General features: G+C 58.7%; 52 protein-coding genes, 1 tRNA gene and 4 pseudogenes (2 of these 57 running past the window's edge). 27 read left to right on the plus strand and 30 right to left on the minus strand.

The window, feature by feature from the left end:
* The 4 genes from GIR22_RS02545 to GIR22_RS02555 form a co-directional block, all read right to left on the minus strand.
* Positions 1–883, minus strand: the 5' portion of a protein-coding gene (locus tag GIR22_RS02545; protein ID WP_154741769.1) for a SctD/MshK family protein. Its footprint begins 56 nt before the window's first position; the window shows 883 of its 939 coding nt (coding positions 1–883); the start codon lies at positions 881–883; its stop codon lies off the left edge, out of view.
* A gap of 126 nt (positions 884–1,009) precedes the next feature.
* Positions 1,010–1,171, minus strand: coding sequence for a hypothetical protein (locus GIR22_RS25910; RefSeq protein WP_017847087.1), 162 nt, complete (start codon positions 1,169–1,171; stop codon positions 1,010–1,012).
* Positions 1,172–1,616: 445 nt separating this feature from the next.
* A complete protein-coding gene (locus GIR22_RS02550) occupies positions 1,617–4,973 on the minus strand; it encodes a type III effector HrpK domain-containing protein (RefSeq protein WP_154741770.1) in 3,357 nt (1,118 codons plus the stop codon).
* Between the two features lie 307 nt (positions 4,974–5,280).
* Positions 5,281–5,745, minus strand: a complete 465-nt coding sequence (locus GIR22_RS02555) for a hypothetical protein (protein ID WP_154741771.1) — start codon at positions 5,743–5,745, stop codon at positions 5,281–5,283.
* Positions 5,746–6,104: 359 nt separating this feature from the next.
* Between GIR22_RS02555 and GIR22_RS02560 the strand changes: the two are divergent.
* Together GIR22_RS02560 and GIR22_RS26225 are read left to right on the plus strand one after the other, a co-directional pair.
* A pseudogene (locus GIR22_RS02560) lies at positions 6,105–6,311 on the plus strand (Arm DNA-binding domain-containing protein); the annotation flags it as partial.
* A gap of 2 nt (positions 6,312–6,313) precedes the next feature.
* A pseudogene (locus GIR22_RS26225) lies at positions 6,314–6,586 on the plus strand (SAM-dependent methyltransferase); the annotation flags it as partial.
* A 204-nt stretch (positions 6,587–6,790) separates the two neighbouring features.
* Here the strand turns inward: GIR22_RS26225 and GIR22_RS02570 are convergent.
* Positions 6,791–7,123 (minus strand): hypothetical protein, encoded by a 333-nt coding sequence (locus tag GIR22_RS02570; protein ID WP_154741772.1) that lies wholly within the window; start codon positions 7,121–7,123, stop codon positions 6,791–6,793.
* 550 nt (positions 7,124–7,673) lie between these two features.
* Between GIR22_RS02570 and GIR22_RS02575 the strand changes: the two genes are divergently transcribed.
* From GIR22_RS02575 to GIR22_RS02585, 3 genes are read left to right on the plus strand one after another with little or no spacing between them, the layout of a single operon-like run.
* A complete protein-coding gene (locus GIR22_RS02575; protein ID WP_246207748.1) occupies positions 7,674–8,108 on the plus strand; it encodes a hypothetical protein in 435 nt (144 codons plus the stop codon).
* Positions 8,105–9,580 carry an ATPase domain-containing protein gene (locus GIR22_RS02580; protein ID WP_154741773.1) on the plus strand — a complete coding sequence of 492 codons (1,476 nt, stop codon included), beginning with the start codon at positions 8,105–8,107 and terminating at the stop codon, positions 9,578–9,580. Before GIR22_RS02575 ends, GIR22_RS02580 begins: the two co-directional genes overlap by 4 nt.
* A 9-nt stretch (positions 9,581–9,589) precedes the next feature.
* Positions 9,590–10,612, plus strand: coding sequence for a sensor histidine kinase (locus GIR22_RS02585; protein ID WP_154741774.1), 1,023 nt, complete (start codon positions 9,590–9,592; stop codon positions 10,610–10,612).
* A 467-nt stretch (positions 10,613–11,079) separates the two neighbouring features.
* Here GIR22_RS02585 and GIR22_RS02590 read toward each other — a convergent pair whose 3' ends face one another.
* Complete coding sequence (locus GIR22_RS02590; protein ID WP_154741775.1) at positions 11,080–12,057, minus strand: IS5 family transposase; 978 nt, start codon at positions 12,055–12,057, stop codon at positions 11,080–11,082.
* Positions 12,058–12,195: 138 nt separating this feature from the next.
* Here GIR22_RS02590 and GIR22_RS26570 point away from each other — a divergent pair.
* The 3 genes and pseudogenes from GIR22_RS26570 to GIR22_RS02600 form a co-directional block, all read left to right on the plus strand.
* Positions 12,196–12,255, plus strand: a pseudogene (locus GIR22_RS26570) (TetR/AcrR family transcriptional regulator); the annotation flags it as partial.
* On the plus strand, positions 12,232–12,621 hold the full coding sequence (locus GIR22_RS26235; RefSeq protein ID WP_154741776.1) for a hypothetical protein: 390 nt from the start codon (positions 12,232–12,234) through the stop codon (positions 12,619–12,621). The pseudogene GIR22_RS26570 and the gene GIR22_RS26235, both read left to right, overlap by 24 nt.
* A gap of 139 nt (positions 12,622–12,760) precedes the next feature.
* On the plus strand, positions 12,761–13,081 hold the full coding sequence (locus GIR22_RS02600; protein ID WP_246207751.1) for an amidase family protein: 321 nt from the start codon (positions 12,761–12,763) through the stop codon (positions 13,079–13,081).
* Between the two features lie 233 nt (positions 13,082–13,314).
* On the opposite strand, the gene GIR22_RS02610 is transcribed toward GIR22_RS02600, so the two are convergent.
* The 12 genes and pseudogenes from GIR22_RS02610 to GIR22_RS02665 all read right to left on the minus strand — a co-directional run bounded on the left by GIR22_RS02610 (position 13,315) and on the right by GIR22_RS02665 (position 22,797).
* Entirely contained in the window at positions 13,315–14,709 is a 1,395-nt protein-coding gene (locus GIR22_RS02610; protein ID WP_154741777.1) for a heavy metal sensor histidine kinase, read from the minus strand.
* Positions 14,706–15,380: a heavy metal response regulator transcription factor gene (locus tag GIR22_RS02615; RefSeq protein WP_154741842.1), complete on the minus strand. Its 675-nt coding sequence runs from the start codon at positions 15,378–15,380 to the stop codon at positions 14,706–14,708. The genes GIR22_RS02610 and GIR22_RS02615 overlap by 4 nt, the downstream gene beginning before the upstream one ends.
* Positions 15,381–15,449: 69 nt before the next feature.
* Positions 15,450–16,130 (minus strand): alpha/beta fold hydrolase, encoded by a 681-nt coding sequence (locus GIR22_RS02620; RefSeq protein WP_178122059.1) that lies wholly within the window; start codon positions 16,128–16,130, stop codon positions 15,450–15,452.
* 672 nt (positions 16,131–16,802) lie between these two features.
* Positions 16,803–17,408, minus strand: coding sequence for a GNAT family N-acetyltransferase (locus GIR22_RS02625; protein ID WP_154741778.1), 606 nt, complete (start codon positions 17,406–17,408; stop codon positions 16,803–16,805).
* A 9-nt stretch (positions 17,409–17,417) separates the two neighbouring features.
* Positions 17,418–17,612 (minus strand): annotated as a pseudogene (locus GIR22_RS02630) (transposase domain-containing protein); the annotation flags it as partial.
* A gap of 82 nt (positions 17,613–17,694) precedes the next feature.
* The gene (locus GIR22_RS02635) at positions 17,695–18,021 is read right to left on the minus strand and encodes a group II intron maturase-specific domain-containing protein (protein WP_343039631.1); all 327 of its coding nucleotides are present in this window, start codon (positions 18,019–18,021) and stop codon (positions 17,695–17,697) included.
* A 462-nt stretch (positions 18,022–18,483) separates the two neighbouring features.
* On the minus strand, positions 18,484–18,783 hold the full coding sequence (locus tag GIR22_RS02640; RefSeq protein ID WP_154741779.1) for an Arm DNA-binding domain-containing protein: 300 nt from the start codon (positions 18,781–18,783) through the stop codon (positions 18,484–18,486).
* 225 nt (positions 18,784–19,008) lie between these two features.
* Positions 19,009–19,084, minus strand: a tRNA-Gly gene (locus GIR22_RS02645).
* Between the two features lie 63 nt (positions 19,085–19,147).
* A complete protein-coding gene (pgsA, locus tag GIR22_RS02650) occupies positions 19,148–19,708 on the minus strand; it encodes a CDP-diacylglycerol--glycerol-3-phosphate 3-phosphatidyltransferase (protein ID WP_154741780.1) in 561 nt (186 codons plus the stop codon).
* 32 nt (positions 19,709–19,740) lie between these two features.
* Positions 19,741–21,564, minus strand: a complete 1,824-nt coding sequence (uvrC, locus tag GIR22_RS02655) for an excinuclease ABC subunit UvrC (RefSeq protein ID WP_154741845.1) — start codon at positions 21,562–21,564, stop codon at positions 19,741–19,743.
* 1 nt (position 21,565) lies between these two features.
* Positions 21,566–22,207 (minus strand): response regulator transcription factor GacA, encoded by a 642-nt coding sequence (gene gacA, locus GIR22_RS02660; RefSeq protein WP_154741781.1) that lies wholly within the window; start codon positions 22,205–22,207, stop codon positions 21,566–21,568.
* 158 nt (positions 22,208–22,365) lie between these two features.
* Entirely contained in the window at positions 22,366–22,797 is a 432-nt protein-coding gene (locus tag GIR22_RS02665; RefSeq protein WP_154741782.1) for a GNAT family N-acetyltransferase, read from the minus strand.
* A gap of 152 nt (positions 22,798–22,949) precedes the next feature.
* Here GIR22_RS02665 and GIR22_RS26575 point away from each other — a divergent pair, with 152 nt between their 5' ends.
* The 13 genes from GIR22_RS26575 (at position 22,950) to GIR22_RS02725 (ending at position 39,495) form a co-directional block, all read left to right on the plus strand.
* Positions 22,950–23,084 carry a hypothetical protein gene (locus GIR22_RS26575; protein WP_281349791.1) on the plus strand — a complete coding sequence of 45 codons (135 nt, stop codon included), beginning with the start codon at positions 22,950–22,952 and terminating at the stop codon, positions 23,082–23,084.
* 352 nt (positions 23,085–23,436) lie between these two features.
* Positions 23,437–24,525 carry a 3-deoxy-7-phosphoheptulonate synthase gene (locus GIR22_RS02670; protein WP_154741783.1) on the plus strand — a complete coding sequence of 363 codons (1,089 nt, stop codon included), beginning with the start codon at positions 23,437–23,439 and terminating at the stop codon, positions 24,523–24,525.
* Positions 24,526–24,574: 49 nt separating this feature from the next.
* Complete coding sequence (locus tag GIR22_RS02675; RefSeq protein WP_154741784.1) at positions 24,575–24,856, plus strand: peptidylprolyl isomerase; 282 nt, start codon at positions 24,575–24,577, stop codon at positions 24,854–24,856.
* Between the two features lie 135 nt (positions 24,857–24,991).
* Positions 24,992–26,875, plus strand: a complete 1,884-nt coding sequence (locus GIR22_RS02680) for an extracellular solute-binding protein (RefSeq protein ID WP_154741785.1) — start codon at positions 24,992–24,994, stop codon at positions 26,873–26,875.
* Entirely contained in the window at positions 26,875–27,936 is a 1,062-nt protein-coding gene (locus GIR22_RS02685; RefSeq protein WP_154741786.1) for a microcin C ABC transporter permease YejB, read from the plus strand. Before GIR22_RS02680 ends, GIR22_RS02685 begins: the two co-directional genes overlap by 1 nt.
* A complete protein-coding gene (locus GIR22_RS02690; RefSeq protein ID WP_178122050.1) occupies positions 27,936–28,958 on the plus strand; it encodes an ABC transporter permease in 1,023 nt (340 codons plus the stop codon). Before GIR22_RS02685 ends, GIR22_RS02690 begins: the two co-directional genes overlap by 1 nt.
* Positions 28,959–28,985: 27 nt before the next feature.
* On the plus strand, positions 28,986–30,560 hold the full coding sequence (locus tag GIR22_RS02695) for an ABC transporter ATP-binding protein (RefSeq protein ID WP_154741788.1): 1,575 nt from the start codon (positions 28,986–28,988) through the stop codon (positions 30,558–30,560).
* Between the two features lie 10 nt (positions 30,561–30,570).
* Positions 30,571–31,980, plus strand: a complete 1,410-nt coding sequence (locus GIR22_RS02700; protein ID WP_154741789.1) for a sigma-54 interaction domain-containing protein — start codon at positions 30,571–30,573, stop codon at positions 31,978–31,980.
* A 298-nt stretch (positions 31,981–32,278) separates the two neighbouring features.
* Positions 32,279–33,670: a GntP family permease gene (locus GIR22_RS02705; protein ID WP_154741790.1), complete on the plus strand. Its 1,392-nt coding sequence runs from the start codon at positions 32,279–32,281 to the stop codon at positions 33,668–33,670.
* Between the two features lie 7 nt (positions 33,671–33,677).
* Positions 33,678–34,451, plus strand: a complete 774-nt coding sequence (locus GIR22_RS02710) for a 3-hydroxybutyrate dehydrogenase (protein WP_154741791.1) — start codon at positions 33,678–33,680, stop codon at positions 34,449–34,451.
* A gap of 82 nt (positions 34,452–34,533) precedes the next feature.
* Positions 34,534–36,489, plus strand: a complete 1,956-nt coding sequence (locus GIR22_RS02715) for an acetoacetate--CoA ligase (protein ID WP_154741792.1) — start codon at positions 34,534–34,536, stop codon at positions 36,487–36,489.
* Positions 36,490–36,628: 139 nt separating this feature from the next.
* Positions 36,629–39,166 carry a PAS domain-containing hybrid sensor histidine kinase/response regulator gene (locus tag GIR22_RS02720; protein WP_154741793.1) on the plus strand — a complete coding sequence of 846 codons (2,538 nt, stop codon included), beginning with the start codon at positions 36,629–36,631 and terminating at the stop codon, positions 39,164–39,166.
* Positions 39,167–39,219: 53 nt separating this feature from the next.
* Entirely contained in the window at positions 39,220–39,495 is a 276-nt protein-coding gene (locus GIR22_RS02725) for a peptidylprolyl isomerase (protein WP_154741794.1), read from the plus strand.
* A gap of 110 nt (positions 39,496–39,605) precedes the next feature.
* Here the strand turns inward: GIR22_RS02725 and GIR22_RS02730 are convergent, their stop codons facing one another.
* The 12 genes from GIR22_RS02730 to rpiB form a co-directional block, all read right to left on the minus strand.
* Complete coding sequence (locus GIR22_RS02730) at positions 39,606–40,517, minus strand: sugar kinase (RefSeq protein ID WP_154741795.1); 912 nt, start codon at positions 40,515–40,517, stop codon at positions 39,606–39,608.
* 25 nt (positions 40,518–40,542) lie between these two features.
* A complete protein-coding gene (locus GIR22_RS02735; RefSeq protein ID WP_154741796.1) occupies positions 40,543–41,751 on the minus strand; it encodes an amino acid deaminase in 1,209 nt (402 codons plus the stop codon).
* Between the two features lie 9 nt (positions 41,752–41,760).
* A complete protein-coding gene (locus GIR22_RS02740) occupies positions 41,761–42,525 on the minus strand; it encodes an IclR family transcriptional regulator (protein WP_154741797.1) in 765 nt (254 codons plus the stop codon).
* A 134-nt stretch (positions 42,526–42,659) separates the two neighbouring features.
* Positions 42,660–43,049 (minus strand): RidA family protein, encoded by a 390-nt coding sequence (locus tag GIR22_RS02750; protein WP_154741799.1) that lies wholly within the window; start codon positions 43,047–43,049, stop codon positions 42,660–42,662.
* A gap of 24 nt (positions 43,050–43,073) precedes the next feature.
* The gene (locus GIR22_RS02755) at positions 43,074–43,859 is read right to left on the minus strand and encodes an amino acid ABC transporter ATP-binding protein (protein ID WP_154741800.1); all 786 of its coding nucleotides are present in this window, start codon (positions 43,857–43,859) and stop codon (positions 43,074–43,076) included.
* Entirely contained in the window at positions 43,856–44,518 is a 663-nt protein-coding gene (locus GIR22_RS02760) for an amino acid ABC transporter permease (protein ID WP_154741801.1), read from the minus strand. The genes GIR22_RS02755 and GIR22_RS02760 overlap by 4 nt, the downstream gene beginning before the upstream one ends.
* Before the next feature lie 9 nt (positions 44,519–44,527).
* Complete coding sequence (locus GIR22_RS02765; RefSeq protein ID WP_154741802.1) at positions 44,528–45,190, minus strand: amino acid ABC transporter permease; 663 nt, start codon at positions 45,188–45,190, stop codon at positions 44,528–44,530.
* Between the two features lie 52 nt (positions 45,191–45,242).
* Positions 45,243–46,091: a transporter substrate-binding protein gene (locus tag GIR22_RS02770; protein ID WP_154741803.1), complete on the minus strand. Its 849-nt coding sequence runs from the start codon at positions 46,089–46,091 to the stop codon at positions 45,243–45,245.
* 276 nt (positions 46,092–46,367) lie between these two features.
* Positions 46,368–47,210: a PhzF family phenazine biosynthesis protein gene (locus tag GIR22_RS02775; RefSeq protein WP_154741804.1), complete on the minus strand. Its 843-nt coding sequence runs from the start codon at positions 47,208–47,210 to the stop codon at positions 46,368–46,370.
* 39 nt (positions 47,211–47,249) lie between these two features.
* The gene (locus GIR22_RS02780) at positions 47,250–48,818 is read right to left on the minus strand and encodes a TerC family protein (RefSeq protein ID WP_154741805.1); all 1,569 of its coding nucleotides are present in this window, start codon (positions 48,816–48,818) and stop codon (positions 47,250–47,252) included.
* Between the two features lie 296 nt (positions 48,819–49,114).
* Positions 49,115–50,095 carry a sugar-binding transcriptional regulator gene (locus tag GIR22_RS02785; protein WP_154741806.1) on the minus strand — a complete coding sequence of 327 codons (981 nt, stop codon included), beginning with the start codon at positions 50,093–50,095 and terminating at the stop codon, positions 49,115–49,117.
* A gap of 63 nt (positions 50,096–50,158) precedes the next feature.
* Positions 50,159–50,620, minus strand: a complete 462-nt coding sequence (gene rpiB, locus GIR22_RS02790; protein ID WP_154741807.1) for a ribose 5-phosphate isomerase B — start codon at positions 50,618–50,620, stop codon at positions 50,159–50,161.
* Positions 50,621–50,903: 283 nt separating this feature from the next.
* Between rpiB and GIR22_RS02795 the strand changes: the two genes are divergently transcribed.
* The 6 genes from GIR22_RS02795 to GIR22_RS02820 form a co-directional block, all read left to right on the plus strand.
* Positions 50,904–52,391 carry a sugar ABC transporter ATP-binding protein gene (locus GIR22_RS02795; RefSeq protein WP_154741808.1) on the plus strand — a complete coding sequence of 496 codons (1,488 nt, stop codon included), beginning with the start codon at positions 50,904–50,906 and terminating at the stop codon, positions 52,389–52,391.
* Positions 52,388–53,377 carry an ABC transporter permease gene (locus tag GIR22_RS02800; protein ID WP_154741809.1) on the plus strand — a complete coding sequence of 330 codons (990 nt, stop codon included), beginning with the start codon at positions 52,388–52,390 and terminating at the stop codon, positions 53,375–53,377. Before GIR22_RS02795 ends, GIR22_RS02800 begins: the two co-directional genes overlap by 4 nt.
* 53 nt (positions 53,378–53,430) lie before the next feature.
* The gene (locus GIR22_RS02805; RefSeq protein WP_154741810.1) at positions 53,431–54,438 is read left to right on the plus strand and encodes a substrate-binding domain-containing protein; all 1,008 of its coding nucleotides are present in this window, start codon (positions 53,431–53,433) and stop codon (positions 54,436–54,438) included.
* 209 nt (positions 54,439–54,647) lie between these two features.
* Complete coding sequence (locus GIR22_RS02810; RefSeq protein WP_154741811.1) at positions 54,648–55,403, plus strand: SDR family oxidoreductase; 756 nt, start codon at positions 54,648–54,650, stop codon at positions 55,401–55,403.
* Positions 55,404–55,431: 28 nt separating this feature from the next.
* Positions 55,432–56,547 (plus strand): MDR/zinc-dependent alcohol dehydrogenase-like family protein, encoded by a 1,116-nt coding sequence (locus GIR22_RS02815; RefSeq protein ID WP_154741812.1) that lies wholly within the window; start codon positions 55,432–55,434, stop codon positions 56,545–56,547.
* A 45-nt stretch (positions 56,548–56,592) separates the two neighbouring features.
* Positions 56,593–57,347, plus strand: partial view of a dihydroxyacetone kinase subunit DhaK gene (locus GIR22_RS02820; protein ID WP_154741813.1) — the 5' portion only. Its footprint extends 247 nt past the window's final position; only the first 755 of its 1,002 coding nucleotides appear in the window; the start codon lies at positions 56,593–56,595; its stop codon lies off the right edge, out of view.

Consider the following 57,347-nt stretch of genomic DNA (forward strand, 5'->3'; position numbering starts at 1 on the left):
CGATGCGCTCAAGTATCCAATTGTCGGCCAGCGCAGCCCCTGGAAACAGGCGCTCGCCGTTGTCGTTGATCACGTACGGGTTATCGCCGAACCACACCGCCTGAAAACGCACACGGGGCTTGGCGATTTCGTTGCGGGCCACCACACCGGGGAGCAACATAACCTGTTGGCCAAAGTGGCTATCAAAGGCTTGCTGCAAACCAAGCCACTGGCTTTTCTGGGTCGGGCCATAAGACCCATGGGCACTGAGCTGGCCATCGACCTCGCTGACCTTGATCTGGTGCAGGCCTGACCTGGCAAGCTGCTGTTCGAGCCAAGCCCTGGCCTGTACGACGGTCTGCGTCGATTCATGGGGCACGGCCAGCGCAGCGGCTTTATCAGCGGTGTTCAACGCCTGCGGCTCGCCCCGAAAGGCAAAGGCGCCCACGCACAGGAACATCAGCAGCAAGGCGATGATCCACCGCGGCTTGCGCTGCCAGGCGGATGCTCTAGCTGGAGCCGCTATCGGCTCCAGGCATGCGGTGTCGCGATGGAGCGTCAGGCAGGCTTCGCCGATGCGGATGCCCACGGGCAAGTGCGCACGATGCCCCTTGCCCGCAGGAATGAGAATTTCCCGGCCACGGGGACCGCACACGAACACGTCGCCGCCAATCGCCTCGACGGCCACCTGGCCATCGGTGAAACGCAGTGCCATATGACGTTCGGCAATGCCTGCGTCGCTGAGCAACAGATCAGCATTTTCGGCACAGCCAAGAATATAGATGGGCTTGTCCAGGGGCAGGCAACCCCCCTGATGCAGGCCGCGGGTGATACCAAGCACTGGCAGCCCTTTGCCCGTAGCGGCTGCGGTTGGGATCGCGGCGAAGAAAGTCAAGGCCGTCATGGTTGTATTTCCGGAATAAGGCGTGCGGACAAATACCTATGAGGCACAGATAGCGCTGTTATTTTTCAAGGTTCAGCATCGCAGAACAGGCATGCAGGCAGCCGTGAGGCTGCCTGCATGACGGCATCAGTTCTGAGGCCGTTGCTTGGTAGCGTCGAGCTCAGCTTTCTTAGCGGTGGACAGCTCGGTGATCTTGGCCGACTTTTCGATCGCCATGTTGAAGGTGGCTTCCATTTTGGCGATAGCCGAGTCAGCGTTGCCGGAACTTACTGGGGTAGTCTCGCTCATGTTGGTTCTCCTAATCGGTGAGGAATACTTGCGCCGCCAAGCGGCCAACTAATGTTGCCAATCGAAGAATAGGGACTGAACATTACAGTTCAACGTCCAACAGGTGTTTTAATCTCAACGCCGATCATTATCTCGATCGGCCCAGCAGAATAAGCCCCGGGCCACGCGGCCCACCTATCATCCCTGGCAGGCAACCCAAGAGGCTCCTGCAGTAGATCAAAGTGCCAGACAGACTATGCCCCACCAGCAAAATCCAACAAAAAGTTCAAAACAACAATAAATCCCCATGGATCTTTTTATACACAAAAGATCCATCGTTACTAACTAAGCATTGATGGCCAGTTGCAATCAACTCTACGTAAGTTATTTATCGTCACTCGATGCCACCTGAAAAAACGAGCGCAACTCAAGCCGTTACGCTCGCCAGCAGGCTCTCTGCCCGGACTCAGGAAGCGATGGTGCTATCTTCGCCCGGCCACTCCTCGTCAGGGATATCCCAGATATCGCCGTTCGGCACACCGTCGATTTCGTACTGGGTCAGGTAATCGCTCAGGGCATCCGCGAACTTGCCCACCCGTTTCTCCTGCTTGACTTCCTCGATCAGGCCCGGGATGAGCAGTGCCAGCGCAGCCACACCCGCCGCCGCGAAGCCCAGGCCACCCGCTAACATCGAGATCCGCGAAGCGGCAACCGCCGACACGCTCATTGCGCTGGCGCCCGCTTCAACCGCCGAAGCCAGGCCAGCCATGATCCCCAGCGAACCGGCCGTGATATTCATGCCGCCGGCAACCGTATCGCCCTTCCTGAGCGCGTTGACGCCATCGAAGATGCCGTAGGCGCCGGCAGCGATAGCAGCAATGCCACCAATCCCCTTGGCCGCGTTTTCCATGCCCTTGAGGTTGGCGGTCACGCTTTTCAGCGGATCGTCCAACTTTTTGATCAGGTCGCCGAACTGATCACCCGAAAGCTTGCCCTTCACACCCTTGAGGTAATCCTGATAGTTCTTGAGACCACCTTCAGCCAGGAGCGTGGCGGACTGTACCGAACCGGTGGCGATGTCAACGGTCTGCCGCTCGGTCAGCTTCCCGGCGTTGTTGGCGCCCTTGGCGATGGTAATACCGGCCATGAACAACCCGCTCACACCGTGCAGGACGCCTTTGCTCGAAGCCTCCTTGAGCGACGAGTCCTTGCTGAATACATCCAGTGCATCCAGGGTCTTGGTGCCTTGGCGAAGCAGGTCCCAGTCGCCCCTGAAATTGGCCAGGACCTGGTCTGGCGTCGCCACGGTGCCGTCGGCATTGACGAGCAACTGCGGGTTTTCCTTGCTGATCTGCTCGATGATTTTCTTGACCTTGGCCTCATCCAGCTCAGCACCGCCATTGACGCCGAAGGCCACCTTCATATCGTCGAACGAGGCATCCTTGAAGACATTGTCCTGAGCGATCCGGGTGAAGTTTTCGTTGAGCTGTGTGTCGAGCTTGCCAGTGAACTCAGGGTCCAGTGCCGAGTTGTACAGCGTGACTTCAAGGCTGTAGGCACTCATGGCCTCTTCAGGGGTATGGTCCTTGAGCAGCTCATTCAGGCGATCACCTGAAGCCAGCGACTTCTCGTAATAGCTTTCCAATTCGCCATTGGCCTTGGAGCCTTTGACAGCGGCCTGGATTTCACCGGTATTTTCGATGCCCAGCGCGCCCTGGAGGGTCTGCGCAGTACCAAAGAACTCGGCAAGAATCTCCGGCTGCGTGGTCTTGCCATCCTTGGACTTGGCGTCCCATAGCGTATCGAGTGACTTGCCGGACTTGATTTCGTCGTCGTAGGTCTTTTGCAGGGACTCCTTGAGCCCCTTGTTACCTTCCACCAGCTTGATCAATTCACTGGAGCCGTGCTCGCTCACGTACTGACTGACCTCAGGGTCGCTTTGCAGGATCTCGATGTGCGCGTTCACATCGTCAAGCAGCTTCTGGGCATCCGGATGACTGCCCACCTTGTTGGCAATCGTGACCTGCGACTTGTCGTCCTTCCACATGCCGGCAGCGCTGCCCTGGATGATCAATTGCTGGGCGGCCTTGAGATCCTGCAGCACAGCAGCTTTTTCTTCTGCCGAATATTTATCCGGGTGATCGAACACGTCCTTGTTCAAGCCTGCGGTATCGACCTTGGCCAAGGCATTGCTGCCGGCGATCCCCGAGAGCAGCGTGATAACGGAGGTCGCATCCTTGGGTACATTGGCGCTCTTGAGCCAGCCCTGGACATCGGCCCTGCTCAGATCGCCATCAGGATTATTGTCCAGTGGGTTCTTGGCGTTGTCGATGACCTTGAAAGCACCTGGCTGAGACCAGAAATCCAGCGCCTGCTTGGTCTCCTCGTTCAACTGTGAATTCTGGTTCTTGTACTCCTTGATGTCGTCGGCAGTCAGGTACTTGCCCGCACCGGTCTTGCCCTTGATCGCATCGAAGTTTTCATCGAGGATCGCTGCGTACCTGGCGATCTGCTGCGACGCTGGATCGGCATCCGGATTGGTCTTGAGGTAATCCTTGTAGCTGGCGATATCATCGGTTTTCTTGAGATCTGGCAGGGCCGAAAAGCCTTGCTTGCCGAAGTCCTGCAAGCGACCAGCCTCGGTGCCGTGCTTGGCTTCGCCGCTCTTGGTGAAACCGTCCACACTGCTGTTGAACAGATCACCACCGGACTGGGTATTGCCCTTGTCATCGAACATCGTGATGCGGTCCATGACCTGCGCGGCCCGGTAGGCGGCATCAGCATCGCTCTCGTAATCGCCGACCTGGTCCTTGAGCATGTCCTTGACACCACTCTGGTTCCCCAGGTTCTTGAGCATCGGGTTGTCTTCGATGATGTCTTGCGCCGAACGCTTATCCTCTTCCGGGCGATTCCATACGATGCCGATCTTTTCGGCCTGCTCGCGGGCTTCCTTGTTGTCGCCAGCCGACGAAGAGTCCTTGATTTCACCCTTGAGGGCAGAGAAACCCTGCTTGCCGAAGTCCTGCAGGCGACCGGCTTCAGTGCCATTCTTCGCTTCGCCGCTTTTGGTGAAGCCGTCGACGCTGCCGTTGCCTACGTCTTTGCCGGCAATCTTGCTGCCCTTGCCATCGAGGGTCTCGATGTGTTCGAGCACCTGGGTCGCGCGATAGGCGGCGTCCGGATCATTTTCGAAGTCGCCGACCTGCTCCTTGAGCATGTCCTTGACGCTGCTCTGGTTGCCCAGATTCTTGAGCAAGGCATTGTCATTGATGATGTCCTGCGCGGAGCGATCATCCCCTTCAGGGCGTTCCCACTTGATACCCAAGGCCTCGGCTTGTTCACGTACCTTGGGATCATCGCCGGACTTGGACAGATCCTTGAGCTCGCCTTTAAGGTGGGAGAACCCTTGCCGGCCAAAGTCCTGCAGGCGACCCGCCTCGGTGCCGTGCTTGGCATCGCCGCCTTTGGTAAAGCCATCGACCCGGCCGTTATCGATGTCCTTGCTGGCGATCCGTTCACCACCCTCATTATATTTTTCCACGTGCTCAAGCACCTGCTTGGCGCGGTAGGCCGCATCAGGGTCAGTCTCGAAATCGCCGACACGGTCCTTGAGGTTATCCTTCACATCACTCTGGTTGCCCAGGTTCTTGAGCACCGGAGTGTCGTCAATGATGTCCTGGGCCGAGCGGTCGTCGCCTTTTGGCCGCTCCCATTCAATGCCTGCCTCCTTGGCCTGCTTGATCGCCTGGTCCCAGGCCTGGGCAAGCCTGGGGTCTTGTGGCTTGGACGTTATGCCTACAAAACTGACATCTTGAACGGACATTAATGACTCCTTTTCTTAGGGCATGAATGAGTGCAGCGGCGGTGCGAGCCCGCATGGGACGCAGCACTCGCGACAGGTCAGCCAGCGTGAATGCGCACAAACGTGCCACTAGCAGGGTATTAATTGGACGATAGAATCTGCATGCGCCAGCATCATGAAAAGGGAGTATCCCTGCAGAGTGTTACAACAAAACGCATGCGCCAGTCACCCGTTTGCCCATCCATCAGGGCCGGGACGCCATTCGAAGATCAGGCAGCTGTACGAGAGGGATCAGCCTGGCAGGGGCCAGGCTGATGAACACAAGGAATCAGTTCTGAGGACGCTGTTTGGACGAGTCCAGCTCGGTCTTGGCAATGGTGCTCAGCTCAGTGATTTGAGCAGACTTGGCAATCGCGGAGTCGAACACTTCGCTCATATTGGCGAGGGCTTCGGTGGCAGTGCCCTTGAGGCCGCCCTCTGCTGCCCACTCGAAGTTCCACGCGCCGCTGTAGCTGTCAGCACCGGCCACATCGTGAGTTTCGATGGCGGTGAAGACGTCCGAATGGCGCGTCATGTAGTCTGCGGCTGCCGAAACTTCGGCAGGCACCTCTTTGGACGAAGCGTTGGCCAGCGACGAGAGTTCATTACCACTGATCGCGCCCTTGCCTTTCTCTTTCATGTAGTCGGCCAGAATCCGACTGGACTTGGCGATGTCCAATTTAGCATCGAATGCAGAGGCGGAATTGTTCTGCGATGTTGGCGTTGCGCTGCTTGAAGGCGTGACAGTAGACATGGAGAAGCTTCCTTGGCAGGGGTTTCAGGTATTCAATAATTGCTTAATGCCATGACATTCATATTAAAGGATTGGCACAACATGCGACTTCAAGTTATCAACTGCGCAGGTCTTACCCACGGCGGTGGCCAAAATTTCAGATCTCGGACCATGATGCAGGCCGGTGCGCTACTGAACTAACACCTTGGGGGCCCAGATAGCCTGTGACAGGACTCCATTTAATTCAAAAATATATATTAATAACAAAGCCTTAAATAAATTTCATGTCAAAAACCGTCCGTCCAACTCCACTGGATTCCAGAGCTCGCGGGGGAATAATTGGGGGGAAATTTCGGCTCCTTAAAAAGGATGCCCCACCGATGCCCCAAGATAATGCAGTTGTTTTCAAACGAAAACTCAGCGATGCCTTCATCCGCTCGCTGACCGAACCCGGCAAGCACGCTGACGGCGAAGTCCCTGGTCTCTACTTAGAGGTGAGGGCGTCGAATAAGGTCGGAAAACCACCTTCCAAGTTCTGGCACTTGAAGTATCGGCTGCATGACAAGGAGAACCGCTTCTCCATCGGCGCGTAAAGCCGGGTGCTCCGCTGATTGTCGCGGGCAATCAATATGCTTATGCCAGCCAACCGTTATTGCTTGCGGCCTGGGGACAACAGTGGCGACAGCATGGCGCCAGGCCGGATGAAGTGAAGGCCAAGTTAGGAAAAATTCTTCAGGGAGCTGACCCGCCACATTCCGAGGCTGCGGTTCAACAATTGATGCATGACTCTGGATTCGGAGTCGCTACTCGTTCCTTCAGTAGTCAGTTCTGGGGTGCCTGGCTAATGCATAAGACCATTTAAAACGGAACCGATAGACTGCTTCTGGTCCCAATCGACCCGAAGCTGACACCTATTCATGTTTACTAGAAAAATGGTGGATCCGCCATTCATTGGTATTGCGCGAACCTTCCTGGCGCTCGACCTGAATCAACAGGGCCACTGTTACTTCGAATCTGCGCATTCACTCCCTCCGTGCCTCGCTCTGATAGCCTCGTGAAAATTCATTTACATCGACTTGATCGAAACCACTTCCACAAATCGGAATTTTTTTCTAGCCACCCTAGTCGCTTCTTGCTCGGCTAGGAGGGAGCTCAACGTATCGGCCTCATGGACCATCTCGTGCATCTTGCCTTCAAATTCATTGCCCACCCGAAGCGTTACTTTCAGCTTAGGTGTAAATGCTTTCGCGATCTTCTTTTTCTCTGCTGCTTTCGTCGAGTGCGCGATCTCGATATCCGTGAGAGGCTTTTGCACGGGAGGCGCATTGTCCTGCGCAACCGGCTCGTCAGCACCGAACAGCGCCCGGCGCATCTCTTCTTCAGTTAGTTCTGGGTTCATGCCGATTCTCGGAGGGATGTTATGAGTAGCTAATACGATTCTATCAGCATGACGATTTTCTCCAGTAGCGAGTCTCCTCTTGATCAGCTCTAACACCTGGCGGCCGTGCCTGGAGGATTTAGGTTTGCTGTGTATCGATGCGTCCACGTGAAACCGAACCACAGCTGGCTGAAGCGACAGGCGGAAATTGGCCGATTTCTGCCTGTCACGAGGGGCAGAAATCGGCCGATTCTGTTGAAAAAGTCGGCCATGGTTTCCACGGTAGAAAAGTATGCATTTGAGATTGAAATCTGTACTTTGAGCAGAGGATTCGGGGCTCAGATTTCGCGTAGCGACGCGCAATAAAGACGTTTTCAGCGGTCAGTATTGGGGCAGTCTGGACGAACCGACTTTTTCAACAGAATCGACCCAAAGCTGTCGGTCAAAGTGTTTTACAAAAAACTCGTTTGCTGCCGTAATTGACAGTAATTGCAATCCTACGTCCGATTGGGGTTCGATTGCTAGCTACAGGGTGTACCATCAAGTACTGTCCATCAGATATCAGTCAGCCATGCTCACGCTAAGCGAAGAGAGCCGCCAGATTGTAGCTTCTCTGGCGCACCGTGTTGGCCCCGACGCGGACATTGCAAGGATCGCCCAGGCGATTGTTTCAACCTTGCAGGATATGGACGCAGCTCTCACGGCCATCATTGGCCAGCAAGGGGTTGCCGCGCTTTACCGTCGCAGCCTCCAGCTGTGCGCTTCCGCTCATCCGCGTCTGGCCGGCACCTATGACAGCTTGCAGGCCTCGCTGGATGTGACTGCCCTCAATTCCGTGCTCGTTGAGCAAAGCGAAGCCGACGCGTTGTTTTTCGGTCAAGTGTTGTTGACCACGTTTTACGAGCTGCTAACCACGCTGATCGGGCCTTTGCTCACCGCACGTTTGCTTCGTGGCGTGTGGGAGCCTTCTTTGAGCGACACCCCTTCGCAGGAAAATTCGCCATGAGCACCAAAGTGACTATCAACCGCCTGGCCACCGGTGTGCCAGGACTGGACGAGGTGCTGGGCGGAGGATTGCCGGAGTTTTCGTTCAACCTGATCGCAGGCCCGCCTGGCTGTGGCAAAACCACCTTGGCGCATCAGATGATGTTCGCCCTGGCGACGCCCGAGCGACCGGCGCTGTTCTTTACCGTTCTGGGAGAGCCGCCGCTGAAGATGCTACGTTATCAGCAGCAATTCGACTTTTTCGACAGCGAAGCGATCAACCAGTCGATCCGTTATATTAACCTGGCAGACGACACCCTAGCCGGGGATCTGGACGAAGTGCTGCGGCGCATCGTCAGCGAGGTGGAGGCTCACTCCCCGTCACTGGTGTTCGTCGACTCGTTCCGTTCCGTGGTGCTGGCAAGCCAGACCCAGGATAACCCCAACAACAACCTGCCGCAGTTCGTTCAGCAATTGGGCATGTTGATGACCACCTGGCAGGCAACGACCTTCCTCATTGGCGAATACTTCACCGAAACCGACACCAACCCGATTTTCACCGTGGCCGACGGCTTGATCTGGCTGCGCCAGAGCGTTCAGCGCAATTCCATGGTGCGCAAGATGGAAATCATGAAGATGCGCGGTCAGCCGACATTGCCGGGGCTGCACACCTTCCGCATCGCTACGTCGGGGATCAAGGTCTTTGCGCCTGCGACACTCAACTCGGTTGAAGCACCGCTGGAGTTCCCCATCAAGCGCCTGAAAATGGGAGTACCACAGCTCGACGACATGCTGGGCGGTGGCCTGCCCCGTGGTTATTCCTTGCTTGTGGCCGGGCCGTCGGGCTCGGGCAAAAGCATTCTGGCAGCAACCTTCCTCGCCGAGGGCGCGCGCAATGGCGAAACTGGTGTGATCGCGGTATTTGAACAACGGCCTAATCACTCCCAGAACGCTACCCTTGCGGGCCTGATCAAGAGCGACCAGGTCGGTCTGGTGGACAGCCGTGCCCCGGACCTGTCCATAGATGAGACCGTGCAATTGCTGCTCAGCGAGATCAGCCGATTGAAAGCCACTCGAGTGGTGATCGATTCGTTGTCGGGCTTCGAACTAGCGCTGGCACCGACCTTTCGCGAAGACTTTCGCGAGTCATTGTCGCGCATGGTCACGGCGTTGACGAGTGCCGGGGTCAGCGTGTTGATGACTTCCGAGCTGGAAGACCGCTACACCGACCTGCGTTTCAGCCCGTACGGCACGGCATTTCTCACCGACGCCATCATCGTCCAACGCTACATTGAAGTAGAGAGTCGCTTGTTGCGGATCATGGCCGTGGTCAAGGTGCGAGCCAGCGCTCACTCCGATGAGTTGCGCTTGTATCGCATCGACAACAACGGCCTTCAGATCGGTGAAATGCTGCCAGGTCGCGAGGGGCTGCTTGGTGGCCGACCGACAAAACAGAGTTCAGGAGCGGTACGCACAGGAGATAAAAATGATTGAGCTCGACTCATGAGTAACGCCGGTGGCAAGAAGGAACGTGATATGGCCAATGCTGCTCACGAACTCTTCCTGCTTGGTCAAAAAACTGTTGAAGCGCGAGCGGTATTAGCAGCGCTGCAAAAACAATTGAGCGACGCAAGTAGCCGACTGGTGGATACCCAGCAGGTCGAGCAAGTGATCGAAGCCAATCAGCAGTTGGCGCTGGCGATTCTGCTGGCACAATCAGATGCTGTAGCCCCCCCTCGCTTGGAGGAACAGCGTTTGTACCAAGAGCTGCGTGAGGCTAACGCGCAGTTGGTCATAGCTGCACTCAGCGCTCAAGACCTTCAGGCGGCAGCCGAGCGTGCATTGAGTCAGCAGAAAAGCGTACTTGCGATGGTGGCCCATGAGCTGCGAAATCCATTAACACCCATCAGCATGATTGCAGAGCGTATGGTCCGGCTACCTAGCGATCAGCTACCGCGGATGCGTGAGTTGATCGAGAGCCAGGTGCAGCATATTTCACAACTGGTCGACGATCTGCTCGACGTCTCCCGCGCCAGCACGGGTAAGTTGCGAATCGATCGCCGCGATGTCGATATGCTGCAAATTCTGAGTGAGGCTGTTGATGCGTGTGGCCCTGTGATGACCGCGCAAAAGCAGCACTTTGATGCTCATCTTCCCGGTGGCATCTTGATGGTGAGTGGTGACCCAGGACGCCTGGCTCAAATTCTCCATAATCTACTGGCGAATGCGGCCAAATACACTCCGGCCGACGGCAGAATCAGGCTGTCTGTAGCGGTCGAGACCAAAGTTTTGAAGATAAGTATCTCCGACAATGGAATCGGTATTTCGGCTAAAGCACTGCCTTTTATTTTTGACCCTTACGTTCAGGACGAACACGCCATAGGTTTCAATGGGGCCGGCTTGGGCATTGGGTTGACCGTAGTTCGGGAGCTGGTGGAAGCACATGGCGGCAAAGTCATCGGTACGAGTGAGGGTAATGGGAAGGGGAGTGAGTTCGTGGTGACGTTACCGTTGGTCAATCATTAGCTACTCAATAGCGCCAACTGGCGGACAACCGAAAAGCTGGAACTTTAGTTTCGGAGACTAAAGTTCCAGAAGCGTTTGACAATTTCCGTCTGTAGTTGCAGAGCAAGAGCTTCATCGGAAAGTTTAATGGGCAAAGCTCATCGCTAAGGTGAGGGCTCGTTGGTTGAGATCCTGTTTGATCGTCTACTTGAGACTTACAATCTACCCATGAAAGACAACCCCTTTGTCGCTATACACATATGCATTTGTATTATATGGATCGCGACCGTCATCTCGGTGGTGTATTGGTTCAGTCCCGTAACACGTTGATCTAAACCACTTAGGGAAGGTCTGAAGTAAGCAGCCGTTTTTAACGGCCTCGCTGTCTGAGGTTCAAAAAACACCGACTTAATCGAAAATCAGACCTTTCCTCCTGTCAGTTCACTGTTTTTTGCGGAATAGCACCTTTTCAGGGCTCATTGTCCACATCACAGGCGCACCTCGCCTGCATTCAACAGTCGTTTTCGCATCATCCACAGGTTCGATAAGGCAAACAGTGTGGTCTGCTGCGCGGTGTTTTTCACCAAGCCTCGGAAGCGGACTTTCGTATAACCAAACTGGCGCTTGATCACCCTGAATGGATGCTCAACCTTGGTCCGGACTTGAGCTTTCGCGTATTCGATTTTGCGGCGCATGCGACCGATCAGGCTCTTTTTTGCATGCTTCTTATAGCTGCTGGGGCGCGCTGCGATCGACCAGATCATCTGGCGATGTTGATGCTCCGCACGCTTCTCCACGCCGGTGTAACCGGCATCGCCAGAGACGTAAGTTTCCTCGCCATGCAGCAACTGATCGACCTGAGTCACGTCCGCCACACTCGCCGCCGTGCCCACCACGCTATGTACCAGACCGGATTCAACATCGACACCGATGTGCGATTTCATCCCGAAATAGTACTGATTTCCTTTCTTTGTCTGGTGCATTTCGGGGTCGCGTTTACCGTCCTTGTTCTTGGTCGAACTGGGCGCATGAATGATCGTCGCATCGACCACAGTTCCCTGACGCAGCAGCAAACCTCGGTCGCCCAAATAGCCGTTGATGACCTGCAAAATCCCACCGGCCAGCTCATGTTTTTCCAACAGCCGGCGGAAGTTGAGGATCGTGGTTTCATCCGGAATCCGATCCAAATGCAGCCCGGCAAACTGGCGCAGAATCGTGGTTTCATAGAGGGACTCTTCCATCGCCGGATCGCTGTAGCCGAACCAGTTTTGCATCAGATGAACCCGCAGCATGGCCATCAACGGATACGCCGGACGACCGCCTTCACCCTTCGGATAATGCGGCTCGATCAACGCAATCAGGCCTTTCCAGGGCACGACCTGATCCATCTCAATCAGGAAACGCTCACGGCGGGTCTGCTTACGTTTGCCTGCGTACTCGGCATCAGCGAAAGACATTTGCTTCATCGGGGCTCAACCGTTCAGTTCGTGGGACAGCCGTATCTCACCAGATTTGGAAGTCTTTTTCAGAGTTTCCTTAACGCAATCTTCGAAGCGACCATTCAGGTTTTATTGGCCGAAGGGCTTTAGCGTCTCACGACGACGCGCGTTGCTGAGCGTGCCGGCGTTTTGGTCGGGACGATGTACCAGTATTACCCTCACAAGCAGGCCCTGCTTTATGCCTCACTGGCGCGTCACCTGCAGTCTGTACAGGATGAGATCAGACAGGCTTGTCTTCTGCTGCAGGGTGAGAGGGCAGGAACGATGGCAGATGCCCTAGCCGAGGCCTATCTGAAGGTGAAGACCAAGCGCGGGGACGTGACACGGGCGCTCTACCTTGTGGTGGCAGAACTCGACACCGCGGAACTGGTCGATCGCAGCCTGCGCAGCATGAAAGCCGATATCGCTGCCATGTTCGCTAGCGCTAAGGATGCTGAATTCGTGGACGCCAATGTGGTAACTGCGATGTTTCTTCTGGCTCTTTCAGGCACCGTCCGTGCCTTTATCGAGGACGATACCGCTATAGCCTGATCGACAGCTCAAGCAGATGCTCAGATCCTATGTTGAACAGGCGCCAAAACGGAGGTGACGGTGGTGCCAAGAAGTTGGTGACCTTTATGGAAAACCTGATCAATCTCAGAGCAACCGTAGCCGTGATGTCGGGGCCTGCTTGCGTCAAGTAACCGGCAGCAAAACGCTGCGTACCACCGAACTGTTGGGCGCATTGTTCGAGCGCAATGTCGTTGCCCGAAAAATCGGTGGTTTCTTCGAGCATTACGACCTGCTGCTGTCGCCGACCTTGCCGGGGCTGGCGCCGCTGATCGGTACCTACAATGCCGGGCAGGAACATCTGGACGGGCGTGGCTGGATGAGTCACGGATTCAATCAGTCACCCTTCACCGCGCTGGCAAACGTGGTCGGTGCCTCTAACCCACGACCCGCAGAGCGGATTGCCCATCGGCATTCAGTTCATGGGCAAGTTCGGCGCTGAAGGCCTGTTGCTGGGCTTGGCCGGGCAGTTGGAGCGCCAGTTACCCTGGGCAGAGTGTTCACTTGCAGCGCACTCGCGGTGCGATGCCGGCGAGCTGTTCGCGGGTATACGCCCAGGCGGTATAGAGGTTGTTGCGAAACGCTACGGCATCGATGGCCATGATTCGCACCGAAGCCCCACATGGGGATATTGTGGAATCGCAGAGCGCTAAACAACATCGGGTGCTTGAGCGCTTAAGCATTGTGTTTCGCAAACACCAAACTGAAGACTGTCACACCTTGTACGCTACTGACTTCGCAACGGCCGCCATGCATCTGCATGATCGACGCAACAATCGATAGTCCCAGCCCGTTTCGCTCGGAAGAGCGATGCCTAGAGCTGTCTACCCGGTAAAACCTGTCAAACAGCCGGTTGAGTTGCGTCGGCTCGATGGTATCGCCCACATTGCGCACTTCAACAATGCTATTGGTGGCCGCGTATCGAGCCTGCATCAGGATTTCGGTGCCGGGTTGTGCATGCCGTACCGCATTAGCAACCAGATTCGCCAAGGCGCGCCGAAAAAGCATGACATCGACACGCAGAGTGCCGCTGCCGGACCAGGCGAGTCGCACTCCACGCTCCTCGGTCAGATCCTCGAAGTAGTGGCCGATCCTGCGCAGCTCATCGGCAACATCCACATCCACACGTTCGATAGCGTCCTCGGCATGCTCGGTTCGGGCCAGGAACAGCATGTTATCGATCATCTTCGACAGCCGTTGCAGCTCCTCATAGTTGGAGCCCACCAGACGCTGGTAATAGTCTACGTCTCTGGGTTTTCCCAGCCCGACCTCTATCTGGCCAAGCATATTGCCAATCGGAGTGCGCAGGTCGTGGGCCATGTCGGCGCTGACCTGCTTGAGTTGAGTGAAACCTTGCTCAAGGCGGTCCAGCATGGCATTGAACGGCAGGATCACCGCCTTGAGTTCACTGGGCGCACGTTGTGGGTCCATGCGCAGACCCAGGGTTCCGATACTGATGGACGCAGTTTGCTCCGCCAGTCGGTGCAGGGGCGCCATGCTGCGTCTGGCCAGGAAGAAAGCCAGCAAGGCGATCAGGACTGCGGCGAGAGCGGAGAAGGCGAGGATGCTGTTTCGATATTCATTGAGGGTGCGGGTTCGCTCCGTCAACAGACGGCCGGAAATTACTTGCAACGATGGCTGGCCGCTGGAGCTGCGTACCCAAGCCCCCATGTAGATGAAAGGCGTGCCGTCGGCTGCCTGACCATGCTGGACATTAGCAAGCGCCAACCTCGCATCGGTGTCTATCAGCTCGACATCCGGAATGTTGCGCTGGCCGGGATTGACGCTGATGAGCGCGGGACCTTTTTCGGGTCTTACCAGCAAAAGCGATTCGGCGTTGCCCAGCATGTTTTCGAAGAGGCGTGGTTTATCACGAATCAGTTCCCGGGCGTCGCTGTCTTGCAACAAGGTGCGGATCTGCTCGACCCGAGTCACCAGGGCCGCGTCATCGCGCATCGTCAACTGTACCTTCAGCCCAAAGTACAGCGCCGCACCCAGGCTGGCGACCGCACCGAAGGCGAAGCAGGCAAGCAGCATTGCCAGGCGCAGTGTCAGCGACAGTCGACTCATGCTTCATCCTCGAAACGGTAGCCGACGCCGTGAATGGTATGAATCAGTTTGGACAGGAAGGGGTCGTCGATTTTTTGCCGCAACCGGCGCACGGCAACATCGACGACATTGGTGTCGCTGTCGAAATTCATGTCCCAGACCAGCGATGCCAGCAGGCTGCGGGAAAGCACTTCATCGCGGTGTTGCATGAAACAGAGCAACAGACTGAATTCCTTGTTGGTAAGAGTCAGCCGTTGCCCGGCGCGCGTTACCCGACGCTTGGGGACGTCGACCTGCAAGTCCCCCACTTCCAAGGTGTCGACGGGGCCTTCGACCTGGCCGCGGCGCAGGATAATGCGGACTCTCGCCAGTAACTCGGCAAAAGAAAAAGGTTTGACCAGGTATTCGTCGGCACCAAGACCGAGGCCTTTCAGGCGATCTTCCAGACTGCCACGAGCGCTGAGAAACAGCACTGGTGTCTGCTGGCGCGCGCCAAGCTTCTCCATCACCGTCCAGCCGTCCATTTCCGGCAGCATCACATCGAGCAGGATGAGGTCGTAATGTGCCTCGCGTGCCATATGCAAGCCGTTGATGCCATTGTCGGCCTGATCGACCACGTATCCCGCTTCGGTCAGGCCGGCGCAGAGGTAGGAGGCGGTTTTCGCTTCGTCTTCTATGATCAGGATTTTCATGACGACTGGTTTCATACCTAGGCGATCCAACAAGGAAAGTGCGGGATCGCCGCACTGCCTTCACTTTAATCACTGTTGCGCATGGGTGGCCTGAACAATCAGGTCAGCGACGGCGGCGGGCTGAGAAATCAGCGACACATGGCTGGCGTTGATTTCGACGGTATGTGCGTTCATCCGTTTGGCCATGAAGCGCTCCAGGTCCGGATTGATGGTCCGGTCTTGCGTCGAAACCGCGTACCAGCTCGGTTTGTTGTGCCAGGCCGCGACGCTGGTCTTGGCCATGGTAACAGGCTTGCCCATTGGCTGCTGGACGGCAAAGTACACTTGGGCTTCCTGTTTGGGAAGGTCACCGGCGAAGTCATTCACAAATGCCTGCTCGGACAACAAGCCATAGCCATCGGCTGACCATTGCAAGCCAGCCCCGGCAGGTGCCGGAGCGAATTTTTTTGTCAGTGCTGGGTAGTCCTCGTCGGCGTCTGGGGCTCGGGCGGCAATGTACACAAGGCCTTTTACCTTGGGATCGTCACCGGCCTGGCTGATAACCATGCCGCCGTAAGAGTGCGCCACCAGAACGGTTGGCCCATCCTGCAGCGCCAGGGTCCGCTTGACTGCATCGACGTCGGCATCCAGTGAGGTGGTCGGATTTTGCACCGCCGTTACATGTAACCCCTTGGCCTGCAGGAGCGGTATGACCTTGGCCCAGCTGGAAGCATCGGCGTAAAGACCGTGTACCAGCACCACGTTCTTGATCGCGCCCGGTGTAGCGTCTTGAGCCTGTGCGACTGAGGCGCCGAGCAGAGACAACGCGGCAACCGAGCATGCAGTAGCAAGGGCTGTATGAATTTTCATGGGGCTCTCTCCAACATATGTATGAGAGCCCACTGTAGAAAGCACGCACCATCAGCGTGGTGACATAAGAATTACAAAAAACTGACAGATCTGTGATTTCTTTAGTGCATCCCGAACCTAAAGGTCCCACGTCTCGACGATCCTAATGCAGGGAGCGGAGCGAAAGCGTGGGCCGAGCAAAGCCAGCTTGGAGGGCTATACGCCCGCTCCGTCTACCTCACAGAGGTTCAACTCAGAGGCCGTAGCCCCGCTTCCTCAACTCCCTTATTTGTCATTGTCTCCATCACTCTGCGAACAATTTGAGTGTCAGGTAAGACCGTGGTAAGCATAACCTTCGCCGGACGAGGCACTTAGAGTGCGTGTAAGCGATTGAGGTGCTGACCAGCAGAACACCAGGGACAGCGAGCATGTCTCGCATTAAAGTCCGAATGTACGGGCGCAATCTTTACCTCTAAACCGTTACTAGATGAAAGCTTGGCAAACAGGGGACGTCCATGTACGTCCGGAAAACACACCTTGCGGGTCGGAGAATGGCTTTTGCCGCAAGGTAATCGAGCGGAAGGTATCGGCTCATCAAGGCATATAAACTAAGCGTATCAGGGGGACATGCTGCGCCGCTTTCGCGTCGACTAAACCAGTCAACCGGGGGTCTTGGAAAATTTCAACTTGTCGGGAAAATGGTTCGAAGCCTGATCGGCGATAAAAATCCAACGCGGCGGGGTGATCAAATGTACAGGTATGAACCCAGAACCGTTCGATAGGTCGTGCCCAAGCACGCTCAACAGCACGGTTCATAAGCCAACGTCCAGCAGGCCCTCCAATCAAAGAACTCGATAGACCAAAAAAAGCCAGCTCGCACGAGCCTGGCTGACGAAAGTCTAACTCCAACAGCCCTTCGCCGCCGTTGTGCCCACGTAGGTGGTAGATTTCCACATCAGGTGAATGAATAACTTCATTTAATCCATCATCGGTCATGGCCAAGCGGCTGAACCACAGCCAATCTTCTCCAACATTCTTATAAATCGCACGATATGCGTCGGGCTGAGGATTCAACAAACGCTCGAAATCCCAAGCGGGTGTGGCTGTTTCCGGCCTCAAGTCGGGGCACGACGTTATCGACAGAGACGTTACTACTGTAGCAAGCATGCCATCAGGTACTGAGTGGTAGCCTTCTTTCATCCTATATCCTCAATGATTTTGTGAACTGGGAAGTCTTAGCACCCACTGATGCGGGAGTAATTGGCCAATCTCGCTTGCCGGTTGTGTCGGTAGCCTTGTTAGCACATCTTTCAGATAGGCATACGGATCATGTCCGTTCATGCGTGCCGACTGGATCAGGCTCATGATCGCCGCCGCCCGCTTGCCGCTGCGCAGCGACCCAGCAAGTCGAGTCAGCCGAAGGGAGTTTCACCCCTCGGCTGCTCACAGAACCGTACGTGACAGTCTCCCGTCATACGGCTCTTGATCACACATTCGATGCACGTAGTAAATACCAATGCGCGAACAGCTGCGGACTCTCTCTTCGAACAAGACGCAGCCGATGCTCCGCTTGACGTATAGAGACTCGGTACTTGCTCTTCATCCATTTGAGCAGGCGCGATTGCAACGCGCTCCACAGTCGATAGCTGAAGTTTCTGTACCAGAATTTACCGTAGTATTCGATCCATCCTCGAATAACAGCGTTGTACCTGCGAGAAAATTCCCTCAGGTCATCCGTAGTGAATCGATGGATGCGCCAGTGTTTGATCGTGCCTACCATCCTGCGCATCGCCTTCATCGACGCTCCCGGCATGCACTTACGAAAGAGTTCGCCCTTGGAGTTCCTCAGGGTTCGCACCTCCGACGCCGACGTGAGAGGTGAGTCGCAGGCGCAGTCGTCCTCACATGTATGAGGAGAGGCTGATCAATAACCGTAGTTAAGCGAGGCTTACGATCCGCGCCGATTAGACCCATAGCGAAGTTATACAGTCGCGATGGCTAATGAAGCCAGCCTTGCTTCCGGTCGCCCACTACAAACAATCCCGCATCACCAATTCAACGAAGGGTTGGCGCCGGCGCGGGCCGAGGAAAAACTTAACGTCGTGTCCGGGATTGGTTGGTAAGGGGCCGGCGAACACACCTTCCGAACTCCAGCATTAAGGACGATGGTGTATATGAAGCGGGAGGTTCTGGGTCCGACCGGACTATCGAGACCCACGACCAGAAACCCGATGTTCAACTTTGCGTACCACTTTCAAAACTGAACAACCGCTTCTTAAGCGTTTTCCATGGCCAGGCGCCTGGCATTACGCTCCAGCTGCCGATGGACACGTGGATCGATGCCGCTAGCGATCAGTGCCCTCGCAACTTCACGCAGAGCACGAGCATCTCGTAAGCTAATTTCAGGATAGGTACCAAGGGAAATACGAGGTTGCTTATCCGCCCAGGAAAAGCGGAAGTGCCAGTATTTGGCGCCTTTCGTACTCACGAAAAGAGCGAGGCCATTGTAGTCAGGGAGGGTGTGGTCCTTGGCACGGGGTTTGGCGTGCCGGACCGCAGTTTCGGTGAGAGCCATCGTACAGTCTCCGTCTCGTTTGAATAGAGGAGATTTGTACGGTTTCCAGAGAGGCGAGTCCCACGAAAAGGTGATCTACCAAGTGCCGGATTAATGTACTAAATGATGTACTAAAAAATCGTGGCTGGTAGTGGTTTCGAGTGGAACTTACTGGAACGAAAAAAGAGGCCGAAGCCTCTTTTTTCAATCTCTACAAACTTCAATGGAAGCCAGTAGACAAATAATTGGAGCGGGAAACGAGACTCGAACTCGCGACCCCGACCTTGGCAAGGTCGTGCTCTACCAACTGAGCTATTCCCGCGTTTTGGTGGTGTGCATTCTATAGAATCCAGAACACCCGTCAAGCCCTTGATTCAAAATAGTTTTATTTCTTTTCGACGGTGGTCCGCAGATGAGGCCATGCGGCACGCAGATATTGCAGCATGGACCACAAGGTCAGGCCAGCAGCGATCAACAACAAGGCATAGCCCAACAATACCCAGAAAGTGAATAGCGGGGGATTGGCCAGCAGGATGACCAGAGCAAGCATCTGGGCCGCAGTTTTCCATTTGCCCATGTTGGAGACGGCCACGTGGGCTCGGGCGCCGATTTCGGCCATCCATTCACGCAAGGCGGAGACGACGATCTCGCGACCGATGATCACCGCAGCGGGCAGGGTCAGCCATAGGTTGGCGTGCTCCTGTACCAATAACACCAGGGCCACGGCCACCATCAGCTTGTCGGCCACAGGATCAAGGAACGCACCAAAGGGCGTACTTTGTTCCAGGCGACGTGCCAGGTATCCGTCCAGCCAGTCGGTTGCCGCCGCAAAGGCGAAGACTGAACTGGAAGCCAGGTAACTCCATTCGTACGGCAGGTAAAACAGCAAAATGAAAATCGGGATGAGCAGGACGCGAAGTACGGTGATCAGATTAGGGATATTCATCGGCACAACTGGCTACGAGGTGAGAAGGCATTCTACTCGCTATGCAGGTTTGCATAAATCAACTCAGCGAGCTTTTTACTGATACCAGGGGCTTTGGCTATTTCGTCAATGCTTGCACGGGACAGCTCCTGCAAGCCACCAAAATGTTTTAACAGGTCCCGCCGACGCTTCGGCCCTACCCCTGCCACCCCTTCCAGGGTTGAGGTACGCCGGGTTTTACCACGCCGCGCCCGGTGGCCAGTAATGGCGAAACGGTGAGCTTCGTCGCGGATCTGCTGAATCAGGTGCAGCGCCGGGGAATCACCCTTCAAGGTGAACTCATGGGCGGCATCATTCAAGTACAAGGTTTCAAAACCGGCCTTGCGGGTGGCGCCCTTGGCCACGCCGAGCAGGATCAGGTCGGGTACCGCCAATTCGTTGAGCACGTCACGGGCCATGGATAACTGGCCCTTGCCGCCGTCCACCAGCAGGATATCAGGGAGCTTGCCCTCACCGTCCTTCAGTTTGCTGAAACGCCGGGTCAGGGCTTGATGCATGGCGGCGTAGTCATCGCCAGCGGTGACGCCTTCGATGTTATAGCGCCGATAGTCGGACTTGATTGGCCCTTCCGGCCCGAACACCACGCAGGACGCCACGGTGGCTTCGCCGCTGGAGTGGCTGATGTCATAGCACTCCAGGCGTTGTGGTGGCTCTTCGAGGTTGAGGACTTCGGCCAACGCGTCAAAGCGGGCGGCAACGTGCTGACGATTGGCCAGGCGTGCACTCAAGGCCTGTTCGGCGTTGGTCACGGCCAATTGCTGCCAGCGTGCCCGGGTACCGCGCACGCGGTGGCTGATGTCCAGTTCGCGGCCACGCAGTTCGTGAATAGCTTCGATCAGCGTCGGGAAGTCGTCATGAACCACGTTGACGATCAACTCGCTGGGCAAGTCGCGCTCGGGGCTACTGACGTAATACTGGCCGAGAAACGCCGCCATGACCTCGGCAACCTCTTCATCGATACCGGTCTGGGGAAAGAAATTCTTACTGCCCAGCACTCGCCCGCCACGCACGCTTATCAGATGCACGCAGGCGCCGCCCGGATTGACGAACGCCGCGATGACATCGACGTCGCCGGTACCGCCTTCCATGCTTTGCTGATCCTGGACCCGACGCAACAAGGACACCTGGTCGCGCAGTTCGGCCGCCCGCTCGAAATCCAGGGTGCTGGCTGCCTGCTCCATGGCTGTGGAAAGCTCATCGGCCAGGGCGTTGCTGCGCCCCTCGAGGAACATCACCGAGTGGCGCACGTCTTCAGCGTACTCCTGGGGTTCCACCAATCCCACACATGGCGCCTTGCAGCGCTTGATCTGGTATTGCAAGCATGGCCGGGTGCGGTTCTTGTAGAAGCTGTCTTCACACTGGCGAACAAAAAAGGCTTTTTGCAGCAGGCCGAGGCTTTCACGGATGGCACCGGCACTGGGGTAAGGGCCGAAATACTTGCCCTTGCGCTTCTTCGCCCCACGGTGAATGCTCAGGCGCGGAAAATCACCGTCGGATAAAAATACGTATGGGTAGGATTTATCGTCGCGCAGCAGGATGTTGTAGGGTGGCCGCCATTCCTTGATCAGCGTCTGCTCAAGCAGCAACGCCTCGGTTTCATTGGCGGTGATGGTGGTTTCCACCTGGGCAATACGCCCCACCAGCGCAGCGGTCTTGGGTGACAGGCCGGTCTTGCGGAAGTAACTCGCCAGGCGGTTCTTCAGGTTCTTGGCTTTGCCGACGTACAACAGGCGCGCATCACTGTCGAACATGCGGTACACGCCAGGACGGCCACTGCAGGTGGAGAGAAAAGCACTCGGATCGAACAGGTCAGTCATTTCAGGCGCTGGCATCCACCATGCCATGGCGCACTGCCAGCAAGGTCAGTTCAACATCACTGCTGATGGAGAGCTTCTCGAAAATGCGATAGCGATAAGTGTTAACGGTTTTTGGCGACAAGCACAGCTTGTCGGAGATCGACTGGACCTTCTGGCAACCCACGATCATCAAGGCGATCTGGATTTCCCGTTCCGACAGTGCATCGAACGGAGAGTCGCTGGTGGGTTGGAAAGACTTGATAGCCAATTGCTGGGCAATCTGCGGGCTGATATAGCGTTGGCCGGCAAACACCAGGCGAATCGCCTGGACCATTTCCGACAGGCCTGCGCCTTTTGTCAGGTAACCCGCCGCGCCCGCCTGTAGAAGCCGTGTAGGAAATGGATCTTCCTCGCAGACGGTGACTACGACTACCTTGATGTCCGGGTGGCTGCGCAACAACTTGCAAGTGGCCCCAAGACCGCCGATCCCGGGCATCTTGACGTCCATCAAAACCACATCGGGCTTCAGCTCCCGGGCCTTGACCAGGGACTCTTCCCCCGATTCGGCCTGGCCGACTACTTGCAGGCCATCGATGTCAGCCAGCATTCGTGTAATGCCTGTACGAACGAGATCATGGTCATCGACTACTAGCACCCTAATCAAGCAGACACCTCGCGATATGGTCTTATAGGTTGCTGAACACCTTAGCAAAAAACCAAGGCGCAGACCTAGCTGCAAGTATCATATAGGTAGAGTTTCCGTACGTTGCAGATATCTGCCGGGAGACAAACGATTTTATTAGCTGAGTAAACGGTCAGGAATCAGTGGCAGTCAAGCTCCATCCGCCAGAAACAGGTCTCCTCGCCAATGATACTCAAGCCCTTGCGCTGATAAAGCCTTCTCGCCGGATTAGTCTTGAATACGGTCAGCCGCAACAGCCCCAGGCCTTGGGTACGGGCCTTTAGGGCCATTTGCTCCAGCACCCAACTGCCAGCCCCTTGCCCACGGCAGTCCTTGAGGATATGCAATTCACGGATATAGAGTGCCTTTTCATCCCGACTCAGGCTGACAAAACCCACCACTGCGCCCTCTCGATAGATCAGCCAATTCTCCCGGCCAGCCCAGGCGGTATCAAATCCCTTGTCGGACCATAACAGGTCGTTTTGACGGTAATAGTCACCCATCGCCTGGCGTGTCAGGGTTCGGGCGAATGTCAGGTCCCGATCTGTGGCGAGCCGCAGCTGAAACGGCATAAGGTTGCGCTCCATCAAATCCTCTTAGTTAACGTAGTCAAACATAGGGACACTTGCTCAATAGCCCTGAACACTTACTGCCCATAGAAATTACTGATTGAATCCACCCGCGCGCCTCTAGTAAGCTCCCCCCCATCATTTGGAGATATACCATGCTGCAACTCACCCCCACTCAGGTTTGCCTTACTGCCAACGTACAACGTTCGGCCGTGGCTACCCGCGTGAACGGTTTGAGCGCGCTGGCCAGCTTTTATTTTGGGTATTGGTTTAGCCACTGGCGCGCCTGATACCTGAAATCGGCGCCCACTACTCAAGGGGTCGCCTACCAGAGAAATCTAACCCCCGGTCGGCTCCCCGACCGGGGGTTTTGTTTTTCTGGCCCTGGCAAAGCATCTCCTTGGTTTTTCGTTGTCTTCAGAACATTTAAAGGAATCACACCATGAACTACGCCACCTATTACCGCTACGACACCTCCACCGCCTGGCGATTTAGCAAGCCCCGCTCGGGACAGCCTGCCGCCTCCGATCGGTCACCTGCAGGTGGCAAGCCAACACACGTAGCCAATCCGGCCAATTGTCGAACACCCCTGTAGGGCCAAGTGCGCGGGAGACACCCGCCGCTTGCCCAGGAAGCCCAAATATGAACTCCTCCATCGCCGCCCTGCCTGTTTCCACCCTGCCCTGCGCCAATGAAGCGCTGACCCGGCGTTTGCCCAGCGCTCTTGAACTCAAGCAGCAACTGCCTCTGAGCCCGTTTCTGAACGAACAAGTCCAGGCTCATCGCCAGGCGGTGCGCGCCATTCTCAATGGCGAAGATTCACGCCTGCTGCTGATTGTCGGCCCCTGCTCGATCCATGACCCGGAATCGGCCATGGAATACGCCCGCAACCTGAAGAAGCTTGCACTGGAAGTCAGTGACCAGATGCTGCTGGTGATCCGCGCCTACGTCGAAAAGCCCCGCACCACCATCGGTTGGAAGGGCCTGGCCTATGACCCGCACCTGGACGGCAGCGACGACATGGCCGCCGGCCTGAACCTGTCTCGAGAACTGATGCGCGAGATGCTGCGCCTGGGCCTGCCGGTCGCCACTGAATTGCTGCAACCCATGGCTGCCGGCTACTTCGACGACTTGCTCAGTTGGGTGGCCATCGGTGCGCGCACCACCGAGTCGCAGATCCACCGCGAGATGGCCAGCGGCCTGGGCATGCCCGTGGGTTTCAAGAACGGCACCGACGGTGGCGTCGCCATCGCCTGCGACGCCATGCGTTCCGCCGCTCACCCGCATCGTCATTTCGGCCTCGACAGCCAGGGTCACCCGGCAATCATCCAGACGGCGGGCAACCCTGATACACACCTGGTGCTGCGCGGCGGCCATCGCGGGCCGAACTACGATCGCCAGAGCGTGGCCCAGGTCAAGGTTGACCTGGCAAAAACCAAGGTCACGCCCCGGATCATGGTCGATTGCAGTCACGCCAACAGCGCCAAGGACCCACTGCGCCAGCCCGCCGTATTCAATGACGTACTGGAACAACGCTTGCAGGGCGACACCTCGCTGATCGGCATGATGCTGGAAAGCCATCTGTTCGAAGGTTGCCAGCCATTGAGCCCATCGATGCGTTACGGGGTGTCGGTGACCGACGGTTGCCTGGGTTGGGAGGGTACCGAGCAATTGTTGCGCGAAGCGGCGCGGCGGTTGCGTGAACATCGTAGGAACTTTGCCGGGAAATAACCGCCTGAATCCGGTAGGCTCACCTTTTTTATTCAAGGAGTTACCCCCCATGGCCAAAGCCACTGCCCGCCACATCCTGGTTGCCACTGAAGACAAGTGCAACGAACTGAAGTCCAAAATCGAAGGCGGCGCCGATTTCGCAGAGATCGCCAAAGCCAACTCCACCTGCCCATCCAGCCGTGACGGCGGCAACCTGGGCTCATTCGGCCCAGGCCAGATGGTCAAGGAATTCGACAGCGTGGTATTCAGCGCCCCGGTCAATACCGTGCAAGGCCCAGTAAAAACCCAGTTCGGTTATCACCTGCTGGAAGTGACCAGCCGTCAGGACTGATCCGCCGGCCTGCCTAAAACAACGGCCCGCCTTTTGGTGGGCCGTTGTGTTTGTGCGTCAGCAGGGTGACTGGCGAGGCGTGCAGGGTTAGCGTACAAATCCCCTTCTTTATTCACCTGGCGCCCAAGGCTGAAAATGCGACTGGACTTCATCACCTTATTTAGCTCCTCCCTGGTTGGCTCCACCCTGGCCCTGCTGATGGCGACCACGGCCGCTCTCGCCGCACCGCAACACGCCTTGACGGTATACGGTGAACCTGCGAAATACCCCACCTGCTTCAGCCACTTCGATTACGCCAACCCCAACGCCCCCAAGGGCGGCAGCCTACGGCGCTCGGCCATCGAGATTGGACGCTACGACCATGTCATGCCCTACATCGACAAAGGCATCGGCGTCAGCCAGATCGACGGCTGGGTGTATTCGCCCCTGGCCCAGCGCTCCCTGGATGAGCCGTACACGGTCTACGGCCTGGTGGCAGAACAGATCGAGCGCTCGGAGGACGGCTTGTCCCTGCGCTTCTACCTCAACCCCAAGGCCCGTTTTGCTGATGGCCAGCCCATCACCGCCGAAGATGTACGCTACAGCTACGACCTGTTGATGACCCAAGGCAGCCTGCGCTACCGAACACTGTTCGCCGACGTCAAGCACGTCGAAGTGGAAGGCCCCCGGCAAGTGCGCTTCGATTTCTCCAGCAATGAGAACCGCACCCTGCCTCTGGACGTTGCCACCTTGCCGGTGTTTCCCGAGCACTGGTGGAAGAGCCGCGACTTCACCAATGGCGGCGGCTACGAGGCGCCCCTGGGCAGCGGCCCTTATCGGGTGAGCAAAGTCGACTCCGGCAACACCATCAGCTTCCAGCGCGACCCCGACTGGTGGGGCAAGGACCTGCCCGTCAGTCGCGGCCTGTATAACTTCGATCACCTGAGCCTGGAGTACTTCGGCGACACTGAAGTTGCCCGCCAGGTACTGCGGGGCGGCGCCTACGATTTCAACCGCGAGTTCTCCGCCACCGGCTACTCCATCGGCTACAACGGCCCGGCCCTGAACGATGGCCGCCTGCAACGGGCACACCTGGCCAAGGACGCGCCGCAACCGGCCCAGGGCTACGTGTTCAATGTGCAAAAACCGATATTCAAGGATCGCCGCGTGCGCCAGGCCCTGGCGATGCTGTGGGATTTCGAATGGGCCAACCGGCAGATGATGTACAACCTGTACATCCGCCAGCAAAGCTACTTCTCCAACAGCCCTCTTGCCGCCACCCAACTGCCGGATGCTGACGAACTGGCAATCCTGGAACCGCTGCGCGGGCAAATTCCCGATGAGGTCTTCACCCAGGTCTTCAAGGCGCCCACCACCGACGGCAGCGGCATGATCCGCGATAAACAGCTGCAAGCCCTGGCTCTGCTGGAACAGGCCGGTTGGAAGCCAGACGGCGACAAACTGGTCAACGGCGATGGCGAGCCACTGGAGTTCACCTTCCTCAACGCCCAGTCCGGCCTTGAACGTTTGCTGTTGCCCTACAAACGCAACCTGGCGCAGATCGGCATCACCCTCAATATCCGCCGCATTGACTCATCGCAGTACGTCAACCGCCTCATGGCCCGGGATTACGACATGATTGTCAGCGGTTTCCCGGTCACCACCTCGCCGGGAATGGAGCTCTACAACTACTTCGGCTCGGCTGCCGCCTTCGATCCGGGTGCCAACAACTACATCGCTCTCAAGGACCCGGCCGTCGACACCCTGATCGCCGGGCTGGTCAAGGCCAGCAACCAGGCACAGATGCTCAGCTATGCCCACGCCCTGGACCGAGTGCTGCAATGGAATTACCTGTGGATCCCCAATTACTACCCGCCGGGCACTTCCGCCGCCTGGTGGAACCGTTTCGGTCGCCCGGCCGTGGCAGCCAGCAATGACGAAGCCCTGGAAACCTGGTGGGAAGTCAGCCCCACTCCCCTCACCAATAAGCAGATGAAAGCCGAGCTGATCAAGCGCGGCCAGCCGGGAGGCGCCCACTGATGCTTGCCTATATCGTGCGACGCCTGCTACTGATCATTCCTACCCTGGCCATCATCCTCCTGGTGAATTTTGTCATCATCCAGGCCGCTCCGGGTGGGCCGGTGGAACAGGCCATCGCCCACCTGCAAGGGATCGGCGGCGGTGGCATTGGCGGTGGCTCCGGGGACGCCATCAACAGCGGCTCACGGGCCAGCCGCGGCCTCGACCCAAAACTGATCAAGGACATCGAAAAACAGTACGGCTTCGACAAGCCGGCACCGGAGCGCCTATGGCTGATGCTCAAGAACTACGCCCAACTGGACTTCGGCAACAGCTTCTTTCGCGGTGCGACGGTGGTCGACCTAATCCTGGAAAAGATGCCGGTAACCATCTCCCTCGGGCTCTGGGCCACGCTGATCACCTACCTGGTGTCTATCCCCCTCGGTATCCGCAAAGCGGTCAGGCACGGTAGCCAGTTCGATATCTGGAGCAGCACAGCCATCGTGATTGGCTATGCGATGCCAGCGTTTTTGTTCGCGATGTTCCTGATCGTGGTCTTCGCCGGCGGCACCTCACTGAACTGGTTCCCGGTGCGCGGCCTGGTCTCGGAGAACTTTGAACAACTGAGCAGCGTGGGCAAGATCGCCGACTATTTCTGGCACCTGGTGCTGCCAGTCAGCGCCCTGGTGATCGGCGGGTTCGCCACCCTGACCATCCTCACCCAAAACTCTTTCCTCAATGAAATCACCCGCCAGTACGTAGTCACCGCACGGGCCAAGGGCCTGAGCGAACGAGGGGTGCTGTACGGCCATGTATTTCGCAACGCCATGCTGCTGGTGATCTCGGGGATTCCCCAAGCCTTTATCAGCGTGTTCTTTGCCGGGTCGCTGCTGATCGAAGTGATCTTCTCCCTCGATGGCCTGGGCCGCATGAGCTACGAAGCGGCAGTATCCCGGGATTATCCGGTGGTGTTCGGCTCGCTGTTTATCTTCACCCTGTTTGGCCTGCTGATAAAACTGATCGGCGACCTCTGTTACACCCTGGTCGACCCACGGATCGATTTCGACGGGAGAAACGCTTGATGCCCAGACTGTCTCCCGTGGCCCGTCGGCGCTTCGAACGCTTCAAGAAAAACCGTCGCGGCTGGTGGTCGCTGTGGCTGTTTATCGGCCTGTTTTTCCTGACCCTCGGTGGCGAGTTGGTTGCCAATGACAAGCCCTTGGTGCTCAGCTATCAGGACGAATTGTATTTCCCGGTGTTCAAGCGCTACACCGAACAGCAGTTCGGCGGGCAACTGCCGTTCCAGGCCGACTACCGCAGTGACTATGTGCAAAAGCTGATCAAGAAGGACGGTGGCTGGATGCTGTTCCCGCCGATCCCTTTCAGCGACGACACGCCCAACTACGAACTGACCCGCCCCGCTCCCAGCCCGCCCTCCGCGGTGAACTGGCTGGGCACCGACGATCAATCCCGCGATGTGTTGGCGCGGGTAATCTTCGGCGCCCGTGTATCCATCCTGTTTGCCTTGGCACTGACCGCCATCAGCGCGGCCATCGGCATTGCCGCCGGGGCCTTGCAAGGGTATTACGGCGGTTGGGTCGACTTGCTTGGCCAGCGAATCCTGGAGGTCTGGTCCGGGCTGCCGGTGCTGTACCTGCTGATCATTCTGTCGGGCTTCGTCGAACCCGATTTCTGGTGGCTGCTGGGGATCATGGCGCTGTTTTCATGGCTGGCCCTGGTGGACGTGGTACGTGCCGAATTCCTTCGCGGGCGCAACCTGGAGTACGTCAAGGCCGCCCGGGCATTGGGCCTGGGCGATGGAAAGATTATCCGCCGGCATATTCTGCCGAACGCGATGACGGCCACCCTGAGCTATCTGCCGTTCATCTTGACCGGCGCGATTTCAACCTTGAGCGCCCTGGACTTCCTTGGCTTCGGCATGCCGGCGGGCAGCGCCTCACTGGGGGAACTGATCGCCCAAGGCAAGCAGAACCTGCAGGCGCCATGGTTGGGCCTGACGGCGTTCTTCACCCTGGCGCTGATTCTGTCGCTGCTGGTGTTTATCGGCGAGGCTCTGCGTGATGCCTTCGATCCACGTTCATGAAAGGCCCAGCTATATGAGTAAATCAGCATGAGCGACAACCTGATCGAGATCCGCGACCTGTGCGTCGCCTTCAGCGGCCAGACCGTGGTGCGCAACCTGTGCCTGGATGTGCGACCCGGCGAATGCCTGGCGCTGGTGGGTGAGTCGGGGTCGGGTAAGTCGGTAACGGCGCACTCGATCCTGCAATTGCTGCCCGAAGCCGGAGCCGAAATCACAGGTTCCATACGCTATCGCGGCCAGGAGCTCCTGGGTGCCAACGCCAGCGCCCTGCAAAAACTGCGGGGCAACCGCATTGCGATGATCTTCCAGGAGCCGATGACCTCCCTCAACCCACTGCACAGCATCGAAAAACAGATCGGCGAGACCCTGTTGCTGCACAAGGGCCTGGGTGGTCACGCCGCACAGGCACGAATCCTCGAACTGCTGGAACTGGTGGGCCTCCAGAAGCCGAAGGAACGACTCAAGGCCTACCCCCATCAATTGTCCGGCGGCCAGCGCCAGCGAGTAATGATCGCCATGGCCCTGGCCTGCGAGCCGCAATTGCTGATCGCCGATGAACCCACCACGGCGCTGGATGTGACCGTGCAACGCAAGATTCTGCTGCTGCTCAAATCCCTGCAACAGCGCCTGGGCATGTCGTTGCTATTGATCAGTCACGACCTCAACCTGGTGCGCAGCATTGCCCAGCGGGTCTGCGTGATGCAGGCCGGAGAGATCGTCGAACAGGCCGATTGCCAAACCCTGTTCAGTGCACCGCAACACCCTTACAGCCGCCTGCTGCTGGATGCAGAACCGGCAGGCACGGCCCTGTGCCACGACGCGCGTGAGACGGTGCTGGAGGTGGATGACCTGAGCGTGCAATTCCCCCTGGGTGGCGGATTGTTTCGGCGCAAGCACTACTTGCGGGCGGTGGATGGCATCAGCTTGAGCGTACAACGGGGCAAGACTTTGGGCATTGTCGGCGAATCCGGCTCCGGCAAATCCACCTTGGGCCAGGCGATTTTACGACTGCTGGATTCCAGCGGTGGCATTCGCTTCCAGGGTGAGGCCCTCGACAGCCTGAGTCACAAACAGATGCGCCCGTGGCGCAAGCAGATGCAGGTAGTGTTCCAAGACCCTTACGGTAGCCTCAGCCCGCGAATGTCGGTGGACCAGATCATCAGCGAAGGCCTGGAGGTCCATGCCCCGTGCAGTGCGGCGGATCGCGACGCCCAAGTGATCCAGGTATTGCAGGACGTCGGCCTCGACCCCGCCAGCCGCCATCGCTACCCTCACGAGTTTTCCGGTGGCCAACGCCAACGCATCGCCATCGCCCGAGCCCTGGTACTCAAGCCGGCGTTAATTCTGCTGGACGAGCCCACCTCGGCCCTTGACCGTACCGTGCAGAAACAAGTGGTGGCGTTGTTGCGCGAACTCCAGGAAAAGTACGGCCTGACCTACCTGTTTATCAGCCATGACCTGGCGGTGGTACGCGCCCTGGCTCATGACATGATCGTGATCAAGGACGGCAAGGTGGTGGAGCGCGGGCCGAGCCATCAGGTGTTCGAATCGCCGCAGCACCCGTACACCCAAGAACTCCTGGCCGCCGCTCGCAGCACATAACGGACCCCACATGAACACCACCGAAAGCCTCAAGGACTACCAACACGTTCGTGGCCTGGCCATTCAATCGCTGTTCGAAATCATCGAGCAGTCCAGCGAAGGCACGGTGATCGTCGACGGCGACGCCAACATCGTATGGATGAACGAGCGCTACGCGCGGCGCTTCGGCCTCAAAAGTGCCTTTGATGCCATCGGCCAGCCCTGCGAACAGGTGATTTCCAACAGCTTGTTGCGCCAGGTGGTGCGCAACGACCAGCCGATCCTGCTGGATATCCAGGACACCCCCAAAGGCCCGCTGGTGGTGATGCGCCTGCCGATTCATGACGACGCAGGCAAAGTGATCGGCGCCATCGGCTTTGCCCTGTTCGATGAACTGCGCAATTTGTCACCGCTGATCGAACGCTACCTGAGCATGCAGCAGGAGCTGGCCTCCACTCGTTCATTGCTGCGCTCACGCCAGAGCAAGTACAACTTCGCTCACTTTATCGGAACCAGTGCCGCCACCCTGGAAGTCAAGCGCCGCGCCCGGCGCAGCGCCAGTGCCGACTCGCCGGTACTGCTGCTGGGGGAAACCGGTACCGGCAAGGAATTGCTGGCCCAAGCCATTCACGGCGCGTCACCCAGGGCGCACAAGGCATTTGTCAGCATCAACAGCGCGGCCATTCCCCATGACCTGTTGGAGGCCGAGTTCTTCGGCACCGCTCCCGGTGCATTCACCGGCGCCGACCGCAAGGGCCGTCCCGGCAAACTGCACATAGCCCAGGGCGGCACGCTGTTCCTCGACGAAATCGGCGACATGCCCCTGCCGCTGCAAAGCAAATTACTGCGGGTGCTGCAGGAGAAAGAATTCGAGCCCGTAGGTTCAAACGAGATGATTCGCAGCGACGTGCGGGTGATTGCCGCGACGTCCATGGACCTGGAGGCCGCGATCAAGCGGGGCGAGTTTCGGGCCGACTTGTATTACCGGCTCAACGTGCTGCCAATCCAGGTGCCGCCATTGCGCGAACGGCTCGATGACTTGCCGGCGTTGAGTGAAGCGATTCTGGAGGAGCTACGCAGCCAACATGAACTGGACCGGGAGGCGTTGGCACTGCTGGCACAACATGCCTGGCCGGGGAATATCCGCGAGCTGCGTAATGTGCTGGAGCGCGCGGCGCTGCTGAGTGATGACCTGGTGCTCGACGCCCGCGAGATTCGGGCGGCGATCGGGACTTTCAGCCCGGTGGAGCGCAGGGCAGCTGTAGAGCAAATTGACGGGGAAACCTTTAGTGCTGCGCGGAAGCGGTTTGATCGGCAGGTGATTGGTGCCGCGTTGAGCGCATGTGATGGAAACGTCATTGAAACCGCCAAGCGGTTGGGGCTCGGCAGGTCGACGCTGTACAAAAAAATGGTAGCGCTGGGCATCGAGCAATCTCAATAAAGAGAATAAATTCTCACAATAAAGACAACCCTTTGTAGGAGCGAGCTTGCTCGCGAAAAACCAAAGTGGCCCTGCTCATCATGGATCAACGCGTTATCGTTAACGACCATCGCGAGCAAGCTCGCTCCTACAGGTGGCCGGCACCCGTCTCAATACAGAGACAATCACTGAAAACCTCGCTCACAAATATAATAATATTAATACATTTCAATTACTTACAAACATGGCACAAATCCCGCTATAGCCCCTCTCCAACGCTCCACCCCACAAAAACAACAATCAAATCTGGAGACACTCCATGAGTGTAATCATTGCCCTGGCGGCGCTCGCGCTGCTGATGCTGGCCGCCTACCGAGGCTACAGCGTCATCCTGTTTGCTCCGATTGCCGCCCTTGGCGCCGTGCTGCTCACCGACCCTTCCGCCGTCGCCCCAGCCTTTACCGGGGTGTTCATGGAAAAAATGGTCGGCTTTATCAAGTTATATTTCCCGGTATTCCTGCTGGGTGCGGTGTTCGGCAAGTTGATTGAAATTTCCGGTTTCTCCCGCTCAATCGTCGCCGCGGCCATTCGCCTGCTGGGTACCCGCCAGGCGATGCTGGTGATTGTCCTGGTGTGCGCCCTGTTGACCTACGGCGGCGTGTCGCTGTTCGTCGTGGTGTTCGCGGTGTACCCGTTCGCCGCCGAGATGTTCCGCCAAAGCAATATTCCCAAGCGCCTGATCCCGGCCACCATCGCCCTCGGCGCGTTCTCGTTCACCATGGATGCCCTGCCCGGCACGCCGCAGATCCAGAACATCATTCCCAGCACCTTCTTCAATACCACCGCCTGGGCGGCACCGTGGCTGGGGTTGGTTGGCACGATCTTCGTGTTCTGCGCCGGCATGCTGTACCTGGCCCGTCAACGCAACAAGGCCCAACGGGCTGGCGAAGGCTACGGCACTGAACTGCGCAACGAGCCGGAAACTGCCGAAGATATCAAGCTGCCTAATCCGTGGGTTGCCCTGTCGCCGCTGTTGCTGGTGGGGGTCATGAACCTGCTGTTCACCCACTGGATCCCCCAGTGGTACGGCAAGACCCACAGCCTCAGTCTGCCGGGCATGAGCGCACCGGTGACCACTGAAATCGCCAAATTGACCGCCATCTGGGCGGTGCAGGCCGCGTTGCTGGTGGGGATCGTGATGGTGTTGGTGTTCGGCTTCTCGGCGATTCGCAGCAAGCTGGCCGAAGGCAGCAAAAGTGCGGTCAGCGGCGCGTTGCTGGCAGCGATGAACACGGCCTCGGAATATGGCTTTGGCGCGGTGATTGCCTCGCTGCCAGGCTTCCTGGTGCTGGCGGACTGGCTCAAGGGCATCCCCAACCCACTGGTCAACGAAGCAATTACCGTGACCCTGCTGGCCGGCATCACTGGCTCGGCCTCGGGCGGCATGAGCATCGCCCTGGCGGCAATGTCCGAGAGCTTTATTTCAGCGGCCCATGCGGCCAATATCCCTCTTGAAGTGCTGCACCGGGTGGCGGCCATGGCCAGCGGCGGCATGGACACCCTGCCCCACAACGGCGCCGTCATCACGCTGTTGGCGGTCACCGGGCTGACCCACCGCGAAGCCTATAAAGATATTTTTGGCATCACGATCATCAAGACCCTCGCGGTGTTCGTGGTGATCGGTACTTTCTACGCCACCGGCATTGTGTGAGGTTTTCATGACGACATTGAATGGCAAGACAGCCCTGGTCACTGGCTCCACCAGCGGTATCGGCCTGGGCATTGCCTTGAGCCTGGCCAAGGCCGGGGCCAACCTGATCCTCAACGGTTTTGGCGATGCCAGCGCGGTGATCGCCCAGGTCCAGACCCTGGGCGGCAAGGTAGGCCATCACCCAGCAGACGTCAGCGACCCGGCGCAGATTGCCGAGATGCTCGCCTATGCCGAGCGCGAGTTCGGCGGCGTCGATATTCTGGTGAACAACGCTGGCATCCAGCATGTGGCTGCGGTGGAGGATTTCCCGGTGGAGCGCTGGGATTCGATCATCGCGATCAACCTGTCCTCGGTATTCCACGCCACCCGCCTGAGCCTGCCGGGCATGAAGGCCAGGGGCTGGGGGCGGATCGTCAATATCGCCTCAGTCCACGGCCAGGTGGGTTCGGTGGGCAAGGCCGCCTATGTGGCAGCCAAACACGGAGTGATTGGCCTGACCAAGGTCGTGGGCCTGGAAACCGCCACCAGCAATGTCACCTGTAATGCGATTTGCCCTGGCTGGGTGCTGACGCCGCTGGTGCAAAAGCAGATTGATGACCGCATCGCCACGGGCGTCGACCCGCAACAGGCCCGCCATGATTTGCTGGCAGAGAAACAGCCGTCGCTTGAATTCGTCACCCCGTCACAACTGGGGGAACTGGTACTGTTCCTATGCAGTGAAGCTGGCAGCCAGGTGCGTGGCGCAGCGTGGAATATCGACGGGGGCTGGCTGGCCCAGTAGTGATCGTTCCCACGCTCCGCGTCCCAAGAGCATCCAGAGAGGCATTCCCACGCAGAGCGTGGGAACGAGAGAGATTCCCAGCATGTCCGACATACTCTGGCAACCCAGCCCCGAACGCATCCACGCCACCCGCATGGACCAGTTCCGGCGCTTTATCAATGACCGCCACACCTTGCAGCTCGCCGACTACCCGGCCCTGCACCAATGGAGCGTCGACCAGCGCCCGGACTTCTGGCAGGCGATTGTCGACTTCTTCGAGGTGCAGTTTCGCACCCCTCCCAGCGCCGCGCTGGTCGAAGGTGCACAGATGCCCAGCGCCCAGTGGTTTCCCGGTGCCACGCTGAATTTCGCCGAACACCTGCTACGCCGCCGCGACGATCACCCGGCCGTGGTCGCCATCAGCGAAGACGGCCAACGCGAACAGCTCACCTACGCCGAACTGGCCCACCACGTCGCCGGCCTGCAACGCAGCCTGCGGGCAGCCGGCGTTGGCATGGGAGATCGGGTCGCCGCCTGCATGCCCAACACCTGGCAAACCCTGGTGGGCATGCTCGCGACCACCAGCCTGGGGGCCATCTGGTCCTGTTCTTCGCCGGACTTCGGCACCCAAGGCGTCATCGACCGATTCGGCCAGATCGAGCCCAAGGTGTTGATCACCTGCGCCGGTTATCGCTATGCCGGCAAGAACATCGACCAGAGCACCAAGCTCAATGAAATCCTTGGGCGCCTGCCGTCACTGGAACAGTTGATCATCGTGCCCTATGCCCGCCCCGAAGCGCGTATCGGCGACTATCAGACCCCGGCCAACGTTGCCCTGTGGGATGACTTTTACAGCGTCGGCGGTGAGCCCGAGTTCGTCGCCGTACCCTTCGATCATCCGCTGTATGTTCTTTATTCCAGCGGCACCACCGGCGTGCCCAAATGCATCATCCATGGCACCGGTGGCGTGCTGCTCACCCACCTCAAGGAGCACGGCCTGCACGCCGATCTTTCCCGGGACGATTGCCTGTTCTACTACACCACCTGCGGCTGGATGATGTGGAACTGGTTGGTGTCGGTGCTGGCCATCGGCGCTACGGCCGTGCTGTACGACGGCTCGCCGTTCCATCCAGGCCCGGAACGACTGCTAGACCTGATCGACCAGGAAAACATCAGCGTCTTCGGTACCAGCCCGAAATTCCTCGCCACCCTGGAGAAATCCGGCCTCACGCCACGTGTGAGCCACGACCTGGGCAGCCTCAAAAGCATCATTTCCACAGGCTCGCCACTGTCGCCATACAGCTACGATTACGTGTACCGCGATATCAAGCAGCAGCTTTGCCTGTCATCCATGTCGGGCGGCACCGATATCGTCTCCTGTTTTGTGATCGGCAATCCGGTGCTGCCGGTGCGCCGTGGCGAAATGCAGTGCAAGAGCCTGGGCATGGCGATTGAAGTGTGGGACGACCAGGGCCGGCCCTTGATCGGTGAAAAGGGCGAACTGGTGTGTACCCGACACTTCCCTGCAATGCCCATCGGCCTGTGGAACGACCCTCGCCAGGAAAAGCTGCGCGCCTCCTATTTCAGCCAGTTTCCCGGTGTCTGGGCCCAAGGCGACTATGCCGAGCAACGACCCAATGGCAGCCTGCTGATCCATGGCCGCTCCGATGCAGTACTCAACCCCGGTGGCGTGCGTATCGGCACCGCAGAGATTTACCGACAGGTGGAAAAGGTGCCTCAAGTGATCGAAAGCCTGGCCATCGGGCAACGCTGGCTGGACGACGTACGGGTGGTGCTGTTTGTGCGCTTGAACGATGGCGTCGAACTGGATAAGTCGCTGGAGCAGCAGATCCGCCAGGTGATCCGCGCCAACACCACTCCCCGCCATGTGCCGGCGAAGATCCTCGCGGTGACCGATATTCCCCGCACCATCAGCGGCAAGATCGTCGAGCTGGCGGTCAGAAATGTGGTGCATGGCGAGTTGGTGAAAAACACCGATGCCCTGGCCAATCCCGAGGCTCTGGAGCAGTTTCGCAATCGACAGGAACTGACGACTTGAGGAAAGGCTTCAGCCCTGACGCACACATTTAAAGAAAAAGCCCTCAAGCATGTTATTTTTCGAGGGTAGCAAGCCTCTCCTGCCCCACGGGATAATGGGCTCTTGTCATTCTTCAAAGCGATAAGCGCAGGGCATTTACATGAATGGAATACCCACCGGTAGCGAGGCCGCCACACTGATTGCACGGCTGGACTGGGCACAAAGCCCCCTCGGTGAAGTCATTGACTGGCCACAGAGCCTGCGTACGGCAGTTGACATCGTTATCCATTCGCCCATGCCGATGCTGTTGCTGTGGGGCCCCGAGCTCACGCAGCTGTACAACGACGGTTTCGCCCGACTGGCTGGCAACAAGCACCCTCGGGCCTTCGGCCAACCGGTCGACCTGATCTGGCCAGAGATGAAAAGCTTCACCGATCCAATCTACAGCGCCGTGCTGCGCGGCCAGGTGCGTACGTTCAGCGAACAGCGCTTCGTCCTGCAACGCAATGACCGCGATACCGAGATCTGGCTGGACCTGACCTACAGCCCGATTCGTGACGAGCGCGGTGAAGTCGCCGGAATCCTGGCCACCGCCATCGAGACCAACGAACGTCGTCGGGTTGCCCTGGAGCTGCAACAGCGTTCCGAGCAAAGCCTCAAGGCCCAGCACAACACGGAACAGCGCCTGCAACTGGCGCTGGCTGCCACGGATGCGGTAGGCACCTGGGACTGGGACATCGCCGAAGACCGCTTTATTGCCGACGCTCACTTTGCCTTTCTGCACGGCGTTGATCCCTGCGATGCCGGCTTGCTGCCCATCAGCGACTATCTGCAAGGTGTACATCCCGAAGACCGTGGCATGGTCACTCGCAGCATCAAGCACTGCATCACCCATGGCACCGAATACGCCGAGGAATATCGCCTGCTGCAAGCCGACGGCCAGATACGCTGGGTGTTTGCCCGCGGACGCTGCTACAAGAATCACCATGGTCGCCCCGCCCGCTTTCTCGGTGCAGCCCTGGACCTGACCGAACGCAAGCATACCGAGCAGGCCCTGCGCCAAAGCCAGACCGAGTTGCAACTGATCATCAACGCCATGCCGGTGCTGATCGGCTATGTCGACCACGACCAGCGCTTTCGCCTGAACAACAGCGCCTACCTGGACTGGTACGGCATGACCCCGCAGGAGCTGTACGGCAAGACCATTCTCGAAGTGGTCGGCGAAGAAGTGTATGCCGGGCGCGCCGACAAGATCGCCGCGGCGCTCAAGGGCAAGACGTGCAGCTTTGTCACGATCACACCCCATCGGGATGGTCGGCCACGGCATGCCTTGATGAAGTACCTGCCCAGATTCAGCAATGACGGCTCGGTCAATGGTTTCTATATCTTTGTCATCGATGAAACCGAGCGCAAGTTGACCGAAGAGGCCCTGCGCCACCTCAATGAAAACCTCGAAGAGCGGGTCAGCCAACGCACCCAGGCCTTGGCCGAAGCCAACCAGCGCCTGCAAAACGAGATGTTCGAACGCGAGCGCGCCGAAGACGCCCTGCGCCATGCACAGAAGATGGAAGCAGTGGGCCAACTCACCGGCGGCATCGCTCATGACTTCAACAATATGCTCACCGGCATCATCGGCAGCCTGGACCTGATGCAACGCTACATCGCCGCCGGACGCAGCGCGGAAATCGGCCGATTCACCGACGCCGCCGTGTCCTCTGCCCACCGCGCGGCGGCGTTGACCCACCGTTTACTGGCCTTCTCCCGACGCCAATCTTTGGACCGGCGACCCATTGATCCCAACCAGTTGGTCAGTTCACTCGAAGAGCTGTTTCGCCGCACCAAGGGCGCGCATATCGAACTCAAGGTGCAACTGGGTAACGATATCTGGCCGGTGAGCACCGACGCCAGCCAGTTGGAAAATGCCCTGCTCAACCTGGTGATCAACGCCCGCGACGCCATGCCCGATGGCGGTGAGTTGCGCATCGAGACCGCCAACAGTTATCTGAACGACACCGACATCACCAGCCTCGAGCCGGTCAAGGCCGGCGACTATGTAATGCTCGGCGTCTGCGACAACGGCGCCGGCATGACCCCGAAAATCCTGTCCAAGGCCTTCGACCCGTTTTTCACCACCAAGCCCATCGGCCAGGGCACCGGGCTCGGGCTGTCGATGATCTATGGTTTTGCCCAGCAATCAGGCGGCCACGTGACCATTCAAAGCACCCCCGGCCACGGCACCTGTGTGCGTCTGTACCTGCCACGCCTGCACGGCACTGCCCTGGAAAACAACGAACCCGAGAAACATGGGGAAGCCCCCGTGGCCCTGGCCGGAGAATCGGTGGTGGTGGTCGAGGACGACGCTGCGGTGCGCATGCTGGTGGTTGATTTACTCGGTGAGCTGGGCTACACCGCCCACCAGGCGATCGATGCCCGGGCGGCATTGCCGTTGCTCGAGTCCGACCTGCGTGTAGACCTGCTGATAACCGATGTCGGCCTGCCAGGCATGAATGGCCGACAACTGGCGGAAATCGCCCGCCAGCATCGCCCTGGGCTCAAGGTCTTGTTCATGACCGGCTACGCCGAGAAAGCCACCGAGCGTCAGGGCTTCCTGGAGGAAGGCATGGACATGGTGGCCAAACCGTTCTCCATCGACCTGCTGGCCACTAAAATCCGCAGCATGATCAGCGTCGACAAATGAGTTCAGGCATAATCGCGCGCCCTTACGTTTATCCGTTGCAAGGTAACAAGCCCATGAAAGCCCAAGCCCGCCATATCCTGGTGAAAACCAGCGAAGAAGCCGAACAGCTCAAGCAACGCATTGCCAAGGGCGAGGCATTTGATGTGCTGGCCAAGAAATACTCCACCTGCCCGTCCGGCAAGCGCGGCGGTGACTTGGGTGAGGTTCGGCCGGGGCAGATGGTGGGCGCGATCGATACGGTGATTTTCAAAAAGCCCGTGAAGGTGGTCCACGGGCCGATCAAGAGCAAGTTCGGCTATCACCTGGTGCAGGTGTTTTACCGGGACTAATTGTAGCCACTGCCGAGGTACGAGGCTGCGATGCGTGTCCGCAGGACCGCCCACGGGGGCCGCTTCGCAGCCCACCGCTGCCTCGTATTTCGGCAGCGACTACAAGTGCGTCACTCTCGGGGAATCAGCGCGCCAGGCACCTGAATCACCCGGCTCGCCAGGCGATGCCCGGCCAATGCCGCCTCCTGCGGCGTGCCCCCCTTGAGCCGGCTGGCCAAGTACGCCGCACTGAACGAATCCCCCGCCGCCGTCGTATCTACCACCGCCTCAACCACCAGCGCCGGCACGGCAAAACGCTCGCCACGCCAACGAATCAGACAGTCGTCAGCGCCACGCTTGAGGACCACTTCTTCAATGGCCGGATACGCCGCAAACACCTGTTCGCTGTCTTCATGGCCAAACAACGCTCGTTCGTCATCCTCGGTCAACAAAGCGATGTCCACCTGTGCCAGGAGCTTGTGATAAGCCGCTCGCGCCGCGTCGACACTGGCCCACAAGCGTGGACGATAGTTGTTGTCAAACACCACCTTGGCGCCCTGCCTGCGGGCTTCGATCAGGGTTTTCAACAGACGCTCGCGCCCCACCTCCCCCAGAACTGCCAGGGTGATACCGCTGAAATACAGCACGTCGTAAGCCGGCAACGCCGCCAGGATCGGTTCCGCCGCCGGGGTAGTGAAGCAATCGCGCACTGCCGCCTCGTTGCGCCAGTAGAGGAATTTGCGCTCGCCCCGGGCGTCGGTCTGGATGCAATACAAACCAGGCAAACGCCCCGGCAGACGTTGCACCATGCCCAAGCCCAGGCCCTCCTCGGCCCAGTGCTTGCACATGGCGTCGCTGAAGCTGTCATCGCCCAACGCCGTGACGTAATCCACCACAGGCCCTTCACCCAGCTCGCGGCGCAGGTACACGGCAGCGTTCAAGGTGTCGCCGCCAAAACTTTGTTGCAGGCTGCCATCGGCGCGGTGTTGCAATTCAATCATGCACTCGCCGATGAGGGCGATGCGCAAAGGCACAGTGTTCATAGTCGGGTTCCGTGGAATGGGTAGTTCAGAACGCAGTTTTCAGGGTCTCGACCACCTGCAACTGCTCATCCACCAGGCAGCCCACTTGCCACTTGTCAAAGGTCAGGCACGGATGAGAAGTACCGAACGATAGAATGTCGCCAACCCTCAACTCAACACCGGGCGCCACGGTCATGAAAGCATGCTGGTCCATCACCGCCGTGACCGTGCAGGCGCTGATATCCTCCCCAGTAGCCGGCAGCACGCCAGCCTTGTAGCGCAACAGTGGCACCGGCAAACCGGCGTCGTAGGCCACATCACGCTTGCCCAGGGCGATTACCGCAAAACCCGGCTCCGGTAACGACTGCACATGAGCCCAGACTTCCAGGGCCGGGCGCAAGCCTTCGTTGAGGTCACTGCGACGATCGAGCACGCAGCACTGGGCCTCTTTGTAGATGCCGTGGTCATGGGCCACGTAGCTGCCAGGACGTAGCACACTAAGGAAGCGGCCGGCGGCATTTTGCGCTTCAAAGGATTCAGCGATCAGGTCATACCAGGCCGAACCCGAAGCAGTGACGATGGGTTTGGCGAGGTCGAAAGCAGCGTTATCTTGCAAGTCCACCGCCAGGCGCACCAAAGAAGCCGCGAACTCGCGGATGCCACTGATGGCGTGCTCACCGTGGATTACCCCTTCGTAGCCTTCTATGCCGGTCAGGGCCAGGGCTGGTTGGGCCTTGATCGCCTTGGCCAGGGCCAACACTTGCTGCTCGCTGCGGCAACCGCAACGGCCGCCCACCACGCCGTACTCGATCATCACATTCAAGCGCAGGCCGCGGGCGGCGAAAAAGGCTCCCAGGTCGGCCACGTTGTCCGGATGGTCGACCATGCAATGGAAGTCGAATTGCGGGTCGGCCAGCAAGTCGGCAATCAGCGCCATGTTCGGCGCGCCCACCAGTTGATTGGCCATCAATACCCGACGCACACCGCCGGCATAGGCGGCACGGGTCTGCACCGCGCTGGCCAGGGTGATGCCCCAGGCGCCCTGCGCCAGCTGGCGCTGGAACAGCGCTGGCATCATGCTGGTTTTGCCGTGGGGCGCCAGTTGAGCGCCGCTGCTGCTGACGAAATCCTGCATCCAGCGAATGTTGTGTTCCAGGGCATCGCGGTGCAGCACCAAGGCAGGCAGGCTGACGTCACGAACCAGGTGAGCACCCACGGCAGCGGCGCCCTTTTCAACGGCGTTGAAGGCAGACATAAGAAACTCCTATTCGTTGATACGACGGGCCAGGTTGTTGGCGCTTTCGATCAACACCTGGCGATAGTCATTGTAATTTTCCCGGGCATCGGCCCGTGGGGCGACGATACACAGGGTCGCAATACTGATGCCTTGCACGTCCCGCACCGGGGCGGCAAAGCAATGGGTAAAGGTATCGGCGACGCTGTCAAAGGAGAAAAATCCATCGAGGGTGGCCTGGCGGATTTGCCCAAGGAAAGTTTCCAGCGGCAGACGCTGACCGTCCGGCAGGATGAAGTCGTCGTCGTCGATCAGATCGATGATTTGCTGGTCGCTCAAGTGCCCCAGCAGCAGGCGCCCCGAGGCGGTCCAGGGAATCGGCGCGTTCTCGCCGATGTCCGAGGAAATACGGAAATGCCGCTCGCCTTCACGCATCAGGGCCACGGTGTACTTACGGCCATTGAGCAGGCACATCTGCGCGGTTTCGTGGGTTCGGCTGACGACCTCCTGCAAAGCATGGTCGGCCTCGCGGGTCAGGTCGAAATGCCGTAAGTGGGCCTGGCCGAGGAAGTACAACTGGCGGCCGAGGTAGACATGACCGTCCTTGCCCACCGCCTCAAGAATCCGTCGCTCCAACAATGAGGCGACCAATTCGTAGACCGTGGATTTCGGGCTGCCGATGCCACTGGCAATATCATTGGGGCGCAGGGGCTGGCCGACTTCCTTGAGGAAGTCGAGGATATCGAACGCACGGTCCAGGCCTTTGGCGCGGCGCTTGATGGTGTCTTCGGTCATGGCAGTGTCAGGTCCCGTTACAAATGAGCATTCCCACGTTCTGCGTGGGAATGCATACCGTGACGCCCTGCGTCACAAAAGCGGGCGCAGAGCGTCCAGGGCGGCGTTCCCACGCGGAGCATGGGAACGCTCATTTAGCCTTTTTTCTTGTAGGCCACGCAATCAATCTCAACCTTGCAATCGACCATCATGTTTGCCTGTACACAGGCTCGCGCCGGCGCATGTTCGGGGCTGAAGTACTCACCAAATACCTTGTTGAAACTCCAGAAGTCCCGTGGGTCTTCCAGCCACACGCCGACGCGCACCACGTCCTCGAGCGCATAGCCGGCCTCTTCCAGAATGGCGACCAGATTGCGCATGGTCTGGCGGGTTTGCTCGACGATCCCGCCCTGGATGATTTCGCCGTCTACCGCCGGCACCTGGCCCGACACGTACAACCAGCCATCTGCTTCCACGGCGCGAGCGAAAGGGCGTGGCTGGCCACCGCCGGCGGTGCTGCCGGCGCCGTAACGAGTAATGCTCATAAAATATCTCCTGATAAAAAGCGTTTAAAAACGAATGTTCTTGAGGAATTCTGCCAACCGTGGCGATTGCGCACGTTCAAAGATGTCCTTCGGCGGCCCCTGCTCTTCAATACGGCCCTGGTTCATGAATACGATCTTGTCCGAAACCTCATAGGCAAAGCGCATCTCGTGGGTCACCAGCAACATAGTCATACCTTCTTCCGCCAGGCCCTTGATCACGCTGAGCACTTCTCCCACCAACTCCGGGTCGAGCGCCGAGGTCACTTCGTCGAATAGCATCAAGCTGGGGTTCATGGCGATGGCCCGGGCGATCGCCACGCGCTGCTGCTGGCCACCGGACAACTGACCGGGAAAGTGATTGCGTCGCTCCAGCAGGCCGACACGCTCCAGCCATTTCTCCGCCAGCGCCACCGCTTCATCCCTGGCCATTTTCTTGACCTTGAGCAGGCCAAGTGTGACGTTCTGCAACGCCGTCAAATGAGGGAACAGGTTGAACTGCTGGAACGCCATGCCGGTCATGGCCCGATGCTGGGCGATGACTTTTTCCGGGTGGCGTACGCGCTTGCCGGCGATTTCACTGTAGCCAATAGACTCGCCATCCAGGGTGATCTGCCCGCCCTGGAACTCTTCCAGCAGGTTGACGCACCTCAGCAGCGTGGTCTTGCCCGAGCCGCTGGAGCCGATCAGCGTCACCACGTTGCCGCGCTGCATGGACAGGTCGACACCCTTGAGCACCTCCACCGGGCCGTATTGTTTACGCAGGCCGCTGATGTTCAGCAGTGGCTGCGTTGCAGTGTGAGATTGAGTCATGGCAAGGCCACCCGCTTTTCAATGTAGCGCCCGAATAACTCGATGGCGTAGTTGATGACAAAAAACAGAAAACCGGCAAACAGGTAAAACTCCAGGGTCATGAAGGTCCGGGCGATCACCTGTTGGGTACTGAGGAGCAATTCGGCCACCCCGATCACCGACAGCAGGGTCGAGGCCTTGACGATTTCCGTGGACGAGTTGACCCAGGTCGGCAAGATCTGCCGCAACGCCTGGGGCAACAGCACATAGCCCAGGGACTGGTAAAACGTCAGGCCAATGGCCTTGCCGGCTTCCAGTTGCCCACGGGGGATGGCTTGCAGCGAACCGCGCACGATTTCCGCGACATGGGAGCCGCAAAACAGCGTCAGGCCTACCGCGCCGGCCTGGAACGCCGTGATCTGCCACCCGAGCGCCGGGAGCATATAAAAACAGGCCAACACCAGCACAAACACCGGCGTACCACGGATCAGATCGACATACAGACGGAACGGCGCACGCATCCAGAACTTGCCATAGGTCAGCACCAACCCAGCAACGATACCGATCAAGGTGCCGAAGATAATCGCCAGGACCGAGACATACACGCTGGCCTGAAATCCTGCCCAGAGGGTTTCCCGGGCGATCCACAACTCATGCAGCCAGCTGGGGGCTTCGTACATGGAAACTCCTTAGCGACGGATCGCCAGACGCTGTTCCAGGTAACGGAGCAGCATGGCGATGAGGTAACAGGCAGCCACGTAGAGCGCAGTCGTGACCATCCAGGTTTCAATTACCCGGTAGCTTTCGACGTTGATCTTGCGGGCGTAATAGGTCAGCTCCGGCACCGCAATCGCGGCTGCCAGCGAGGTGTCCTTGAACAGCGAGATAAAGTTGTTCGACAGCGCCGGCAACACGTTGCGCAGCATCACCGGCACGGTGATATAGGCACGGATGCGCCATTCGCCCAAACCGATGGCCAACCCTGCCTCACGCAAGCCCTTGGGAATGTTCAACAACCCGGCGCGGAACACTTCGGTCAGATAGGCTCCGGCGTATAGCGACAGGGTGACAATGAACGAGGGAATCTTGTCCAGGCGAATCCCCAGGCTCGGCAAGGCGAAGTAGATCAACAGGATCAGCACCAGGATCGGCGTATTGCGGATCACCGTCACATACACCGACGCCAGGATTCGCAGCGCACGGTGCCTGGACAGCATGGCAAAGGCCATCAGCAGGCCAATCACGCAACCGATGGCGATCGACAGCAATGCTAACTGAAGGCCCAGGCCGAGCCCCGCCAGCAAGGTGTCGAAATCGCGCCAGACGGCGGCAAAATTCAACTGATAGTTCATGGTCGGCAGTACCTTATCCGGGGCGCCATTAACCGCGCCCCGCGCTCACATATCATTTGAATTCGACCGGAAAACCAATCGCCGGCTCTGGCAGGTCCACACCAAACCACTGCTTGAACGACGCCTTGTAGGTCGGGAATTCCACCCCGGTCATGGCTTCATGCAGCGCGGTGTTGACGAAGTTCAGCCAGTCCTGGTCGCCACGCTTGACGGCGCAGGCGTAGGTTTGCGGGCTCCAGGCGTAAGTCGGGCTGCGGTAGCGGCCAGGGTTTTGCACCATCAGGTACTTGACCGAAGACTGGTCGGTGGCGGCGGCGTCGGCGCGGCCAGAGTTCACGGCCTGGTACATCAGGTCGACGCTGTCGTACTGGTCGACCGTGGCCTTGGGCAGCGCCTGGTGCACCAGTTCTTCGGCGTAGACGTTTTGCAGCACCGCCACGGTGACGCCGTCGCCCGCCGCCTGCAGGTCTTCGATTTCCTTGTATTTGCTGTTGGCCGGCAGCAGCAGGCCGACACCTTCGCGGTAGTACGGCAGGGTAAATGCCACTTGCTGCGCACGACTGGCAGTGACGGTGATGAATTGGCAGCTCATGTCGACCTTGTCGGTCAACAGGTTGGGAATGCGCGCGTCGGAGGACTGCACCACAAACTCGACCTTGGTTGGGTCATTGAACAGACCCTTGGCCACCATGCGGCCGATGTCGATATCAAAACCTTGCAACTTGCCATCCGCTCCCTGGAAGTGCCACGGCGCATTGGTACTGCCTGTACCCACGATCAGGTGCCCACGGGCGAGCACACTGTCGAGCTTGCTGTCCGCCGCCTGCACGAAGCCTGCGATGGAAGCCGATGCGGCGAAGAGAAAAACACATGCTTTAAACACGGAAGGTCGTTGCTGCATGACAAGCACTCCAGAAGTTGTGTATTCCGCTATACCGGAACTTGGTATGTAACAACGGAATAGACAGCAGAAAGTGTGCCATAGCGCTCGTAGAAAAACTACGAAACGAATTAACGCTTTAAAATTCAGGGAGATAAGAATTAATAATCGAGACAGCGTCCGGCCAAATAGCTGGAGTCACATTGCTACCGTTGGCCACACACCGGTGACAGGCGACATTTAAGTGCGCGAACGTAACGTTACCGCGCACCCAATGCTTGAAAAGGTGAGTAAGCGTCAGTCCTCCAACATCAGCCGCGCCGTTCCCGACACACGGATCGACGCCCCCGTCTCATCGGTAATCTGCGCCTGTAACCGCGAACGGCTGCCCATGTCCTCGCCCTGGACAATATTGATGCAGCCCTCGTGAGGCCACTGAAGGTCCCGCAGGTAGCCGGCAAAGGCCGCCGTGGCCGCGCCAGTGGCCGGGTCTTCATACACGCCGCCCGAAGCAAACGGGTTGCGGGTATGAAACAACGTCGGCCCTTCGGCGAATACCAACAGCACAGTGACCAACCCGGCGTCCGTCATGAAACGCCGGCCGGCATCCAACTCATAGCGCATCTGGCTGAGCTTGGCACGGCTGTCGAGGGCCAGTATCAAATGAGTCGCCCCGCCATTGATCAGTGCAGGCGGCAGGCTCGGGTCCAAGTCATTGCGACTGTAGCCAAACAACGCCAGGCCAGCCGCCACCAGAGCATCACTGGCCGGCCCGCTACGGGTGGGCGGCGATTGCAGGGCGGCTTCGATCAGCGAACCTGCACTACGACCACTGACAGTGATGTCGCCATTGTTCAAGGCCAGGTGAAACTCACCATCACCCAGCGCCAGGCTCAACGCAGCCCCCAACGCAATGGTGGCATGCCCACAAAACGGTACTTCGGTTTCCGGCGAGAAGTAGCGCACGCGCCAACCTTCTCCTTGAGGGCAGGCAAACACTGTTTCCGAAAAGCCCACTGCATGGGCAGTCTGCTGCATCTCATCGACTTGCGGCAGCGTATCGCCGATCCATACGCCGGCGGGGTTACCGCCTTGCGCGCCATCGGAAAACGCTGCGATTTTCAAGACGTCCAGGATCATTGCTCTTGGCCTCAGGGAGAAGTTGGCAGGCTTGTGATCCTATCGAACCTGCGCATTCAAGGGAACCAGGCGAACCTGGGTCACCCGCCGCTCTTCCACCGCCACCACCGTCAGGCGCCAGCCTTCATGATCGAGACTGTCGCCCACCACCGGCAAACGGTCCAGCAAGCTCATGACCAAGCCGGCCAAGGTCTGGTAATCCTCAGTCTCCACGGCCCTGAAGCCGGTACGCTGGCGAATCAGGTTGAGATTCAGGGCCCCGCCGACCTTGAAGCCACCCTCCTCTTCAACCATATCCGGGCCCTCGATTTCACTCGCATCGGGCAATTCACCGGCGATGGATTCGAGGATGTCGGTCATGCTCAACACCCCCATGAAGTCGCCAAATTCGTTGATCACGAAGGCGATATGGGTCGACTCCTGGCGCATCTGCTCCAGAGCGTTAAGAATCGAGAAACTCTCCAGCAGATTGACCGCCCGGCGTGCCAGATGCTCAAGGTTGGGCTCGTTGCCGCCCAAGTATTCCTTGAGCAGTTCTTTCTTGTGCACGAAGCCCAACGGCTCGTCGATCGCGCCATTGCGGATCAGCGGCAGCCGCGAGTAGGACGAATGCATCAACTTCAGGCGGATCGTATCGGCATCGTCCGCCAGATCGATAGTGTCGACATGGGCGCGCGGGGTCATCAGGCTGCGGATCGGCCGCTCGGCCAATTGCAGCACGCCACTGATCATCACCCGCTCGCGACGGTCGAACAGCGGGCCTTGGTTGGTATCCGTTTCACCCAGCAAGTCAGCCACTTCTTCACCCACTTCCTCCACCGCCAGGGTCCGACCGCCCAACAAACGCATCACCGCATGAGCCGTGCGCTCACGTATCGGCCGCGCGCCCTGGACAGACTTCTTGCGACGGGCCCGGGCGATCTGGTTGAACACTTCGATCAGGATCGAGAAACCAATGGCCGCGTACAGGTAACCCTTGGGAATATGGAAGCCCAGGCCTTCGGCAGTCAGGGCGAAACCGATCATCATCAAAAAGCCCAGGCACAGCATGATCACCGTCGGGTGCGCATTGACGAAGCGGGTCAGCGGCTTGCTGGCGATAATCATCAGGCCGATGGAAATGATCACGGCAATCATCATCACCGCCAGTTCGTCCACCATGCCCACAGCGGTGATCACCGCATCAAGGGAGAACACCGCATCCAGCACAACGATCTGCGCCACGATGGGCCAGAACATTGCGTAGGCGGCATTGCCGGTGCGCTGGCTGATGTGTCCTTCAAGGCGCTCATGCAATTCCATAGTGGCCTTGAACAGCAGGAACACACCCCCGAACAACATGATCAAGTCACGACCGGAGAAGCTCTTGTCGAACACCTCGAACAACGGTTGGGTCAGGGTCACCAGCCAGGAGATACTCGCCAGCAGGCCCAGGCGCATCAACAATGCCAGGGACAGGCCGATCAGCCGCGCACGGTCGCGCTGCTCCGGCGGCAATTTGTCCGCCAGGATCGCGATAAACACCAGGTTGTCGATACCCAGAACCAACTCCAGCACAATCAAGGTCAACAGCCCGAGCCAGGCCGTTGGATCCGCTAACCATTCCATATCAGTTTCTCTTTAAAAAATTTCAGAATGCCGGGCACGGCAAGGCACGGCCAGAAGACCGGAAAAGGTTAGCAGTCGAAATACGGGATGTTTCAGCGGGAACAACAGCACCTGTCTTGGGGAAAGACGACTGGGAGGCTCCGAGAGGGTGTTCATGCAAATCCTGTAGCGGAAAAAGGATTTGAATCGTACAACTGAAAGCCAAATTTCCTACAACGCAAAACCATTACAAAATTTGTAACAAGCCCACACCGCTTGATCGTTCCCACGCACTGCGCGGGAACGATCGCGTCGTGTCAGCTTTTTCGGGTCGCGTCGTCGAGGGCCAGGATGGTATGAGCATTGGTCACTGTGGTCGCCAGGGTATTGACCACACCGGAGCGCAGCGCCCCAAGGGTCGCCGCCGCCTTGGTGTTTTCACTGGCAATCGCCACCACATCGGGAATCCGAAACAGCTCCTGCACGGTCAAGCCGATCACCCGACCCTGGATGGCATTGACCGCCGGCTGGCCGTGGATATCAATGAAGTCATAACCCATCATGTCACCCACCGTACCGGACAACCGGGCCTGGGCAATTTCCTGGGGTGAGAACCAACCCATGCGCACCATGTTGCTGTTTTCGCTCATGTCGCCAATGCCGATCAACGCCATGTCGGCGCGGCGAGCGCGGTCCAGGGTAGAACGCACGGTGTCGTTGCTGATCAGCACCCCACGCAGCTCCGGGTTGGCCACCAGGGCCGGGGCATACAGGCTTTCACTCTCCCCCCCAAAACGCAGGGCCAGGCGTCGGCAAATATGGTCGGGGTTCATATATTCGCCAGCCTTGAGCGAACCGCCGATAGCGCAGACAAAGGTGCAGTTGCGGATCACCGGTAAAAACACGTTGTCGGCAACCGCGCCCACATTACGGCCCATACCGACCGCGACAATCATGCCGTCGCTCAACGTCTTGTTCAGGTAGTTGGCCACCAGGCTGGCGACGGCCGAGCGCTGGGTATCGGGGTCGCTGTGGTCCACTGCGATCAACGCACGATCCAGCTGGAAGCGCTCTACCAGCGCCTGTTCCAGCTCGTTATTCATCGCCGGATGCTGCAGCACCCGCACCTCGACAATCCCTTCATCCCGTGCGCGCTTGAGCAGACGGCTGACCTTGGCCCGGGACAGGTCGAAACGCTTGGCGATGGCTTCCTGAGTGACGTTCTCAAGGTAATAGAGCATCGCCACTTCGGTCATCCGATCGATATCGCTGGCAATGCGCTGGGTACTGTCACTCATGGGCACGGGCTTCCGTTTCGGCATCAAAGACACATTCTCCCGACTATAGCCCTGTCCCGTCCACTATTGATGCCCGTCACGCTCGATCGCAGTGATGCGATCAACCTTGGCCCCGGAGCGCGCCGCTTCGAACTCCGATTCCAGGAACGATTTGACGATGCTTTTCGCCAGTTCCACACCGACCACCCGCGCCCCAATGGACAGGATCTGCGCATCGTTGCTCTTGCGCGCCCGCTCCGCCGAATAGGTGTCATGGGCCTGGGCCGCACGAATCCCCAAAACCTTGTTGGCGGAAATGGCCATGCCAATCCCCGTGCCACACACCAACACCCCCAGCCGTTGCTGCCCGGCATTGATCGCCTTGGCCACCACCAGGGCGATATCCGGGTAGAGCACCGGCGCCGTGGAATAAGTGCCGAAGTCAGTCACCACATACCCCAACGCTTCGATATGGCACCTCAACAGTTCTTTGAGCTCGTAACCTGCTTCATCGCATCCGATAGCCACCGGGAAAGGTGTGTTCATGGCGTTTGGCTCCGCTGCAGTGGCCTTACTTAAGGCCGATCATTTGATCATTCAATGAAATTTCTATCAGTCATTTCTCAAACATTCACTCCTTCCTGTCAAGCAAGATTTAACTGACCCAGCAGTCAACCCCCTATAAAAGGGCAAAGACCTAGGAAAAAGGCGCTTTTACATCTTTTCCATGAAAGAGATTGACTGATCAGAATTTCATTTGATACACATATGATCACAGCAACACATGACTGCGCCCCCTAATAAGAACTCACAGCACGAGGACACGCCGATGGTCACGCCATTACTGCTCCAGGCTGAACACGTCGCCAAGGCTTACGCCGGGATTCCTGCCCTGCGTGACGGGCGCCTCTCTCTGCGAGCCGGCAGCGTGCACGCTTTGTGCGGCGGCAATGGGGCAGGCAAATCGACTTTCCTGAGCATCCTGATGGGCATCACCCAGCGTGATGCCGGCAGCATCTTGCTCAACGGCTCGCCAGTGCACTTTCATCGGCCCAGTGAAGCCCTGGCGGCGGGGGTCGCGATGATCACCCAGGAACTGGAACCGATTCCCTACATGACCGTCGCCGAAAACATCTGGCTGGGCCGTGAACCGCGCCGCGCCGGCTGTATTGTCGACAACAAGGCATTGAATCGGCGCACTCGCGAGCTGCTCGAGAGCCTGGAGTTCGACGTGGACGCCACCAGCCCCATGCACCGCCTGAGCGTGGCGCAGATCCAACTGGTGGAGATTGCCAAAGCATTCAGCCATGACTGCCAAGTGATGATCATGGACGAGCCCACCTCCGCCATTGGCGAGCGCGAAGCACAAACCCTATTCAAAGCCATCCGTCGCCTCACGGCCCGTGGCGCCGGCATTGTCTACGTGTCCCATCGCCTCAGCGAACTGGCGCACATTGCCGACGACTACAGCATCTTTCGCGACGGCGCCTTCGTTGAAACCGGGCGCATGGCCGATATTGACCGTGCGCATCTGGTGCGCGGCATCGTTGGCCAGGAACTCACTCGCATCGACCATAAGGTCGGCCGCGAGTGCGCCGCCGAGTGCTGCCTGGATGTCGACAGCCTGAGCCGCACCGGAGAGTTCCAGGACATCAGCCTGCAACTGCGCCAGGGCGAAATTCTCGGCATCTATGGGCTGATGGGTTCAGGTCGCAGCGAGTTCCTCAACTGCATTTACGGCCTGACCACCCCCGACTCCGGCAGCGTCACCCTGCAAGGCAAACCCATGCCCGTAGGCCTGCCCAAGGCGACCATCCGCGCCGGCATGTCCCTGGTCACCGAAGACCGTAAAGACAGCGGCCTGGTGCTCAGCTCCAGCATCCTCTCCAACATCGCGCTGTCGGCCTACAAACAGCTGTCGAATTGGTCACTGATCAATGCGCGCAAGGAAAACCAACTGGCCCAGGACATGGTCAAGCGCCTGCAGATCAAGACCACCTCCCTGGAACTGCCAGTGGAGTCCATGAGCGGCGGCAACCAACAGAAAGTGGTGCTTGCCAAATGCCTGTCGACCCAGCCGATCTGCCTGCTCTGCGATGAGCCGACCCGAGGCATTGATGAAGGCGCCAAGCAGGAGATCTATCACCTGCTGGACCAGTTCGTGCGCGCCGGCGGCGCAGCCATCGTGGTGTCGTCGGAAGCCCCCGAGCTGCTGCATCTGAGCGATCGCATCGCTGTATTCAAGGGCGGACGACTGGTCACCATCAGCACTGACACCGCCCTTTCCCAGGAAGCCTTGTTGAGTCTTGCCTCATGAATGCCAAAACACTTTCTACACCCGCCGCCACCCCCGTAACAGCTGCGCCCCGCAGCCGCCTGCGTCTTTCCCTCGACCGTTTCGGCCTGCCGCTGGTGTTTATCCTGCTGTGCGTGGTGATGGCCTTTGCCAGCGAATACTTCATGACCTGGCGCAACTGGATGGACATCCTGCGCCAGACTTCCATCAACGGCATCCTGGCCGTGGGCATGACCTACGTGATCTTGACCAAGGGCATCGACCTGTCGGTGGGATCGATCCTGGCCTTTGCCGGGTTGTGCAGCGCGTTGGTGGCCACCCAAGGCTACGGCCTGCTGGCGGCGGTCAGCGCCGGGATGTTTGCCGGAGCCATGCTCGGGGTGGTCAACGGGTTCATGGTCGCCAACCTGTCGATACCGCCCTTTGTTGCCACTCTCGGCATGCTCAGCGTCGCCCGGGGCATGACCTTCATCCTCAACGACGGCAGCCCGGTCACCGACCTGCCCCCGGCCTACCTGGCCCTGGGTATCGGCAAGCTCGGGCCGATTGGCGTGCCGATCATCATCTTCGCCGTGGTCGCGCTGATTTTCTGGATGGTGCTGCGCTACACCACCTATGGCCGCTATGTGTATGCGGTAGGCGGCAACGAGAAGAGCGCACGCACCTCGGGGATCGGCGTGCGCAAGGTGATGTTTTCGGTGTACGTGGTGTCTGGGATGCTCGCCGGATTGGCCGGCGTGGTGTTGTCGGCACGCACCACCTCTGCCCTGCCCCAGGCCGGTATGTCTTACGAACTGGACGCTATCGCCGCCGTGGTGATTGGCGGCACCAGCCTCTCCGGTGGTACCGGCAGTATTGTCGGCACGTTGTTCGGCGCCCTGCTGATCGGGGTGATCAACAACGGCCTGAACCTGCTCGGCGTGTCCTCCTATTACCAGCAGGTCGCCAAGGGCCTGATCATCGTGCTCGCAGTACTGATTGACGTGTGGCGCAAGAAAAAACGCTAGTCCCTTTTTCTCGAAAATGAACGACTGACTACAACAATAACGGAGTTCTCATCATGAAATTCGGTACGACTTTAGCCGCCGTCGCGGCGCTCTCCCTGCTCGCCAGCAGCATCACCCTCGCCGCCGAGGGCAAGACCTACAAGATCGGCGCCGCCGTCTACGGTCTCAAGGGCCAGTTCATGCAGAACTGGGTCCGCGAGCTGAAGGAACACCCGGCGGTCAAGGACGGCACCGTGAAGTTGACCGTATTCGACGGCAACTACGATGCACTGACCCAGAACAACCAGATCGAAAACATGGTCACCCAACACTACGACGCCATCCTCTTTGTGCCGATCGACACCAAGGCCGGCGTTGGCACCGTGAAGCAGGCTATGGCCAACGATGTGGTCGTCATTGCATCCAACGCCAAGGTGGCCGACGCCGAGGTGCCTTATGTAGGTAACGACGACGTGGAAGGCGGCCGGCTCCAGGCCCAGGCCATGGTCGACAAGATCAAGGGCCGCGGCAATGTGGTGATCATCCAGGGCCCGATCGGTCAGTCGGCACAGATCGACCGCGAAAAAGGTGAGATGGAAGTGCTCGACAAGCACCCTGACATCAAAATCATCGAGAAGAAGACCGCCAACTGGGACCGCGCCCAGGCACTGACCTTGACGGAAGACTGGCTGAACGCCCACCCCAAAGGCATCAACGGAGTCATTGCACAGAACGACGATATGGCCCTCGGTGCTGTGCAGGCGTTGAAGTCCCATGGGCTGTCCTCCAAGGATGTTCCCGTCACCTCCATCGATGGCATGCCGGATGCGATCCAGGCGGCAAAAAAAGATGAAGTCACCACTTTCCTGCAAGACGCCCAGGCCCAATCCCAAGGCGCCCTCGACGTAGCCCTGCGTGCATTGGCCGGCAAGGATTACAAACCGCAGTCAGTGATCTGGGAGCGTTACGCCAAGGACGTGAAATGGGGCGACGGTACCGACAAGAACTACATCCTGCCATGGGTGCCCGTGACCAATGCCAATGCGGATGCGCTGTATCAGCAAGTCAGTGGCACCAAGTAGTACACAGTCAAAATGTGGCAGCGCCGGTGCGACGGCGGTTGTAGCCGCTGCCGAGGCACGAGGCTGCGATGCGTGTCCGCAGGACCGCCCCTGGGGCCGCTGCGCAGCCCATCGCAGCCTCGTGCCTCGGCAGCGGCTACAAATGCCTTCGCGAGCAAGCCCGCTCCCACCATTTGATCTCCACCGCGTTCAACATTGGAGTCACTCACATGTCTGGATTCTGGAATCAGGCCTTCGACCTCACCGGCCGTTGCGCCGTGATCACCGGCGGGGCCGCCGGAATCGGCCTGGCCTGTGCCAGCCTGCTGGTGGAACGCGGGGCACGGGTCGCCCTGCTCGACCGTGACCCGGCCGTGGTCGATGTCGCTGCCAGCCTCGGCGCCGGCAACATCGGCATTGCACTGGACCTGCGCCAACTCGATCAGGTTCAGAGCACTGTCGACTACGTCTTCGATCACTTCAAACGCCTGGACTATCTGGTCAACAGTGCCGGCGTCGCCCGGCTGGACAAGGCTTTGGATGTGACCGAAAACGCCTGGGACACTACCCTCGACATCAACCTCAAGGCCAGTTTTTTCGTGGCCCAGGCTTGTGCACGGCACATGCTTGCCCAAGGCGCTGGACGCATCATCAACCTCGCCTCCCAGGCGGCGGTGATCGGCCTGGACCGCCACGTAGCCTATTGCGCAAGCAAGGCGGCCATCGTCGGCATGACCAAGGTCCTGGCCATGGAATGGGCACCTCAGATCAACGTCAACGCCATCTCCCCCACTATCGTTGAAACCGCCCTGGGCAAGAAAGCCTGGGCTGGCGAGTTGGGTGAACGGGCCAAATTGCAGATCCCGGCGGGCCGCTTTGCCCAGCCGGAAGAAATCGCCGGGCTGGCGTTGTACCTGCTCAGCGATGCCGCAAAGATGATCACCGGAGAAAACGTGGTGATCGACGGCGGCTACAGCATTCAGTAATTCATCTTTTGTCGTGAGGTTTATCGTCATGTCTACCGTTACCGAACGCACGCCCGAACAACTTTCTCCCGTTATTCCCAAGACCATGCAGGCCGTGGTCTGCCATGGCCCGGAAGACTATCGCCTGGAAACCGTCGACGTGCCGACGCCCGGCCCCGACGAGATCCTCACCAAGGTCGAGCTGTGTGGTATCTGCATGGGCGATATCAAGACCTATCGCGGCGCGCCATCGTTCTGGGGCGATGCCGAGCAACCACGCTACGTCAAGCCTCCGATGATTCCCGGTCATGAGTTTGTCTGCCGCGTGGTCGCGCTCGGTCCGGGCGCCGAAAAACGCGGGGTAAAGGTCGGTGACCGAGTGATTTCCGAACAGATCGTGCCGTGCTGGGGCTGCCGTTTCTGCAACCACGGCCAGTACTGGATGTGCCAGAAACACGACCTCTACGGTTTCCAGAATAACGTCCAGGGCGCCATGGCCCAGTACATGATCTTTACCAAGGAAGGCATCGTCCACCAAGTGCCGGACTCCATCGCCCCGGACGAGGCGATCCTGATCGAGCCGCTGGCCTGCTCGTTGCACGCTGCCGAACGGGCAAATGTCGATTTCGATGACATCGTCGTGGTCGCCGGCGCCGGCACCCTGGGCCTTGGAATCATCGGCGCGGTGCGCATGCGCAACCCGAAAAAACTCATCGTCCTCGACATGAAACCCGAGCGCGCCGCCCTGGCCCTGCGCATGGGTGCCGACGAAGTGTGGAACCCGGCCGAGGTCGATGTGCTGGCGAAGATCCGCGAGATCACCGACGGCTACGGTTGCGACATCTATATCGAAGCCACCGGGCATCACAAGGCGGTCAATCAGGGCCTGGCAATGCTGCGCAAGCTGGGGCGCTTTGTCGAATTCAGCGTGTTCAACGATGAAGCCACGGTAGATTGGTCGATCATCGGCGACCGCAAGGAGCTGGATGTGCTGGGCTCGCACCTGGGGCCCTACATGTACCCGCGAGCCATCGACTTTATCGGCAAGCGCAAGATCGACATGCGCGACGTGGTGACCCACAAGTTTGCATTGGCGGATTTCAAGGAGGCCTTTGCCGTGATGGAACGTGGGGACAAGTCGCTCAAGGTGGTCCTCGAACCCTGATTTGTTCAATACCACACTAAAAACAAGAACACAGGAAACCGCGTTATGAATCGAGTCATCAATGATCCAGACCACGTCGTCGAGGATATGCTGCGCGGCATTCTGGTCGCCCATCCAGAGCTGTGCCAGAGCGACACCAATCCACGGGTCATCAGCAAAGCCAAGCCTTCCAGCCAGGGCCAGGTGGGCATCGTCACCGGTGGTGGCTCGGGCCACGAACCGGCCTTCCTCGGCTATGTCGGCCCAGGTCTGGTGGACGCCGTGGCCGTCGGCGAGATCTTCTCCTCGCCCACCGCCAAAAGTTTCTTCGATGCCTTTCGTGCCACCGACCACGGTGCCGGCGTGGCCTGCCTGTACGGCAACTACGCCGGCGACAACATGAACGTGAAGCTGGCAATGAAAATGGCCGCCAGCAAGAACATGCAGGTTCGCACCGTGGTCGCCAACGACGACGTAGCCTCCGCGCCCAAGGCCGATATCGCCAAGCGTCGTGGAGTGGCCGGGGAAATCTTCATGTGGAAAGTCGGCGGTGCGGCCGCTGCACAACACTATGACCTGGATGGGGTAATTCGCGTCGCCCAGAAAGCCGTCGACCACTGCCGCTCCATCGGCATCGGCCTTACGCCCTGCACCATTGCGGCGGTGGGCAAGCCGAACTTCCAGATCCCCGACGGGCAGATGGAGCTGGGCATCGGCCACCACGGTGAACCGGGCATCGAAGTGGTGCCTATCGAATCTGCGGCCGCCATGGCCGAGCGCATGCTGGCGCCGATCCTCGCTGATAGGGATTTCAGCCAGGA

The organism is Pseudomonas karstica (genome assembly GCF_009707515.1).
Taxonomy (GTDB): Bacteria; Pseudomonadota; Gammaproteobacteria; order Pseudomonadales; family Pseudomonadaceae; genus Aquipseudomonas; species Aquipseudomonas karstica.

Excerpts from the sequence above, each read along its gene's own strand:
- uvrC (WP_154741845.1), bottom strand. The coding sequence starts at position 21,564 with ATGACTGACCTGTTCGATCCGAGTGCTTTTCTCTCCACCTGCAGTGGC.
- GIR22_RS02570 (WP_154741772.1), bottom strand. The coding sequence starts at position 7,123 with ATGAACCCAGAACTAACTGAAGAAGAGATGCGCCGGGCGCTGTTCGGT.
- GIR22_RS02775 (WP_154741804.1), bottom strand. The coding sequence starts at position 47,210 with ATGATCCTGGACGTCTTGAAAATCGCAGCGTTTTCCGATGGCGCGCAA.
- GIR22_RS02670 (WP_154741783.1), top strand. The coding sequence starts at position 23,437 with ATGAACTCCTCCATCGCCGCCCTGCCTGTTTCCACCCTGCCCTGCGCC.
- GIR22_RS26575 (WP_281349791.1), top strand. The coding sequence starts at position 22,950 with ATGCTGCAACTCACCCCCACTCAGGTTTGCCTTACTGCCAACGTACAA.
- GIR22_RS02695 (WP_154741788.1), top strand. The coding sequence starts at position 28,986 with ATGAGCGACAACCTGATCGAGATCCGCGACCTGTGCGTCGCCTTCAGC.
- GIR22_RS02610 (WP_154741777.1), bottom strand. The coding sequence starts at position 14,709 with ATGAGTCGACTGTCGCTGACACTGCGCCTGGCAATGCTGCTTGCCTGC.
- GIR22_RS02725 (WP_154741794.1), top strand. The coding sequence starts at position 39,220 with ATGAAAGCCCAAGCCCGCCATATCCTGGTGAAAACCAGCGAAGAAGCC.
- rpiB (WP_154741807.1), bottom strand. The coding sequence starts at position 50,620 with ATGAACACACCTTTCCCGGTGGCTATCGGATGCGATGAAGCAGGTTAC.
- GIR22_RS02700 (WP_154741789.1), top strand. The coding sequence starts at position 30,571 with ATGAACACCACCGAAAGCCTCAAGGACTACCAACACGTTCGTGGCCTG.
- GIR22_RS02555 (WP_154741771.1), bottom strand. The coding sequence starts at position 5,745 with ATGTCTACTGTCACGCCTTCAAGCAGCGCAACGCCAACATCGCAGAAC.
- GIR22_RS02780 (WP_154741805.1), bottom strand. The coding sequence starts at position 48,818 with ATGGAATGGTTAGCGGATCCAACGGCCTGGCTCGGGCTGTTGACCTTG.
- GIR22_RS02640 (WP_154741779.1), bottom strand. The coding sequence starts at position 18,783 with ATGGCTCTCACCGAAACTGCGGTCCGGCACGCCAAACCCCGTGCCAAG.
- GIR22_RS02690 (WP_178122050.1), top strand. The coding sequence starts at position 27,936 with ATGCCCAGACTGTCTCCCGTGGCCCGTCGGCGCTTCGAACGCTTCAAG.
- GIR22_RS02810 (WP_154741811.1), top strand. The coding sequence starts at position 54,648 with ATGTCTGGATTCTGGAATCAGGCCTTCGACCTCACCGGCCGTTGCGCC.
- GIR22_RS02680 (WP_154741785.1), top strand. The coding sequence starts at position 24,992 with ATGCGACTGGACTTCATCACCTTATTTAGCTCCTCCCTGGTTGGCTCC.
- GIR22_RS02615 (WP_154741842.1), bottom strand. The coding sequence starts at position 15,380 with ATGAAAATCCTGATCATAGAAGACGAAGCGAAAACCGCCTCCTACCTC.
- GIR22_RS02795 (WP_154741808.1), top strand. The coding sequence starts at position 50,904 with ATGGTCACGCCATTACTGCTCCAGGCTGAACACGTCGCCAAGGCTTAC.
- GIR22_RS02665 (WP_154741782.1), bottom strand. The coding sequence starts at position 22,797 with ATGCCGTTTCAGCTGCGGCTCGCCACAGATCGGGACCTGACATTCGCC.
- GIR22_RS02635 (WP_343039631.1), bottom strand. The coding sequence starts at position 18,021 with ATGCCGGGAGCGTCGATGAAGGCGATGCGCAGGATGGTAGGCACGATC.
- GIR22_RS02770 (WP_154741803.1), bottom strand. The coding sequence starts at position 46,091 with ATGCAGCAACGACCTTCCGTGTTTAAAGCATGTGTTTTTCTCTTCGCC.
- GIR22_RS02735 (WP_154741796.1), bottom strand. The coding sequence starts at position 41,751 with ATGTCTGCCTTCAACGCCGTTGAAAAGGGCGCCGCTGCCGTGGGTGCT.
- GIR22_RS02715 (WP_154741792.1), top strand. The coding sequence starts at position 34,534 with ATGTCCGACATACTCTGGCAACCCAGCCCCGAACGCATCCACGCCACC.
- GIR22_RS02755 (WP_154741800.1), bottom strand. The coding sequence starts at position 43,859 with ATGACTCAATCTCACACTGCAACGCAGCCACTGCTGAACATCAGCGGC.
- GIR22_RS02625 (WP_154741778.1), bottom strand. The coding sequence starts at position 17,408 with ATGAAAGAAGGCTACCACTCAGTACCTGATGGCATGCTTGCTACAGTA.
- GIR22_RS02720 (WP_154741793.1), top strand. The coding sequence starts at position 36,629 with ATGAATGGAATACCCACCGGTAGCGAGGCCGCCACACTGATTGCACGG.
- GIR22_RS02815 (WP_154741812.1), top strand. The coding sequence starts at position 55,432 with ATGTCTACCGTTACCGAACGCACGCCCGAACAACTTTCTCCCGTTATT.
- GIR22_RS02575 (WP_246207748.1), top strand. The coding sequence starts at position 7,674 with ATGCTCACGCTAAGCGAAGAGAGCCGCCAGATTGTAGCTTCTCTGGCG.
- GIR22_RS02590 (WP_154741775.1), bottom strand. The coding sequence starts at position 12,057 with ATGAAGCAAATGTCTTTCGCTGATGCCGAGTACGCAGGCAAACGTAAG.
- GIR22_RS02750 (WP_154741799.1), bottom strand. The coding sequence starts at position 43,049 with ATGAGCATTACTCGTTACGGCGCCGGCAGCACCGCCGGCGGTGGCCAG.
- GIR22_RS02730 (WP_154741795.1), bottom strand. The coding sequence starts at position 40,517 with ATGAACACTGTGCCTTTGCGCATCGCCCTCATCGGCGAGTGCATGATT.
- pgsA (WP_154741780.1), bottom strand. The coding sequence starts at position 19,708 with ATGAATATCCCTAATCTGATCACCGTACTTCGCGTCCTGCTCATCCCG.
- GIR22_RS02705 (WP_154741790.1), top strand. The coding sequence starts at position 32,279 with ATGAGTGTAATCATTGCCCTGGCGGCGCTCGCGCTGCTGATGCTGGCC.
- GIR22_RS02585 (WP_154741774.1), top strand. The coding sequence starts at position 9,590 with ATGAGTAACGCCGGTGGCAAGAAGGAACGTGATATGGCCAATGCTGCT.
- GIR22_RS02740 (WP_154741797.1), bottom strand. The coding sequence starts at position 42,525 with ATGACCGAAGACACCATCAAGCGCCGCGCCAAAGGCCTGGACCGTGCG.
- GIR22_RS26235 (WP_154741776.1), top strand. The coding sequence starts at position 12,232 with ATGTACCAGTATTACCCTCACAAGCAGGCCCTGCTTTATGCCTCACTG.
- GIR22_RS02550 (WP_154741770.1), bottom strand. The coding sequence starts at position 4,973 with ATGTCCGTTCAAGATGTCAGTTTTGTAGGCATAACGTCCAAGCCACAA.
- GIR22_RS02785 (WP_154741806.1), bottom strand. The coding sequence starts at position 50,095 with ATGAGTGACAGTACCCAGCGCATTGCCAGCGATATCGATCGGATGACC.
- GIR22_RS02765 (WP_154741802.1), bottom strand. The coding sequence starts at position 45,190 with ATGAACTATCAGTTGAATTTTGCCGCCGTCTGGCGCGATTTCGACACC.
- GIR22_RS02580 (WP_154741773.1), top strand. The coding sequence starts at position 8,105 with ATGAGCACCAAAGTGACTATCAACCGCCTGGCCACCGGTGTGCCAGGA.
- GIR22_RS02675 (WP_154741784.1), top strand. The coding sequence starts at position 24,575 with ATGGCCAAAGCCACTGCCCGCCACATCCTGGTTGCCACTGAAGACAAG.
- GIR22_RS02710 (WP_154741791.1), top strand. The coding sequence starts at position 33,678 with ATGACGACATTGAATGGCAAGACAGCCCTGGTCACTGGCTCCACCAGC.
- GIR22_RS02805 (WP_154741810.1), top strand. The coding sequence starts at position 53,431 with ATGAAATTCGGTACGACTTTAGCCGCCGTCGCGGCGCTCTCCCTGCTC.
- GIR22_RS02760 (WP_154741801.1), bottom strand. The coding sequence starts at position 44,518 with ATGTACGAAGCCCCCAGCTGGCTGCATGAGTTGTGGATCGCCCGGGAA.
- GIR22_RS02685 (WP_154741786.1), top strand. The coding sequence starts at position 26,875 with ATGCTTGCCTATATCGTGCGACGCCTGCTACTGATCATTCCTACCCTG.
- GIR22_RS25910 (WP_017847087.1), bottom strand. The coding sequence starts at position 1,171 with ATGAGCGAGACTACCCCAGTAAGTTCCGGCAACGCTGACTCGGCTATC.
- GIR22_RS02800 (WP_154741809.1), top strand. The coding sequence starts at position 52,388 with ATGAATGCCAAAACACTTTCTACACCCGCCGCCACCCCCGTAACAGCT.